Below are 57,671 nucleotides of genomic sequence, written 5' to 3' on the forward strand. Positions count from 1 at the left end.
GACCGGCCAGCCCCGGCTCCGATGAGAAGAAGGCTCCGGCAGCTGCCAAGCAGTCCCTCTTCATCGACCCGACGGAGATCAGCTCCGAAGACTTCCTCAACAAGGGCATCAAGCTCGGCGTCAGCGGAGCCCAGCCCGGTGAGAAGATCACCATCACGGTCGAGCATGCCCAGGGCAAGGTCGATCGCTACACGATGACGAAGGAAGCCGACTCCGAAGGCAAGGCGACCTTCGGCGTCCAGGCCAAGGTCAAGTCCGTGCTCGGCACCTACAACGTCACCGCTCAGGCCGAGAGCTTCGATGAGCCCCAGGGCGGAAGCTTCACGGTCCTCACCAACGGCACCGCCGTCGACGACGGCGGCAACGGCTCCGGCAGCAACAGTGCGGGCAACGGCTCGGACTCCTCCGGAAGCGACCTGCCGCGCACCGGTGCCGAGATGACCGGCCTGGCACTCGGTGTCGGTCTGCTCGCCGTCGGTGCCGCAGCCGTCATCATCACCCGTCGGCGGATGCACGCCACCGACGACCCAGCGGAGTTCTAAGATCCGTTGAACGATGAATTGTCCCTCGCGGGGCTGCAGCTCGCTGGGCGCGAGATCGATCTCGGACGTCTGCGAGCAGGGACAATGCTCGGACTCATGGGCAGCCCGGACAGCACCACCTCGGTGGTGCTGTCCGTGGCGGCCCTGTCCCACGTCGCACCACCGCCACGCGTCCCGACCGGAGACCGGTCGGGTCGTTTGCGTGTGCGCAGCTGGATGAAGCACTATCTTCGCGACGCCGATGCCGGATCTGGGGAGGCGGCATCGGCGCAGATGACGGATGCATTGACGACGTTCGGTCTGCGGCCGGAGATCCTGCGACATCGCCTGCGCGACCTCGAGGCCGCCGACCGTGCCCGCCTCACCTTCGCCGCGGCGTGGGCGAGCGGATCCCGGTGGCTGACCTTCATCGACCCGTTCGCCTCGGTGCCGGGCCACCTGCGCACCGGACTGCGGAATCGCTTCGCCGAACTCGTTCGCGTCGAGGGCCGCGGAGTCGTGTTGAGCTCGAATTCGCTGACCGATCACACCATCGCCGAGGCAGGGGTGGCCGACATCGAGAAGGACCAGCTCGTCGCGCTGGGTTCCTTGGAGGAGATCGTGAGCGAACCCCGGGGTTCGCTTCCGGCCGAGCTCAGCGGCGTCAACGTCTATTCGGGTCTGGCGCGCAGGGGATGGCTGTCGATCGGCCATTCGGCGGTGAAGGCCCGCACCGAACTCGACGGGAAGGTCTTCGTCACCCTCGGGTGGCGTGCCGCGCTGCTGTCACTGGACGAGCACGACCCGGCGTTCACCTCGGCGACGGTGTTCGAAGCTATCATCACGGGACTGCGCGATCGCGGCTCCTGCCTGCAGGCGAAGCTGTCCCCGGTCGACACCGAGATGGGGCTCGCACTCGACGTCGACCTCGCCGACCTCGCCGGGACCGCGGGTGCTGCTCGCACCACCGACATCGACGGTGCGGCGGGCCCCACCGGCTCGGCCGATGCGCCGGCTGCCGCCTCGGCGGGGTTCGGGATCCTCCATCCGGGGCTCGGCTCGACCGTCGCCGAACTGCTTGCCAACGTCAAGGTCGGCACGCATGTCTTCGTCGAGGTCGACACTTCCGCGTTGCACGCCTACTCAGTGGAGTGATGTGCGGCAGATAGACTGAATTCTGCTCAGTCCCCGCTCAGTCCCCAACCGAATCAGGAGAGCCATGCGAACCTCGCGCACGCTTCTGATCTCGGCTCTGACAGTCATCGTGCTCACGGTCGCGGCCGTTCCCCTCCTCAACCTCACCGTCTACACGCCTGCCAGTGCCGCAGAGGCCTATATCGGCGCGCTCGAAAAGGGCGACGCCCACCGCGCATTCTCCTATCTGTCCTCCCCCACTCCGGCATCGACGCTGGCGCTGAGCAGCGAGGTTCTGTCCGCAGCTCCCGATCTGCCGCGGGAGGCGAAAGCGGAGACCGTCTCCGTCGACGGCGATCACGCGAAGGTCCGCCTCAGCTACACCCTGTCCTCACAGGAGCAGACGATCGATCTGACCATGGTCAGGCTCCCTGCAAGCGCGGGCCTGTTCGACCGTTGGGCCATCGAGCAGAAGAAGTGGCCGACCCTGACCCTCGACGTCTCAGGGTCCTCGACGGCGACGGTCAACGGCTATGGGGTCAGCGCCGGGTCGGTGCCGGTGCTGTTCCCGGCCAGCTACCTCGTCGGGTTCGATGCGACGTATCTCAAGTCGAAGTCCGAACGCGCCGAGGTGACCGCCCCCGGTGATTCCCACACCGTGAAGCTCTCGCCCGAACCGACGGCCAAGCTCGAGGAGACCGTGACCGAGCAGGTCACCGACCACCTCGAGAACTGCGTGAAATCGAAGACGCTCATGCCGGCCGGGTGCGTTTTCGGCTACGACACGGACAACGAGATCATCGGCGATGTCAGCTGGTCTCTCGAGCGCAAGCCGCAGATCAGCCTCACAGCGTCGGGCAACGACCTCGAGGTCACCCCGTCGACGGTGGAGGTCCGGATCAAGGGCCGCTACCGCGACATCGTCACCGCGGCCGAACACGATTTCGACGAGAAGCTCTCGTTCGTCCTCGGCGGCTCCGTGGTCGTGAAGTCCTCGCAGGTCAGCTTCGAACCGCGCCGCCTCGGCGACGTCTCCGTCGGGTGAATGGACTCAGCTCGGACGGGCTCGTCGGGTGAGGTCGTATCCGGCGGGTGAGGTCGTCGGGTGAGGTCCCTCCCTTCCACTCGCTCGGTCCGAAAAATCAGAGCCTGGCTCGATTGTTTGGTCGTTCCACAGCGTTCTGAGCGTTCAGAACGAAGCGGATCGACCAAACAATCTTTGGAAGAGGGGCTCAGGCGCCGCGGAGGTCGAGGTTGAGTTCGTTCGGCGCCGCGTCCGCGAGATCGACGGGGATGCCCCAGTCCTGCTGGTAGAGGTGGCAGGCCGCGTGCAGCGGGATCTCTCCCCCGGGCTCTCCGTCGCAGGCGGCGGCACGCGCGGTCACATGCAGCACTCCACCGTCGAGGTCGGGGTTGATGACGATGTCGCGTCCGAGTCCTTCGGCTCCCCCGTCGCCGGAGACGATGAGCTCCGGCGGGGTCGACGAGACCCGCAGGAACGTCGGATCGCCCCAGCGGTCATCGAGTTTCTGCCCGGCCGGAACCGTGAAGCTCACGCTGATCGACACCGGCCCGGACGCGATCTGAGTCGAAGGGCGCTTCGTCGTCAGCGCGCCTTCGTCGACCTTCTGGGCGTCCTTGGGCAGCTTCACCCGGGTCAGCGTGTGCGCGGCGGACTCGACGACGAGGAGTTCGGCCTCGCCTGAGGTGCCTGGTGCGGAGGCAGCATCATCGGCAGCGCCGACTCCGGTGGCCGCGCCCGATGCTGAGCCAGAGCCAGTGCCGGCTTCGCCCTCACCGTCGGCCCCGGCGGCGTCGACGACGAGGATGTCCGAGGGTTCGCGCAGCCCCCGGGCCAGCGTGGTGACCTCTTCGGTGGTCGGGCCGTAGCGGCGGATCGCACCGTTGTAGGTGTCGGCGATCGCGATGGACCCGTCGGGCAGGCTGCGCACTCCCAAGGGGTGCTGCAGGCGCGCCTCGGCGGCCGGTCCGTCACGGAAGCCGAAGTCGAAGAGCCCGACGCCCACCAGCGTGGAGACCATGCCGCTGGCGGGGTCGAGGCGCCGGATCGAGGAGGTCTCGGAGTCGGCGATGAGCACCCGGCCTTCCGAGTCGAGGTCGAGACCCGATGTCTGGGCGAACCAGGCCGACTCGGCGTCTCCGTCGCTCAACCCCTCGTTCATCGTGCCCGAGAGGATGCGGATCGATCCGTCCTCGGGGTCGAAGGACCAGATGGTGTGATTGCCGGCCATCGCCACGACCACCTCGGCGGTGGAGGGGACGAAGAGGACGTCCCACGGCGAGGACAGCTTCACATCACGCCCGGGCCCGTCGTATCGCCCGAGCTCACCGTGCTTGCCGCAGACATTGTCGATGGCGCCGACCATGTGCTGCTCGCCGGTGCCGGCGAGGGTCGTCACGGTCTCGGTCTCGAGGTCGATGCCGCGCAGGAGGTGGTTGACGGTGTCGGCGACGACGAGGCTGTAGCCGACCTTCGCGGCGAGCTCGTCGGGCAGCACGGCGATGCCGCCGGGTTCGCTGAAGGACGCCGTGGCGAAGTCTCCGTCGTCCGCGCCCCGCTCACCGGTGCCGATGCGGCGGATGATGGTCTGCGCTGTTGCGTCGTATTCGACGAGGCTGTGGTGTCCGGAGTCGGCGACGAGGAGGTTGCCCGTGGGCAGCCGCGTGACCTTCCCGGGATAGAACAGGTCGGTCTCCGGTGCCGGCGGCGGCACGTAGGGGCCGTCACCGGAGTGGAGCGTGCCCTTGGCCGAGTGTTCGGTGATGAGGCCCTCGATGATCTCGGTGAGACCGGCGGCGTGGCCCTCGCCGGACATCGTCGCCACGAGGTAGCCCTCGGGGTCGATGACGGCCAGCGTCGGCCAGGCGCGGGCGGTGTAGGCCTGCCACGTGATGAGGTCCGGGTCGTCGAGGACGAGGTGTTCGACCTGGTAGCGTTCGACGGCCTGGTCGACGGCCTCGACGGTGCGTTCGAACTCGAACTTCGGCGAGTGGACGCCGATGATGACGAGTTCCCGCCCGTACTTCTCCTCGAGCGGGCGCAGCTCGTCGAGGACGTGGAGGCAGTTGATGCAGCAGAACGTCCAGAAGTCGAGCAGAACGACCTTGCCGCGCAGGTCGGCCAGGGTGAGGTCCTTGCCGCCGGAGTTCATCCACCGGCGCCCGACGAGCTCGGGCGCGCGGACCTTGACGTCGCGTGTCGACGCCGTGTGCGTCGAGGCCTCGCGTGTCGACGCTGAGGATGCGACCGTCGCCGAGGCTGCCGCCGGGTCAGCGGCGGGAGCAGGGACGGTGGATTCTTCCGGGCTGGTGTTCATGCCTCAATGATCGCAGATCCATCGCCGAGGCGGCCCGGACGGTGTCATGATGTGACCGGCCCCTCGTCCCTGCTGTCACACGGGGCGCCGGCGGGCGGTCGTTGTACGTGGCACCGGCGGGTGCTGGGAGCGGACGGGCGCAGACGCTGTCACACGGGGATGAGGATCGGGTGGTCGATTCCCTCCGGCCGCACACGGCGCACGGGCTGCCCGTAGACCTCTTCGACGAGCGATTCCGTCAGTGCCTCGGCCGGCCCGCCGTCGGCGACGAGCCTTCCGTCTCCGAACACGAGGACACGGTCGGAGTACCGCAGGGCGAGGTTGAGGTCGTGGAGGACGACGACGATGGCGGCGCCGTCGCCGCGCAGCTGACGCACCGATGTCAACAGCGATTCCTGATGCCTGAGGTCGAGGGCGGCGGTGGGCTCGTCGAGGAAGACGATCGGGGTGGTCTGCACCTTCGTCCGCGCAAAGGACACGCGTGCGGCCTCACCGCCGGAGAGCGTCGTGATGTCACGGGTCTCGAAGCCGCGGAGGTCGGCATCAGTGATCGCCTCGGCGACGAGCGCGGCATCATGCTCGGCATCGACGTCCCAGGGCAGACGCCCCATGTGCACGGCTTCCTCGACACTGAAGGCGAAGTTCGAACTGTTGTGCTGGAGCATCACCGACCGCATACGAGCCAACGGTCCGGGCTTCCACTCCCCCACCTCGGCGCCGGAGATCTCCACGGACCCCCGCGTCGGGGACACGTCCCCGGACAGCAGCGAGAGCATCGTCGATTTGCCGGCACCGTTGGGACCGACGAGGGCGACGACCTCGCCGGCGCGCAGGTCGAAGGAGACCCCGGAGACGAGCTCCCGGCCGTCGACGGCGAAGGTGACGTCGCGGGCGCGCACCACCACCTCGGCGGGAGTCGGTCGGGCCTCGGCGGGAGTCGGTCGGGCCTCGGCGGGTGTCGGTCGGGTCTCGGGATCGGGTCTCACCATGAGCTCTTCCTCATCCGCACGACCAGGAACAGGAAGAAGGGTGCCCCGACGGCGGCCGTGAAGAGTCCGATCGGAACCTCGGAGGGCGGGGCCACGACGCGGGAGGCGCAGTCGGCGGCGACGATGAGGATCGCGCCGGCGATCGCCGAGATCGGCAGCAGCCCGCGATGGCCGGGGCCGACGACGATGCGCACGATGTGCGGGACGACGAGGCCGACGAAGCCGATGGCACCGGCGAAGGCCACGGCCGCACCGGTGAGCAGCGCGGTGGCGATGATGATGGTCAGTCGGCTGCGTTTGACGTTGAGGCCGAGGTGCTGGGCCTCGCGCTCACCGAGGGTGAGGACATCGAGGGTGCGGGCGTTGAGGAGGATGATGACGAGGCCCGCGACGAAGACGGGCAGGGTCGCCCAGAACTGCGGCCAGATCACCTTCGCCAGCGATCCCATCTGCCAGAACGTCAGGGTCTGGAGCTGTTGGTCATCGGCGATGAAGGTGAAGAATCCGGTCAGCGCCTGGCACCCGGACCCGACCGCGATGCCGACGAGCAGCATCCGCGAGGTCCCGGTGTTTCGCCCGGGTCGGGCGAGGACGTAGATGAGGCCGGTCACCGCCAGTCCCGCGAGGAAGGCCCCCAGCGGCAGGAGCCAGGTGATGCTGCCGCCGGCGAGCACGATGACGCCGACGGCACCGGCAGAGGCTCCGCCGCTGACGCCGATGATCCCGGGATCGGCCAGAGGGTTGTTGAACAGGCTCTGCAGCGCCGCCCCGGAGATCGCGAGCGCGGCTCCCACGAGCACGCCCATGAGGACGCGGGGGATGCGCAGCTGCCACACGACGGAGACGTCGCGCTGGCTCAGTCCTGAACCGTCGCCCAGTCCCAGCTGTGCCCAGACGATGCGGGTGACGTCGCCGAGCGGGATCCGCAGCGGCCCGACCGAGGCCGAGACGACCATGAGCAGGGCGAGGACCGCGAGACCGATGACCACGCAGGTCAGCAGCGGCAGCCTCCTGACGCTGTGCTGCTTCTCCGCTTTCGCGGCAGCACTGCCGGTCGCCGGCGTCGACACTGGCATCTGGGATCGATTGAGAACCTTCGATGTCACGGCAGCTGCGCGACCGCCTCGGCGAGGGCCTGCGCACCGACACCGATCTCCGGGCTCGAGTACTTCAGCTGGGCGTCGGGCATGACGAAGATCGCCGAGTTCTGGCCGGCAGGAGTCTGGTCGAGCGTCGGGAACGCCTTCCACAGGCCGTCTTCGCCGCCCCATTTCTCGTAGTCCGATTCGGCCATGACGATGACGTCCGGCGCCGAGGCGACGATGCCCTCATTGCTGAATTCTCGGGAGTACCCGCGCAGCTTGGATTCTGCGCCCACGCTCGTGAACCCGAGCGTTTCGATCATCTCGTTTCCGGGGGTTCCGGTGCCGGCGACCGCATTCTGGCCGCCCGCGCCGGTGGCCGTGACCTCGATAATCGAGAGATCCTTCGTCCCTGATTCCTCCGCCGTGTCCGCGGCGTCGGCGAGCTGGTCGTCGACGGTCTTCGCGAGCTCCTCGCCCGCTTCGTCGGCCCCGACATAGGAGGCGACGGCCTTGAGCTTGTCGCCCTGCGACTGCTGGTCGTCCATGACGACCGCGTCGGTCCCGGCGTCGCGGAACTGCTTGGCCACGTCGCCGTGCCGTTTGACGTTGTCGCCGATGAACAGCGAGCCGTCCATCGCGAGCAGACCCTCGACGCCGGTGCTCTTGCTGAACTCGAAGTGTTCCGGGGCGTCCTTGGCTTCGGGAGAGACGGCATCCTCGGGGGCGGCCGCGATCTTGTCGGCCAGGCCGAGCGCACCCAGTGTCGAGGCGACGCCGTCACCGGCGACGATGATCTTGTCGATGTCCTTGACCTCGACATCGGTGCCGGTGCCGTCTTCGACCTCGGCGGGCAGCTTCGGGTCCGCCGTGATCGCGGAGAAGTCGCTCTTCCCCGAGATCTGCTTCCAGCCCTCCGGGAGCGGGACGGAGAGTTCGGAGCCCGAGCCCTGGTCGGCGGCCGAGCCCTGGTCGGACGCGGAGTCATCTGCGGCTCCGGAGGATGAGCCTCCGCAGCCGACGAGTGCCAGGGCGCAGGCGGCGCCGATGAACGGCAGGACTTTTCTCATTGCTCTCCTTGAGGCGGTGCGGCGGCCGAAGGGGCTTCGGTCGGAGGCTGTGTGGCATTCGGGGTCGGCGGGCCGGAATTCCCTCCGACCAATTGGTGAGCCTAACCTAATCACGTAGACTAGCAATGCTGTCAGTCGGCTTGTCCAATCGACCGGGTCGACTGTCCGAAATGCGATATTCCTCGCTTCCGGTGGGACGCCGCTCCTCAGGGGCGGCATCGCCCCTCGACACGGTGACGAGGCCTGTTGCCCACTCCGACCTGCAAGGATCACTGCGTGCGCTTCTCCGACATCCTCGATGACTTCTCTGAGCCCGACACTGCGGAGGCAGGCAGTGCCGGCGAGAGAACCGGCAGAGCGGGCGAGGATCCAGGCCGTATAGGCGAGGAGTCCGACTGCGCAAGCGAGCGCGAACAGCGGTTCTGGGATCAGATCGCTCTGCGGGGCACACCGCTGGTCGATCCATGCGTGACCGATCCTGACCTGCGCGATGTCACGTTCCTCTACCGGTCCACCGATGTGCAGGTCCGCAGCGTCCGGCTCGCGGCGAACCGGGTCACGGACAAGGACCGGCAGGCTGCGGGCATCATGTCCCGGGTCCCGGGCACCGGCATCTGGGGCGTGACGCTGCATCTGCCCGCCGATCTGCGCTGTTCCTACGGCTTCAGTCCATCTCATGAGGAGGTCGCCCCGCCGTTGGGCGGCCCGGGCCGACCTGGGCCGCCAGTGCTCGTCGACCCGTTCAATCCCGATCCCCCTCTCACCCGACCGGATCAGCCGGGTGACGGCGAGGGCTCATCGGTGTTCTCGGCCCCGCTCGCCCCCGATCACAGCGTGTGGCTGTTCGACGGAGCGCGTGGAGCGGGCGCGCCTGCCTCGGGGGTCGACGTAACCGGCGTGCCTGCTTCGGACAACAATGTCACGGGCGCTCTCGACGAGGCAGGCGGGACCCACCTCGGCGAGGGTCCTGGGATGGATCGTGCTGAACCGACCCTCATGATCGCAGCCGACCGTGAGATCGACGGCGAGAAGCACCCGGTGCGGGTGTCTCTGCCGAGCACACCGGCGGCCGGAGTTCTCGTGCTCTTCGACGGCAGACAGTGGTTCGACCACCTCGGCGTCGCCCGGGCCGTGGAGGCGGCCGGGCTTCCCGGACTCATCATCATCGGCATCGGCACCTACTCGACGGCCGAGCGGACGCACACGCTGGCCGGCAACGATCAGTTCCTGCGCAGCGTCGCCGCCGAGCTCGTTCCCGAGATCGAAGCCGAAGCGGCCGTGTGGGGTTCTGCGCTGCCGGCCGGTGCACGTCGGATCATCGGCGGGCAGAGCCTCGGCGGGCTCTCGGCCCTGCTCATGGCTCAGACGTGCCCCGGTGCCTTCGATGCCGTGCTCGCCCACTCCCCTTCGCTGTGGTGGAGCCCCGGCGGGACCGCGACTCCGGCGGATCTGGCGAGCATCGACGGGGACGATTGGACCACCCGACGATTCCTCGAACCGGGCGCGGGGGCGGGTACGCGGGAGTTCCACCTCGCCGTGGGCCGGCGGGAAGGACCCATGGTCGACCGTGCCAGTCGGCTGGTCGAGGTGCTCGACGGTCGCGGGTTCGCCACTTCGTTGTCGGTCTACGAAGGCGGGCACGACTTCGCGTGCTGGCGCGGCGAGCTCATCGAGGGACTGCGGAGGGTGTTCGCGCGGGGCTGAGGGGCGAGCGCGTCGGGACGCGGCCGCGGCTCAGGCGAACGTGTCTCGGGTGGGCGCGCTGAGGGCGGAACGGTCGCGTCTTCCCGCCGTGCACGCTGCGGGCGGGCGCGCCTAGGAATAGTCGCGGGCGCCGAAGACGCTCGATCCGACACGGACCATCGTCGCCCCTTCGGCGATCGCGAGTTCGAAATCGTTGCTCATGCCCATCGACAGTTCGACCGCCTCGGCGGGGAGGACATCGGCATCGCGCAGTCGTTGGCTGAGTTCGCGCAGATCCGCGTAGCTGGGACGGATCTCGTCGGCGCTGCTGCCGGGCAGGCCGATGGTCATCAGTCCGCGCAGCCGGATCCGGTCGAGTGACCGAATCTCGGTGATGAGCGCCTCGGCGTCTTCGGGGGCGACTCCGAACTTCGAGTCCTCGCGGGAGGTGTTGACCTGGACGAAGGCGTCGACGGTCGTCTTGAGCACGTCGAGGCGGTTGTTGATCTTCTCGGCGAGTGCGAGGTTGTCGACCGACTGGATGCACTGTGCATGACGCAGAGTGTGGTTGACCTTGTTCTTCTGCAGGGGGCCGATGAGGTGAGTCTCGGGGTTGAGGTCGGCGAGCTCGTCAGCTTTGCCGGTGATCTCCTGGACCTTGTTCTCACCGATGAGGGTGAACCCGTGCTCGAGGGCGACCCGGATCTTCTCCGCCGGCTGCGTCTTCGTCGCCAACAGCACCTGTACATCGTCCCCACTGCGGCCGCTCGCCTCCGCGGCGGCGCGGGCACGGTCAGCCACCTCGTCGAGGTTGCCGGTGATGGCGGCGATGACTTCGGGAGTGAGGGAGGAAGGAGAATCAGGCGTACTCATGCCTCCAGTCTTCCACGAGCCGCGGCAAGTTTCAGGTCGGATGGGACCGGCGCGGCCGTAGCTGGAGGGGCACGGGTGGTGGGGTGGCGGGCGTGGCGAGAGACGCGCAGCGACGAATTGCGGACGATCCGTGTTGAAATCATCGCGATTTCTCCGCACGGATCGTCCGCAACTCGGTGTTGCTTCGGTGCTCGCGGGGCCACCTGGGGTGCCGTCTCGGCCGGTTCAGCGGCCCGGGCCAGCGGCAACCCGACCTTGTGACCTACTCCGGCAGGCCTTTGGCCTTCGGGTCGATGTTCTTGATCAGCGCCGAGGTGTCGAGGCCTTCGAGACCGGCATCGACGAGCTTTTGCAGCTGCTCGTGGACGAGCTTCGCGGCCGGAAGGTCGATGCCCGCGGTCTCGGCACCGGCGAGGGCGAGTCCGACGTCCTTGTGCATGAGCGCCGTGGCGAACCCGGGCTTGAAGGCATTGTTCGCCGCGGAGGTCTCGGTCACTCCGGGAACCGGGTACCAGGTGCGCAGCGGCCAGGAGTCACCCGATGAGACCTTCGCGATGTCGTAGATGGTCGTCGCATCCAGGCCGAGGCGCTCGGCAAGCACGGCGCCTTCGACGACGCCCTGCAGGCTGATCGAGAGCATCATGTTGTTGACGATCTTGGCGGCCTGACCTGCAGCTTCGCCGCCGGCGTGGAAGATGTTTCCGGCCATCGGCTCGATGAATGTCTTCGCCTCGGCGACATCGGCCTCGGTCCCGCCGAGCATGAAGGTCAGGGTGCCCGCCTCGGCGCCGCTGATGCCGCCGGACACCGGCCCGTCGACGAAGCGGAACCCGGCCTTGGCCGCCTCGGCGTGCAGAGCGCGAGCGGAGTCGAAGTCGATCGTCGAGGAATCGACGAGCAGAGTGGACGTGTCCGCGTGCGCCAGGACGCCGTCGGTTTCGAGGTAGACGGCGCGGGCATGCTCACCCTTGGGCAGCATTGTGAAGACGATGTCCGCACCGGCGACCGCCTCGGCGATGGAACTCACGGGCGTGACGCCGTGTTCGGCGGCTTCCTTGACGGCGATCTCTACGAGATCGAATCCCTTGACGGTGTGGCCGGCCTTGACCAGGTTCGCAGTCATCGGGCGGCCCATGTTTCCCAGTCCGACCCATCCAATCGTCGACATAATATGCCTCCTCGCATCATGTTCTGCTCGTGTGCAGTGTTCTCTCTCACATTACGCCAGTCGACACCGCGACGCCTGAGGCTGCCGTTACCTCTTGCGCACCGGTTATGTGCGCGCACGCAGATAGAATGGGAGCACTATGGCCTCCTATGCACCCGGCGGATCCGGTCCGCAGATCGCCCCCGAGGATCTGCTCACCCTTCTCGCGGTCGCCCGCCTGGGCAAGTTCACGGCCGCCGCACACAGCCTCGGCCTCAACCACACGACCGTGTCCCGGCGCATCGCCGCGCTCGAGAAGGCCTACGGCGAACGGGTGCTCGTGGCCTCCCCCGACGGGTGGGAACTCAGCGCCGGCGGACGTCAGCTGCTGCCGATCGCCGAGGACATCGAGGCCGCACTCGGGCGGATTGACGCGCATCAGACCTCGGCGCTGGCCGGGACGATCCGACTGGCCTGCCCGCAGGCCTTTGCGCTCGAATACGCGGTCCCCGCGCTCACGGAACTCCAGCGGCGGCATCCCGGGCTGCAGATCGAACTCATCACGGCCACCCAGCGGGCCCGCCAGTACCGTTCGGGCGTCGACATCGAGATCGTCGTCGGTCGCCCGGATGCCCCGCGGTCGATCGCCAAGCACATCCGCGACTACCGGCTCGCGCTCTACGCCTCGCAGGACTACGTCGCCGCGCATTCAATGCCGCAGACGCTCGACGATCTGGCCGATCATCGGATGATCTACTACATCGAGAACTCGCTGCAGGTCGATGACCTCGACGAGGCGGCCGATGCTCTGCCGCGCAGCACCGGATTCTTCCGTTCGACCTCGGTGCATGCGCATGTGCTCGCCACCTCGCACGGGGTGGGGATCGGGATCCTGCCGGACTTCCTCGCCCGCGACAATTCACGGCTGGTGCAGGTGCTGCCGGAGCTGTTCTCGAAGAAGGTCTCCTACTGGGCCTCGGTGCGCCACGAATCTCTGCGCAACGCGGGAGTCCGAAGCGTCCTCGAAGTCCTCTGATTTGCTACCTGACGGCGGCCCAGATACCTGGCGCCAGGTTGCTGGGCCGCCGTCGGGTAGCAATTGAGGGGTGGGTCAGGCGGCGGACCAGCCTCCATCGATGCTGTGGGCGCTGCCGTTGATGACGGCGGCATTGTCACCGGCGAGGAAGAGCGCGATCGCCGCGACGTCCTCGGGTTCGGCGAGCTTCGGCACGGCGGAGTGGCCGAGGAAGACCTGTTCGAGGACCTCGTCCTCGCTGATGCCGTTCGTCTTCGCCTGGTCGGCGATCTGCCCCTTGACCAGGGGCGTGAGCACATAGCCGGGATTGATCGCATTGCAGGTCACACCGTGCGGTCCGGCCTCGAGCGCCGTGGTCTTCGTCAGTCCCATCAGCCCGTGCTTGGCCGCGACATAGGCGGATTTGTTCGCCGAGGCGCGCAGTCCGTGGACCGAGGAGAGGTTGATGATGCGCCCCCAACCGCGTTCGTACATCGTCGGCAGCGCGGCCTTCGTGAGCACGAACGGCGATTCGAGCATGAGCGTGCTGATCAGGCGCCATTCCTCGAGCGGGAATTCGATGATCGGGTGGATCCGCTGAATACCCGCGTTGTTGACGAGGATGTCGACGTCGAGGTCGATCCCATCCAGCGCCGAGGTGTCCGCGAGGTTGACTGCCCACGCTTCGCCGCCGATCTCACCGGCCACCGCAGCTGCTGACTCTGCGTCGACGTCGGCGACCATGACATGGGCGCCTGCCCCGGCGAAGGCCTCGCAGATGGCGCGGCCGAGCCCGGAGGCTCCGCCGGTGACAAGTGCGCGCCTGTTCGAGAGTTCTCCCATGGGATGTCCCTTTCGTGCTTCGGTTCGGTGGTTTCGGTTCAGCGATTCGGTTCAGTGGTGCAGTCCCCGGTGGTGCGGTGCAGGTCCGGCGGCGCGGGCCCGGTGGCGCATTTCGCCTCACTGGTGCACGTATACCATGGACCTCGACGGACGACGAGGCGGCGCTGGCATCGGCCGACACCGCCTCGTCGCGCCGTCATCGGCTCAGCGCGGTCGGCTCGACCCGACCGGTGCAGTCCGATCAGCTCAACCCGACTGGTGCAGTCCGGTCGCTCAGACGACTCCGCGCCGGACCTTGTCCGCGTGGTCGAGCGAGCGCAGGTCGATGCCCTTGGTCTCCCGCGTGAACAGCAGCGCGACCAGGGAGATCGCGGCAGCGACGAGCAGGTAGATGGCGATCGGCACCGACGAATCGAACTTGTCGAGCAGCGCAGAGGCGATGATCGGAGCGAACGAGCCTGCGACGATCGCGGTCACCTGATAGCCGGTCGACACACCGGAGTTGCGCATCCGGGTCGGGAACATCTCGGCCATGATCGCCGGCTGACCAGCGTACATCAGCGCGTGGAAGATCAGTCCGATCAGCAGACCGAGGAAGATCATTCCCGGCTTCGCCGTGTCGAACATCGGGAAGGCGAAGAAGCCCCAGCTCGCAGTGAGGACGATGCCGACGCCATAGGGCAGCTTGCGACCGACTTTGTCGGCCAACGCACCAACACAGGGCACAAGAATCGCATGAATCGCGTGCGCACCGAGCAGGAGGCCGAGGATCTCATTGGATTCGATCTTGACGACGACGCTGAGATAGGTGATCGAGAACGTCACGACGAGGTAGTAGTGGATGTTCTCGACGAAGCGCAGGCCCATTGCGGCGAAGACCTCACGGGGGTAGCGCTTGAACACTGCCTTGATGCCGTAGTCGACGCCTTCCTCGATCTCCTCGGCCTGGACCTCGTCGAAGATCGGAGCGTCGGAGACGCGGGTGCGGATGTAGTAACCGATGAGGACGATGACGGCCGAGAGCCAGAAGGCGACCCTCCAGCCCCAGGACAGGAAGTGCTCTTCGGTGAGCGTCGCGGTGAGAATGAACAGCACAGCGGTGGCCAGCAGATTGCCCAGAGGAACACCCGACTGCGGCCAGGAGGCCCAGAAGCCGCGCGACTTGTTCGGCGAGTGCTCGGCCACAAGCAGGACGGCACCGCCCCACTCACCGCCGACCGCGAAGCCCTGGACGACGCGGAGAAGCACGAGGAGGATCGGAGCGAAGACGCCGATCGCCGAATAGGTCGGCAGGCAGCCCATAAGGAATGTGGCCGCACCGACGAGGATGATCGACAGCTGCAGCAGCTTCTTTCGCCCGTATTTATCGCCGAAGTGTCCGAAGACGATGCCGCCGAACGGACGGGCGATGAAGCCGACCGCGTACGTCGCGAAACCGGCGATGATCGGCGTCAGCGGGTTGTCCGAGGGCGGAAACAGGACGTGGTTGAAAACGAGCGTGGCTGCCGAGCCGTAGAGGAAGAACTCGTACCATTCGACGACCGTCCCGGCCATCGAGGCGGCGACGACCTTGCTCAGCTTCGCGCGGATCGACTTCCTCTCCGTGTTGTTCTGGGAACTCATGTGACTCCTTCGATTCCACAATCCGCGTCACCTTTGATGCGCGAATCGACTTGCATGTGCGCCGGCGGCACGACGGACTGGTCATCGCGGACCGCTTCGATGCGGCCGACGATTCCTGTCCGTGCCGTGGCACGGCGACGCAGGGATATTTTTCTCATCCAAGCAACAGTGTGCGCCACATTACGAAGTTTCGGGCGCTTTCCTGGGTGGAATCCGAGAATTTCCGGTATGTATTCGTGCACATCGGATGTGCACAGTCAGACGCGGCAGCATTTCGCCGTGAGCAGAGCCGATCCCCACCGGGGCGGTGCGGCCGATCCACCGCCGAGGTGGCCGCCAGTGCCGATGCCGACATCCCCCACCGGGGCGGTGTGGCCGATCCCATCGCCGAGGCTGCCGGCCGTTCCGCCGCCCGCACCTCTCCGAGCCGAAACCCGGCCCGACACGGGACCCAGGCTCAGCGGCGCCGACCGTCCATCTTCGAGTCGCGTTCGGCCATCGAGGCGAGCATCTCGTTGTAGGCGCGCAGCTCGGCATCGTCGGTGCGGTCCTCGCGCCGGTCGATGCGCTTGGCCTCCCGATCAGAGGACCTCGACCACTGCAGACCGACCATGATCGCCACGAACAGCGTCGGTATCTCGCCGATGCCCCAGGCGATGGCACCTCCGAGCTGCTGGTTCTCGATCGCCGTATAACCCCAGTCGGCGCCGATATTGCCGAACCAGTCGCCGGCGATGAGCACATTGGAGCTCATGATCGAGATGCCGAAGAACGCGTGGAAGGCCATGGTCACCAGCAGCATGACGAGGCGCATCGGGTAGACCGGGCGCCTGACCCCGGGATCGATGCCGATGAGCACGGAACCGAACATGTACCCCGCACCGAGGAAGTGGGCGATCATCAGCTCGTGCCCGATGTGCGTGTCCAGGGCGTAGAACATAATGCCCGAGTAGTAGAAGACGACGAGCGAACCGGCGAAGTTCACGCTCGCCACGATCGGGTTCGCGAAGAAGCGCAGATACGGGGTGTGGACGAGCCACAGCACCCATTCGCGGACACCGACCGAACCGTCCTGCCGCGCCTTCGTCGCCCGCATGAGCATCGTGATCGGAGCGCCGAGGACCATCGGCAACGGCACCACCATCACCAGGAGCATGTGCTCGATCATGTGCGCCGAGAACTGAACCTCACCGTAGACCCGGGGACCGGCGGAGGTGACGTAGACGAGGAAGGCCATGCCGACCAGCCAGCTGATCAGGCGCAGCACCGGCCAGCGGTCACCTCGGCGGCGGAGATTGATGAAACCGACGATATAGGCGATCGAGGTGCCCGCGGCGATCGCGATCCACAGCGGATCGATCGACCATTCGCTGAAGTACCGTGCGAAGTTCGGTGCCGGCGGCAGCGGATCGCCGGTGAGGATCTCGGCCGGGGTGGGGTTGCCCACCGGCTCCTGCGACACCGGCGGCTGAGATCGCGCAAGCGCGACCGCGAGTCCCATCGTGGCACCGAAGATGATGAATTCGACGGTGATGAGGCGCCAGAATTCCATCGTCGCCGAGGCGGCTGTGCCCAAGCGTGCGATGACGAACCGACGGTGCCAGAATCCGACGAGACCGAGCAGGACCGTCGCGAAGACCTTCGCGATGATGACCTCCCCGTAGGGGGTCATGAGATCGTCGAGACTGTGCACACGCAGGAGCGCATTGACCACACCGGAGAAGACGATGAGGCAGAAGGCGATGAGGGCGGCGGTCGAATACCTGCGGATGACCGCCTGCAGATTGTTCGACCGGGCGAGCCCGGCACCGAGGAGAGCGATGACGAAGAGACCGCCCATCCAGATGGTGGCGCCGAAGATGTGGAGGCCGAGGCTGTTCACGGCCTGAGTGTGCCCGGAGGCCTCGGCAGAGTGGCCCATCAGGGCCAGGGGGATCATCACGCCCACCCCGAGGACCCCGGCGACGGCGATGCCGAGGTGGGAGCGGGTGCCGAAGCACAGCGTCGAGGCGACGGCGATGAGCACGACGATGAGCACCCACAGCTGCCCGTAGGCGATCTGGGTGACGAAGACACCGAGCTGGTTCGAGAAGTCAAGGTAGGCCTGAGCCCCGACGGTGTCGACGAACGAGAACACGAGGACGGCGACCGCTGAGAGTGTCCATGCCACGGAGGAGTACTCGGCGATCGTCAGCGCCTTCGTCCACAGCGGATCGAGCCGAGCAGCTTCGTCTGTCTTCGTCTTGCGGCGGTTTCTGCGGCCTTCGGTGCGCGGGAGGATGAGGACGGCGAACATGAGAGCGCCGACGGTCAGGGACATCGCGGTGTTGAAGACGAACTTCGCCGCCGGCAGTCCGAAGCGGACGACGGAACCGGGGTCATTGAGCAGGGTGGGATTCGCGGCCCCGGTGAAGAAGAGAGCGGCGAGACCGACGACGCAGCCGAGGAAGACCACGATGGGGACGGCGGCTCGTTGAGTGAACCGGACGATCGGTTCGAAGACTGGTGAACTCACTGCGCGCGAACCGCCCCTTCTGACATGACTCAAGTTTATCGCTCAGCAGCGGGCCCCACCCAACCGGCAGCGGCCGCTGTGGTCGAGCTCTCGGGGCACCACCTCGGCGCAGGCGGGCTGGGGCGCTGCCTCGGCGAGACCGGGACGGGTACGGGGGCCAGTGGGTATCGAAAGTGCATACGTACAGTTTTTCATCACTACGTGTGCACTTTCGATAGGCAGCAGCACTGGGCGCCACCTCGGCGGCGGGGTGGGCGGGCCCGGGTGTCCCCACCGTTCGGTGGCAGCGGTACTGGGCACCGCCTCGGCGGGGATACACGAATGGCCCGGACCAAACGGTCCGGGCCATTCGACGCTGGGTGCAGATCACTTCGGGCTGCCAGCGGCACCCTTCAGCTTCGAACCAGCGGACAGCTTCACGGAGTAGCCGGCCTTGATCTGGATCTCTTCACCGGTCTGCGGGTTGCGACCCTTGCGAGCGGCACGCTCGGTGCGCTCAACGGAGAGCCAGCCGGGGATGGTGAGCTTGTCGCCCTTGGCAACGACGTCGGAGAAGACGTCGAAGACACCATCGAGAACATCCGAGACCTGCTTCTGGGTCAGGCCGGACTTCTCGGCAACTTCTGCCACGAGCTCGCTGCGGTTCTTAGCCATAAAAGTGTCCTCCTTAGGACAAGTCGGTCGGTCACCGGTCCGTTTTTCCGATGACGAACTTCCTCGAGATTACCAGCTTGACTTGGTGATTCCGGGCAACTCGCCGTTGTGAGCCATTTCGCGGAAGCGAACTCGGGAGAGTCCGAACTTCCGGAGGTAGCCACGAGGACGACCGTCGACCTGGTCACGATTGCGGACGCGAACAGGCGAAGCATCGCGCGGAAGCTTCTGCAGAGCCAGGCGTGCCTCCTCGCGCTGCTCGTCGGTGGAATCGGGGTGTGTCAGCTGACGCTTGAGAGCGGCGCGGCGCTCTGCATAGCGTTCGACGATGACGCGACGCTGCTTGTCGCGGGCGATCTTTGACTTCTTAGCCATGTGCGCTCAGCGCTCCTCTCGGAAATCGACGTGCTTGCGGATGACGGGATCGTACTTCTTGAGCACGATGCGATCCGGGCTGTTGCGGCGGTTCTTGCGGGTCACGTAGGTGTACCCGGTGCCGGCGGTCGACTTGAGCTTGATGATGGGACGAATATCCTGGGCCTTGGCCATCAGAGCTTCACTCCCTTAGCGATCAGTTCATTGACCACGGCGTCGATTCCGCGCGCGTCGATGACCTTGATGCCCTTGGCGGACAAGGTCAGGGTGACGTTGCGGCGCAGAGACGGAACGTAGTACCGCTTCTTCTGAATATTCGGGTTGAAGCGACGCTTCGTGCGGCGCTTCGAGTGGGACACGTTGTGTCCGAAACCGGGGACCGCCCCGGTTACCTGGCAGGTTGCTGCCATGTCTCTCCTCCAGTTCACAAGTTACCGACTCTCGAAACAAGCTCCTGCGGACGAACTTCCCGCTCGCTTGCGCCGATGTCGGAAGACATCAACAAATTCTCGCGAATGCCGCCTGATCGAGCGTGCCCGACCACGGTCGCCATCGAATCGAACTGAGCCGATCCGCCTCCGACCCGCATCGAGTGAACTCGGTGCGCGACGTCCGCCGTGAAAATTGTGTACGCCAAAACAGGTTTGCCCGTTCGGGCGAGATGTCTCACCAGCGCTGAAGCCGTAGCCTGTGAGAGATGGCCGAAGCTGGAGTGCAGCGGTGGGTGAGCACCATGTCGGTCCTAGCAGATCGATCAACGACCGTTCTGGTACGACACAACAGGAATCAATCCTACTGAGAGTGCGGGCTCCAGGGCAAATTCAATCCACGCCGCAGAGCTGCGGTCTTCCTCACCCGATGCGGTCTTCGCCACCTGCCGGAGCCGGCTGCGGGAACTTTCTCAGCTGGGCTCAAGGCAACCCGGGGAAAAGCGCAGTAGGCTTTCGTCGGCAACATGTCCTGCCGGCGATCGTGTTGAACGCCCGCCTGACTCGTGCCAAGGTAAGAAGATGATTGCCACCACATATGGCACTCCGGAGGCCCGATGAGCGACGTTCCACAGAGGCCGCGCATTCGTCCGGCGACCAGTGACGACTGGCAGAAGGATCACCACGATTCTGCTGGTCAGACACCGTCGTACGGGAATGAGGCGGGACGTTCGCCTGCCGATTTCGACAGCTCGACCTACTATGAGTACCTCGAACGGCACACCGGGGAGCAGTCGATCTCGAAGGCCCGGACCGGCAACGTCTTCGCCCCGGCCGGTCGTTCTCCTTTCGACGAGCAGTCCTCCTCTGCACACGCTGGTCAGACCGATGCCTCCTACCGGGCCCAGGGGCCGGCGAACGGCCTCGTTGCTGCGGCGCCGAACGGGCAGGATCCTCCGACTCCTCCCCCGCCTCAGTTCCCGCCCGCAGTCGGGCCGGGCGGGCAGAAACCGCGCAACGGACTCAAGATCACAGCCGTCATCATTGCCCTGGTTATGGTCCTCGCACTCGTCGCCTTCTTCGGGATCCGGTGGCTCGCACCCTCGTCCGGGACTGTTCCCGTCGATGTCGGTTCGAGCGAACCGGCCTCACCGTCGCCGAGCCCGTCCGACGATCTCGTCCAGCCCTCGCAGTCGCCCGAGGACAGGCTCGACGCGTACACGAAGGACGGCACCGACAAGGCTGCCGACCTCGAGGGCGAGTGGGTGACGCAGGTGAGCGCAAAGAAGGTCGGCCTCAAAGCCGACGGCAAGACCTGGACCGCCGCCGACATCCTCAACGAATACGAAGCCAACAAGGTCAAGTACCCGGGTTCGATCCTCATTCACAGCGGCGACTGGGCGTCGTACAAGGACGGAAGCTACTGGGTGACCGTCGTCGACACCGGCTACAGCGAGCCCGAGGCCGCCCTCGACCAGTGCCGCTCATGGGGTCTCGACCGCAATCACTGCCTGGCCAAGCGGCTGGTCAAGGACGGCAGTCCGAAGGACAACAGCGCCTACCTCGATAACTGAGCAGCGGCTGAGCGGTCGCGGCTGTGGCTTCGACGACCACAAACGGCACACTCCACTCTGAGCAGCCCAGTTCCGAACTTGGGCTATCGAGCGTGGATTGAGCCGTTTCGCGAATTCCAGCGTCTCCGCCCGTTCTTTCCTCACGCCGAGCCTGCTGCCCCGTGTCAAAGCGACGGCCACGCGCCGGGCTTACTGCCCCATGTCAATGACGTCCCCGCGACGAGACAACGGTGGCCCCGCGCCGAGACAACGGCGAAGCGCCGAGACACCTGTACACACAGTGGTCTCGGCGCTCTGCCGTTGTTTCGAGGAACCTCGGGCCTTGTTTCGCGGTGCCGCCGGCGCTCAGGCCAGCAGCAGAGTCGGGTCCTGCAGTCCGCGGCCGACGTCGGCGAGGAACTTCGAGATGATCTCGCCGTCGACGACTCGATGATCGGCGCTCACTGACAGCGTCGTGATCTCGCGCGGGACGATCTCGTCGTCGACGACCCAGGGCATCTTCCGAATCTGCCCGAAGGCGAGGATCGCGGCTTCGCCCGGGTTGATGATCGGAGTGCCCGCATCGACGCCGAAGACGCCGACGTTGGTGATCGTGATCGTGCCCCCGGCCTGATCGGCCGGCGGAGTCTTGCCCGACCGCGCCAGCGCCGTGAGGTCCTGGATGCCCTGAGCGAGTTCGCCCAAGCCCATGGCCTGCGCGTTCTTGATGTTCGGGACGATGAGTCCGCGCGGTGTGGCCGCGGCGATGCCGAGGTTGACGTACTTCTTGACGACGATCTCGTCACCGTCGAGGCACGAGTTGATCCGCGGGTTGCGTCCCGCGGCCCAGGCCACAGCCTTGGCCACGATGAGCAGCGGTGAGACCTTGACGTCCTCGCCGAGAAACTTCGTCGACTTCAGCCTCCGGACCATTGCCATGGTCTCGGTGACGTCGACGTCGAGGAACTCGGTGACATGCGGCATCGTGAACGCCGAATCGACCATGGCCTTGGCCATCATCTTCGTCACGCCCTTGAACGGGATCCGTTCTTCGAGTTCGCCGGAAGCACTCGCCGAGGCGGCCCCCGGTGCCGTCGCACCCGCAGTCAGGGACGCGGCTGGGTTCGCCGCGGCTGAGGTCGACGCCGCCGAGTTCGCCGCTGCGTGCACGTCATCGCGGGTCACATCACCGCGAGGTCCGGTGGGCACGACCTGAGTGAGGTCGACGCCGAGGTCCTTCGCGAGCTTGCGGACGGGCGGCTTCGCCAGCGGCTTGCCGGTTCCCGACGACGCCGAGCCTGCCGCCGCTTCGGCCGCGGCCCCATGTGCGGGGGCGGCCGGCGCATCCGGTGCCGCCGGTGCAGGTGATGTCGACGCATTCGGTGCCGCGGGCACCGGGGCGGACGCTGGAGCCGACGGTGCGGCCGACGCAGCTGGTGCGGCAGAAGCCGGGGCCGGGACGGCACCGCCCTTGCGGGGACGACGCTTCGACGACGTCGCCTTCGCGCCGTAGCCGACGAGCGTGGCACCGCCGTCGGCATCCGCGGAAACGGGGGCAGCCTCGGCGGGAGCAGACCCCTCCGGCGAAGCAGCCCCAGATGAGGCGGAACCGGACGAGGACGACGCGGCACCGGCGGAAGCGGGGGCAGCCTCGGCGCCGGTGTCGCCATCGGCACCGCCGAAGCGGATGATCGGGGTGCCGACCTCGATCGTCTGCCCCTCCTCGACGAGAAGGGCGTCGACGGTGCCGGCCTGCGGGCTCGGCAGTTCGACGAGGGACTTCGCGGTCTCGATCTCGACGAGGATCTGGTTGACGGTGACGGTGTCGCCGGCGGCGACCTTCCAGGACACGATGTCGGCTTCGGTCAGGCCCTCACCGACGTCGGGAAGAGGAAATTCGAATGACATTCTTGACTCTCCTCGTAATCAGTAGGACAGGGCCCGATCGACACCGTCGAAGATGCGATCGAGGTCGGGCAGGTAGTGCTCTTCCATCCGGGAACCGGGGTACGGGGTGTGGTAGCCGCCGACGCGGATGACAGGAGCCTCGAGGTTGAAGAAGCAGCGTTCGGTGATGCGCGCGGCGATCTCGGACCCCAGACCCAGGAAGGTCGGGGCCTCATGGGCGACGACGAGGCGGCCGGTCTTCTGCACGGACTTCTCGATCGTCGTGAAGTCGATCGGGCTGAGGCTGCGCAGGTCGATGAGTTCGACGCTCTTGCCCTCGTCCGCGGCCGCACCGACCACGTCCTGGGCGGTCGGCATGAGCGGCCCATAGGCGACGAGGGTGACGTCGGTGCCTTCGCTGACGACGCGGGCATCGTGCATGCCCACTCCCCCGCGATCGGCGGTGTCGACGTCCCCACGCAGCCAGTAGCGGCGCTTGGGTTCGAAGAACATCACCGGGTCGTCGCTCTTGATCGCGTCCTGGATCATCCAGTAGGCGTCGTGGGCGTTCGACGGCGAGATCAGGCGCAGACCAGCATGGTGGGCGAAGACGGTCTCCGGGCTCTCCGAGTGGTGTTCGGGTGAGCCGATGCCGCCGCCGTAGGGCACCCGGATGACCATCGGGATGCGTTCCTTGCCCAGGGTGCGGTTGAACAGCTTCGACACCTGGGTGACGATCTGGTCGTAGGCCGGGAAGATGAAGGCGTCGAACTGGATCTCTATGACCGGTCGGTAGCCGCGGATGGCCATGCCGATCGAGGTGCCGACGATGCCGGATTCGGCCAGCGGGGCATCGATGACGCGCTGCGGACCGAAGTCCTTCTGCAGGCCTTCGGTGACGCGGAAGACGCCGCCGAGCTTGCCGATGTCCTCACCGATGAGGACGACCTTCGGGTCGTCCTCCATGGCCTTGCGCATTCCGGCGGTGATCGCCTTTGAGAGGGGAAGCTTCTCCATCAGGCCTCACCCGCATCGGCGAACGAAGCCTGGTACGCCAGGAATTCAGCGCGCTCCTCGTCGACGAGGGAGTGGGGTTCGGAGGTGACGTGGGCGAACATCTCGATGGGATCGGGGTTCTCCATCGTCATGCAGTTGTGGCGGATGCGGGCGGCCAGGGTGTCGGCTTCGGCGTCCACCTCGGCGAAGAACTCTTCGCTGGTCTCGGTGTGCTTGTCGAGATAGGCCTTGAGGCGGACGATCGGGTCGCGGTCCTCCCAGATCTCCTCTTCGGCCTTGTCACGGTACTTCGTCGGATCATCGGCGGTCGTGTGGGCGCCACGACGGTAGGTGAAGGCTTCGATGAGCATCGGGCCGTTGCCGGCGCGGACCGAGTCGAGGCTGGCGCGGGCGACGGAGTACATCGCGATGATGTCGTTGCCGTCGACGCGGATGCCGGGGACTCCGAAGCCCTCGCCGCGCTTGCACAGGGGTGCCGCGGACTGGACGTGTGTGGGCTCGGAGATCGCCCACTGGTTGTTCTGGCAGAAGAACAGGACCGGGGCGTGGAAGGCTCCGGCGAAGGTCAGCGCCTCGGAGACATCGCCCTGCGAGGTGGCCCCGTCGCCGAAGCAGGCGATGGACACGGTGTCGCGGTCGATGTCGCCGGTGCCGACGTCGCCGTCCATGCTCACACCCATGGCGTAGCCGGTGGCGTGCAGCGTCTGCGAGCCGATGACGATGGTGTACGTGTGGAACCGGTGCTCCTGGGGATCCCAGCCGCCGTGGTTCTGACCGCGGAAGATGCTGAGCAGGGTCTCGGGTTCGACACCGCGGGTGTAGGCGAGGCCGTGTTCGCGGTAGGTGGGGAAGACGAAGTCTTGGGGGCGGGCGGCCCGGCCCATGCCGATCTGGGCTGCCTCCTGTCCGAACAGCGGTGCCCACAGGCCCAGCTGTCCCTGACGCTGCAGGGCGGCTCCCTCGGCGTCGATGCGGCGGACCAGGACCATGTCCCGGTAGAAGCCGCGCAGATCCTCATCGGTGAGTTCTGCGGCGAAGGCGTCGTATTCACCGGATTCGACGCGGTTTCCGTCTTCGGTGAGCATCTGGATCATTCTGGGCTCCTGGGACTGACTGTGGGCAGCACCGGTTCCCACTGAAATGTTGGAGGTCATTCCAGTTCTCCTTTGTTCGAGGTCCATCATCACCGGAGGTGACCAGTGGTGGACCGAGTCCGTCGGGCAGGCCCTCGGATGTGAGAACTCGCCCTCGAGTGATCTGATTCACAGGTGATCCCACGATACCGAATCCACTCACTGCTTGCCACTCTCGCCTTGCGGTTCGAGTATCAAAAGTGCAGGTCAGAAACAGACTATGGGCTGACTTCGACACATGTGGCCCAGTTCCAATGGCCTCAGCGGACAATTGTCGATCTCCTCAGACTTAGTCCATCGTCCGACCAACGCATGTCCGAGCACCGGATGACCGACGGTTTCCCCGCCGAGGCGGCCCTGCCCTGTCGGTGATCGGGAGCGTCCTGAGGTGGTGATTCTGTCCGTCGCGCGACGGTGTGGAGGCTCCGCCGAGGCGGTCCCGCCCGCCCGTAGGCACGCGCGGTTCAGCGGCTCTGCCCTGGCCGCCCGCGGTAACGCGCGGTTCAGTCGCACGCGCAGGTCACGTGTGCTTACGTCTGCCCTGGTAATCGCGGGTCTTCTTGAGATCTCCGGTGAAGAATCCCGAATTCTTCGCGGTGAACCGGTCGAGGCTCCCGTGCCCCAGCAGGGCGATCGATGCCGCATAGGCCGTCGATGAGTGCGCGGCACCGGCCGAGTCGAACAAGTCGGCGATCTCGGCATCGGACTTGTTCCTGAGCGCGGGCGCCTTGCGCAGTTCGTCGGGGTCGTAGTCGACGGTGATCGTCGACCAGTTGTCGGCGGCGGGGTTCTCGTTGCCGTCGAGGTCGGGCACGAGGTCCTGTTCGTGTTCGATGGAGAGCACGTCGATGTCCGAGCCGATGGCGAAGTCCGAGATCGGCGAGCCCACCGTCATGAGCGCCGTGACGTTGACGTCGGCGAGGAACGCCGGATCCGCCGCCAGGGAGCCTGCGGTGATGCCGCCCTGCGAGTATCCGACGAGCATGACCTCGTCGTTCGGGTCGATTCCCGCATCGGCGATCGCCTGGCGGACCATCTCGCGCATCACCGTGTCGTTGCCGGCCATGCCCTGCACGTTCGTCGTCATGTCCGTCGTGTTGTCCCCGGACTTCGCCGACCAGTCGGTGGTGGCCGGGACGTAGACGATGTAACGGGTGGTCCCATCGGGTCCGACGATCTCCTCGATTCGCACCTGTCCGGAGTCGGTGCCGCGATGGCAGGCCGCTTCACGGAGGTAGAGATCCTCGAGGTCGCGCGGGGGCTTCTCATGCGGCGGGGTCACCCCTTCTGCCTCCCAGACCTCCACGTCGGAGGGCAGAAGCAGCCCGAACTGATTCGCCCCGGCCAGCAGCCACACGGTCATCGACTGTGAGTCGTGCGGCCAATAGGCGTGGTCGGCATCGGTGTCGAGCAGCGCAGGAGGCAGCCCTACGAAGCCGACGACGATGCCCGGCAGCACGTGCTCGATGACGGCTCCGGCCACATCGGAGTGTTCGAACACGGCAGTGACCAGGGCCTCCTTCGCCTGTGCCTTGGTCTTGCCGAGATCGATGCCGAAGTGTGTGGTGATGACATCGTCGAGTCCGGTGACGTCGAGGATCTTCGAGACCACGAGCACCTGAACGCCGATGGTGATGGCGACGGGGATGATGACGGGCAGGCTGATGGCGATGATCCGCCCCGTCGCATAGCCGATGGCGTCGAGCAGTCCCCCGAAGGCCTCACTGATGCCCTTCTCCGCCTGCCGGTAGGCGAACGCGGCGGCCTTCACACCCACGGCCGTCGCCTCGAGCTCGAGCAGCGACGCGGCCAGCTGCCGGTGGAAGCGCATGCGACAGGCGTCGAGGTTGAGCGCCGTGAGCGGTGCCGGCACCTGCGTGAGCAGGGTCGCGAGGTCGAAGTCGCCGACCGCCGCCTGGACCGACAGATCGCCGATATCGCCGATGATCGCCTGCAGCGCCTCCCCGCTGCCGTCGGCGCGCTGGTCGACGGTGATCCTCCCGCCGCCACGGGCCCGCGAAGCGATCATCACCGCACTCCGACCGACATCGTCCGGGTCAGCACGGCGGCCACCAGCATCCGCACTGCATCATCGTCGGCGGCGACATCACAGTCGACGGTGATCGAATCGCCGCAGCGTTCGAGGACAGGGCGGAACCAGGCGCCGTCCCTGCGGTGGAGGAACTCGAGACCTGCGGCCCCACCGCGGGCGGCCCAGTTCACGGTGAGCACGCAGTCGTGTTCGACCAGCCCGGCGAGTTCGTCGACGACGTGGCCGATCCGCGCCGGGTCGATCCTGCGCAGCAGCTGGTGGTGGGCGAAGTCGTCGAACCCCTCGCCGTGCAGCGCCAGCACCGCCTGGCTGGTCGCCTGGCCGAGGCAGAGCGCGAGATGGACGGATTCGACGCCCGAGGACAGGACGACCGTGATCCGCACATCGCCCTGGTTGAGTTCGGCGGCGAATCCCGCGACCCACGCCGTGAGCACGTCGAGTTCCCGATTCGCCGGAACGGATTCGCCGAGGTCGACCAGCTCGAAGTTCTCCCCCACCGAGGTGGTGCCCGGATCGTCTTCCCACGTCGATGCGGGGCTCCCGTCACTCATCCCCACCGAGGTGGCGCCTACGTCGCTCTCGCCTGCCGAGCGGGATCCCGCATCGTCCTCCCCCGCCGGGCTGGGGCCGACGTCGCCCTCTTCGGGATCCGTCCGCCTCGGCGAGAGTTCGGTCGGCCACAGTCGGCGCAGCCGGTCGGGCAGCCTGCGGATCCTCTCGAGATCGACGACGATCCACTTCTCGAGGTCCCGAGTCCCGAACTCCGATGCGATGCTCACAGCTGGATTCGCCCTCCCACGGAGACGACCTGCAGATGCAGCTCGTACGCTTCGGCGAGGTCATCGGCGCAGTCCGCGAGCGCGTCGATCGACTCCGCGCACGATCTCACCCTGTCCTCGAGAAGATCCCCAGCCGGTGAGTCCCACCCCTCGATCTGCCGACAGCTTCGTGCGAGGCCGCGCAGCATCTGAGCACGACCCCTCCACTGCTCACGATTGCGCGCCAGCTCGTCCGTGATCACCCTTCACTCCTCACTTCTATGCGGTTCGCGACCGTGCGACCCCCACTCGTCCGGTGCAGGCAGTGCTCGCCCGCGCTCGATTTTCCCACCGTAGGAGGGCGCTGACCAGGCTGGGAAGCCCCGAATTCGACCCTGGGGACGACCATCGAGCATCCACAGGGTTCCTACGCCGGAGTCGTCACCGCCTCCACATGCGATCACGATCGAGTCGCCATCGTCACCTCCGGACCCCGCCGACCGTCCGCGCGCCGCGGGTGGGAGGGCTCCACCCCGGCCGGACGGGTTCCGCCCCGAACGTCCGCTCATGAGAAAATAGGGGCATGCCGACCGTTTCCCTTGCCGAAATCACGCCCGCCATCGCTCTCGGACCGCTTGATGGTCGCTACCGCAAAGACACCGCTGACCTCGTCGATCACCTCTCCGAGGCGGCGCTCAACCGCAACCGCATCATCGTCGAGATCGAATGGTTCATCCACCTCGCACAGAACTCCGTGATCGAGGGAGTCCGTCGTCTCACCCCCGACGAGGTCGACGGCCTGCGTGCCTTCGCCGACGGCTTCGACTCCGAGACCATCGCCACTCTGGCCGCCCACGAAGCGGTCACGGTCCACGACGTCAAGGCAGTCGAATACACAATCAAAGAAGCCCTAGTGGAGATCGGCGCCGACGATCTCAGCGAGCTCGTGCACTTCTGCTGCACCTCGGAGGACATCAACAATCTGTCCTGGGCGCTCGGCATCAAGGGTGCCACCGAACAGGTCTGGCTGCCGCGTGCGAAGGCGCTCATCGACAGCATCGCCGAGTCCGCCGCAGCCCTGGCAGAAGTGCCCATGCTCGCCCACACCCACGGTCAGCCGGCCACCCCGACGACGATGGGCAAGGAATTCGCGGTGTTCATCCACCGCCTCCGCCGCCAGTACGAGCGCATCGCCTCCACCGACTTCCTCGGCAAGATCAACGGCGCCACCGGAACCTACTCGGCCCACCTGGCAGCCGTTCCGGGAGCCGATTGGCCGAAGATCGCCCAGACCTTCGTCGAGGACCGCCTCGGACTGACGTTCAACTCGCTGACCACGCAGATCGAATCGCACGACTGGGATGCCGAGCTCTTCGCCGACATCGCCCGGTTCAACCGCATCGCACACAATCTGGCCACCGATATGTGGACCTACATCTCGATGAATTACTTCAAGCAGATCCCCGTGGCGGGAGCGACCGGTTCCTCGACGATGCCACACAAGGTCAACCCGATCCGGTTCGAGAACGCCGAGGCCAACCTCGAACTCTCCTGCGCCCTGCTCGATTCGCTCGCCTCGACCCTGGTGACCTCGCGGATGCAGCGGGACCTCACGGACTCGACCTCGCAGCGCAACATCGGCGTCGCCTTCGGCCACTCCTTGCTGGCGATGAACAACCTCGTCAAGGGACTGAGTGCTCTCGCCATCAACGAGGACGCCCTGTCCGCCGACCTCGATGCGAACTGGGAGGTCCTCGGCGAGGCAGTCCAGTCGGTGATGCGCGCCGCCGGCCTGCAGGGCACTCCCGGAATGGAGAACCCGTACGAAACGCTCAAGGAGCTCACCCGCGGCAAGCGGATCAACCAGGCCGACCTGCAGGAGTTCGTCTCCGGGCTCGGCCTGCCCGACGAGCGGGCCGAACTGCTCAAGGCGCTGACCCCGGCCACCTACATCGGCGTGGCCGCCCAGCTGGCCGAGGCCGAGGTCGCCGACTGGCAGAAGCTCAGCGAAGCCTGATCCGCTGCTGTCGACGACTCTTCCATGAGCCTGGCGCGACACATCGGGGCCGGTTTCCGAATTCGGAAACCGGCCCCGATGTGTCGCGCCGATCGTCGATCAGGCCGAGGGGATGTCGAAGGTCGTTGTGAACTCCGGGACCTTCTCGTCGGTTCCCATCACCTTGCCGGCTCCGCGTTCGTAGCGGATCGTGTACGTGTCCTTCTTCTCATCGGGAATGTACGCGATCCAGCCCTGGTGGGTTCCGCCGTCGCGGCGTGAGACGTCCTCGAAGGGGTCGTAACCCGCGGCTCTCATCTCCTCCTTGAGGCCGTCCGTCTGGTCGTATCGGTATTCGGCACCACCGTCGTTGGAGATCTTGAACGCTCCCGACTGGATGAGTCCGCTGTACTTCTGTCCTGGGGTGATCTTGACCTCGAGGAGGACGACTTCACCGCCGAGTTCGATGGCCGTCGCTCTCTTGGACGAGTCGAAGTTCCGCACGGCCGAAAGCACCTCGATCTTGTCCTGCATCTCGGGATCCTCGAAGCTCTTCCCGATGCTGGCCTCCCCCTGACTGCCCGACGACTGCCCTGAGTCCGAGCCCGAGGACCCACTATCTGAAGTTCCGCCGTCCGCGCTGCTCGTCCCGGTGTCGGAAGCGGCTGTGCCATCATCGGCGCTCTCCGTGCCCGCGTCCGATGAGGAAGAGCCCGCGTCAGAGGCCGCCTCGTCGCCATTCGAATCCTGCGAGGCCTCGTCCTCACCGCTCGGCTGCTGACCATTCGCTCCGGCCTGTTCACCGGAGGTGCCGTCCTGGTCGGGCACCACCTGGTCGATGAGCGAGCAGCCGGAGAAAGCGAGGGTGCAGCTGAGCAGGGCGGCTGCTGTGAGAGCGGCGCGATTCGTGCGTTTCATGGTGACTCCTTGGTCGGTTCCTCACACCCGGGAATCGACCACCCGAATGCCTGTGATGAAACCAACCTATGAGCCCGGCTCCGCCGAGATGTGCGCTCTGTGTGACAGAACAGCCACGCCTGTCATCGATCAGGCGCAGCGTGACTCTCAGCCGATGGAGTCGAGTTCAGGCATCGCTGATGAACGGGCGGGAGTCCCGCCTGCGCACGGCCGGGCGGATGTCTGTCCGACCCCTTCTGCGTATGGCGGGACGCCTGCCCGGGCGGGAGTCCCGCCCGACCCCGCCTGCGCCCGCCGGACCCCGCACTCAGGCGGGGACGAGGTGCCTGTCCGCGTCCACCTCGGCGAGGGTCTTCTTCCCCATGCTGCGGGCGAGGAAGAGCGTGGGAACGCCGGCGACGACGATGACGACGGTCGCGTAGATCGCCGGAGCCAAGTTGATGCCGGTCGACGACATCAGCGCCGTGGCGATGAGCGGCGAGAGACCGCCGAAGAGGACGGTCGCGACGTTGTAGCCGATCGCCATTCCGGAGAACCGGCTCGTGCCGGTGAACTGCTCTGGCACCATGGCCGCGGCGACCGCACTCCACCCGGCCGCGGGAATCGCGAGGAAGGCGACACCGAAGACCGCCCCACCTGAGGAGCTGCCGCCCAGCAGGGCGTATGCGGGAATGATCGTGAACACGAATACGGCCATGAGCACGGCCAGGGCGGGTTTGCGGCCGAACCGGTCCGAGGCCAGACCGAAGAACGGGGTGACGACGATGGCGACGACGGCGGCCACAGTGCCCAGCGCCAGGGACCCGGAATTCGGGACCTTCGCGACCTCTTCGATATAAGTGGGCACGTAGGTGATGTTGAGGAAGTAACTGACCGAGCCGATCGAGGAGATGAGGAAGGCGACGAGGATCGCCCGCGGCTGCTCGAGGATCGCGGTGATGAGCGGCGACCGTTCGAGCGCGGTGTCAGTCTTCTCCTTCTCCGCCTGCTGCAGCCGTTTGAAGGTCTCGGTCTCCTCCATCATCGACCGCAGCGGGACCATAAGGATCGCGAGCACGGCGCCGAGGACGAACAGCAGCCGCCATCCCCACGAATCCATCGCGTCGGAGCTGAGCGTGTTGGCCAGCAGCGCACCGGATCCGACCGCCAGGAGGGCGCCGACCTCGCTGTTGGCCGCCGCCCAGCTGGCGGCGAGTCCGCGCTTTCCCGGTCCGGCCGATTCCATGAGGAAGACCATGATTCCGGTGTACTCGGCGCCGACGGAGAACCCGGACAGGCACCGCAGCGTGACCATGAGGACGCCCGCCCAGATGCCGATCGTCTCATAGTTCGGGATAACGGCGATCCCGAGCATCGAGATGGCCATGAGGACCGCGGAGATGATGAGCGTGGAGCGTCGTCCGATCCGATCGCCGAGGTGGCCGAAGACCATCGCGCCCAAGGGACGGAAGAGGAAGCCTGCCGCACCCACTCCGAGAGTGAGCAGCAGAGAATCCGTCTGATCGCCGAAGAACTCCTTGGTCAGCGTCGTGGCGACGTAGAAGAAGATCGAGAAGTCGTACCATTCGACGACTGTGCCGAAGGCCGCAACGAACATCGAGCGACGGCGTCCGCGCTCACTCCTGCGCCGCTGCTCGGAGGTGGCACCTGAGGGAGTGGCCCCTGAAGAGGTGGGGTCTGAAGAGGTGTGCTGATCGAACTCTGACATCGTCGATTCCAGTTCGTCGGGAATATGCGATCGTGGGGTCGGTGCCGCTGGGGCCAGGCGGCCGGATCGCTCGTCGTCCTGAGCGTACCAGTCGGGCGTGACATCTCGAACCGTTCACGACAGAACTTTTGCTACCGAACAGTAGCCAAGTGTCGGATCGGTGGCTACGCTCGATGACATGGAGAGATCAGCACCGCAGCCTCTGCACATTCCGGTCCGCAGCCGCCTCGGCGACGGGACCATCACCGGTCATCTCCTTCAGCCCGAGGTTTCGCCGCGCGGAGTGGTCACGATCCATCCGGCCACTGCGACGCCGGAGCGCTTCTACTTCTCCTTCGCCGATGCCCTCGTCGATCGCGGGTTCGCCGTGGTCACCTACCGGATGCGCGGGGTCGGCAGTCCTGCCGCGCGGACGAATCCGCGACTGCGCATGAGCGACTGGATCACCGAGGATGTTCCTGCCGTATCCGCGTGGACGGAGGAGAGGTTCCCCGGACTGCCGCAGTTCGCCCTCGGGCACAGCCTCGGCGGGCATGCCCTATTGCTCGGGTTCGGCGGTGAACGGCTGAGCGGCATCGTCACCGTCGCGACGCATCGGGCGGCGACCCGGGACATCATCACCCGTACCGAACGCATGCGCGTGCGCGCCATCCTCTCCGCCCTCGGTCCGGCGCTGACCCGGCTCCTCGGGTATGCGCCGGGTGAGCGGCTCGGCCTCGGGGAGGACATTCCGCGAGCGGCCCTGCTCGAATGGTCGCACTGGGTGAGTCGGCCCGACTACTTCTTCGACATCCCCGAACTCTCCGCGGCAGCGCGGATGGCGCGTATGCTCACTCCCGTCCTCTCCGTCGGCGCCGCAGACGACCTGTGGGCCTCACCAGGGCAGATCGACGAACTCGTCGATCGACTGCTCCTCGCCCCGGTCGAGCGTCGGACATTCAACGCTACCGAGTTCGGTGTCAGGAAGATCGGTCATCACGGGCTGATGCGCCGCTCGGTCGGCAGCGGGGCCTGGCCGGAGATCATCGGCTGGCTGGCAAGAGCCGCAGATGCGCGGGCCGCGGACGTGCAGGGCGCAGACTCGCAGGCCGCAGGTGTGGGGCCCACGGACTCGCAGGCCGCACGTGCGCAGACGGCTGAGGCTCAGCCGGAAGGCACGCAGGCCGCACGTGCGCAGGAAATGAGCGCGCTAACACCCCACCGAAATGCGCGGGTCGGAACGTGACGTCCCGGTCCTCAGCGCGCGGTGAGGCCGAACAGCGAATCGGTGAACCGATTGCCGAACATCGCTTCCGGGTCGAGGCGGGCCCGCAGTGCACAGAAGTCGTCGAAGCGCGGGTAGAGTCCGCGCAGTCGGTCCGCGCCGAGGCTGTGGATCTTGCCCCAGTGCGGACGTCCGCCGTGGGCGAGCGCGATCTGCTCGACGACGCGGAAGTATTCGGCGAAGTCCTCCTTGTTGAACCGGTGGACGGCGATGTACATCGTCTCCCGACCCGAAGCCGTGGACAGCGGCACATCATCGGCGGCCGCGCACCGGACCTCGAGCGGGAACGAGATCGACCACCCCTTGGTCTCGATCGCCGCCCGGATCTCACGGATCGCTTGCGAGCCGGCGGCGAAGGGCAGTGCGTACTCCATCTCGTTGAAGCGCACTCGGCGCGGGGTGACGAACACGTCGTGGCCGGGCGCCCGGTAGATCCGGTCCGAGACCACGGACTGGGCGATGCGGTTGATGGACGGCACCGCGGCCGGGACCTTCGCTCCGAGCTCGACGGCCAGACGCAGGGCTCCGTTCTCCACGACCTCCTTGTCCAGGAGATTGAGCCAACGGTTGCGCACCCCCGCCTCGGCGAGGTGACCGGGTCCGGCCTGCCCTGGATCCACGCGGGTATTCGTCTTCGTCAGCGCCGAATCGGTGTGTGGGAACCAGTAGAACTCGAAATGGTCGGCCGAGCGCATCCGCCCCTCGAGCCCGTCGAGGAGTTCGGCGAATCCGACCACCTTCTCCTCGGCGATGAGGTCGAAGGCCGGCACGCACTGGAGCTCGACCTCGGTGAGCACTCCGAGCACGCCGAGGCTGACCCGCGCGAGGTCGAAGACCTCGGATTCGTCCTCCGCGGACAGTTCGCGCACGCTGCCGTCGGGTCCCATCAGGGACAGCCCGGTGATGGTGCCCGCGAATCCGGTGAATCCGAGGCCGGTGCCGTGCGTGCTCGTCGAGATCGCCCCGGCCAGCGACTGCGGGTTGACGTCACCCTGGTTGGCCAGGGCCAGACCGAAGGGTGCGAGGAGGCCCGGGATGTCGCGCAGCCGGGTGCCCGCGTGGAAGCGCACGCGCCTGCGGTCCTCGTCGACGGCGACGATCCCGCTCAGTTCGTCGAGGTTGACCATGACGTCGTCACCCGCAGCGACCGGGGTGAACGAATGCCCGGCTCCGACGACGCGCAGTCGGTCACCGTCCGCGGAGGTGCGTGAGACGATCGCCGACAGCTCCCCCACCGAGGTGGGGCTCAGGTACGAGTGCGGATGGGCATGGACGTGCCCGGACCAGTTCCGAAACGCCTGACGGCCGGCCCCCGCGCCCTGCCCGGACCTGCCGCTTCGTCCGGACTCGCCGTTTCGTCCCGTTTCCACTGTGCTCACAGCACCAGCCCTTCTCCCCTGTACGTCGTCCAGGACTCGACCACTGTCGAGCCCGAGACGACGAGGAATTCGTTGAAATGTTCTGCCAGCTCCCCTGCCTTGGCATGCCTGAACCACACGAGGTCGCCGATGCGCAGATCCTCGACACCGGGCCCGGTCAGCGGCGTCTGCACCTCGCCGGGGCCCTCGAGGCCGGAGTATTCGAGCCCCGGCGGCCAGGCGATGGTCGGCAGGCGGTCGGCCCCGGGCACTCCCGAAGCGATGAAGCCGCCCTTGAAGACCGTCACCCAGCCGGGTGCGGGGCGGCGCACGACCGGGGTGACGAAGAAGGCGGCGGGACGGTGGCGGAAATGCGTATAACCGTCGAAGAGCCCCGGCGAAAACAGTCCGGACCCGGCCGCGAGTTCGCTCAGAGTGCCTTCGACCGCACTCGATTCGAAGGAGCCGGTGCCCCCGCCGTTGACGAATTCGAGGTCGGCGACCTCGCGGACGGCGGCGATGACCGCGGCCCGGCGCTTCGCGAGCTCAGCGATCGAGGCCTTCTGCATGCGACGGACGATGGCCTGTCTGGCCGAGCGTCCGGCATCGCCGGTGCCGGCGATCTGCCCCTCGTAGAACATCAGACCGACGAGGTCGAAGCCGGGCCGAGCAGCGACCTGCCGGGCCAGAGCGACCGCGGAATTCTCGTCGCGGATCGGCGAACGCCGCGAGCCGATGTGGAACCGATCGCCCATCCAGGCCTCGGCCAGTCGGAAGGAGGCGTCGACGTCGATGCACACCCGCACCGAGGCGGCGGCCGCCTCGGCGGGGTTCGGCTGCGTCGTCCGAGGCTCTGGCGTCGTTCGCGGTTCCTCCGCGGTCGGTACGGACACCGGTCCCGCATCGGCGGGGGGATCTGCGAGGGAATCGCGGACCGCATCGATGATGTCGAGGTGGGCCACGGAATCGATCATCACCGTGATGTTCGTACACGCCCCCACCTCGGCGAACATCCGCGCCAGCGCCTGCTTGTCGAGGCTCGGATAGCCGATGACGATGTCACGGACGCCGCGCGCGTGGAGGTGAAGCGCCTCGGGCACGGAGTACGCGAGCACGCCGGAATACGCGGGATGGGCAAGCGCGCGTTCGATGGCCGCGGGCACCCGCAGGGACTTCGAGGCGACCCGGATCGGCAACCCGCGGGCACGGTCGGCCAGTGCGTCGAGGTTCGCGTCGAAAGCCCCGAGGTCGATCACGGCGGTCGGTGCTCCCGTGCCGTCCATCGCACCACGCAGATCGCTCGAAACCATGTCAGATAGTCTATCCGCACATGACCTACGTCATATGGGAAGGAATCCGATGAGATCCGAAACCACCACCACAGCACCGCGCACCGAATCAGCCGCCGAGGCGGCCGCTGCCGGGGCGGGCACCAGGCCTTCCGCCTCGGACGCTGCCAGGTCCGCGACGGGCACCGACCGGACGAGCACCACCCGTTCGGACGCCGCCCCGTACACCGCAGCGCTGCGGGACTTCCTCGACACGGACCCGTACGCCGAGGCCTCCGGGTCGGGCGGGCGCGAGCGCGGCGTCGTGCCGTTCACCGGCGAAGAGGTCGTTCGGTTCGCCCGGAACACCCCCGCCGACGTCGAGGCCGCCTATCGGACCGCCCGCATCGCCGCCTCGGCCTGGGCCGCCCAGTCCGTTGAGCATCGGGCGAAGGTGCTCATGCGGCTGCACGACTCGCTGCGCCGGCACGAGGACCTGCTCCTCGACATCGTGCAGTACGAGTCCGGCAAGGCCCGCATCCACGCCTACGACGAGGTCCTCGACACCTACAACGTGCTGCGCCACTACGGCGTGATGGCAGCGAAATACCTCCGTCCCGAACGTCGGCGAGGGGCGATCCCGGTCCTCACCCGCACCGAGGTGACCCACACACCCCTCGGCGTGATCGGCTTCATCACCCCGTGGAACTACCCGCTGACCTTGGGTGCGACCGACCTGTTCGCGGCCCTGACCGCCGGCAACGCCGTCGTCCACAAACCCGATTCGTCGACGACCCTGACCGCGATCTTCATGCGACGGCTGGCGATCGCCGCGGGCCTGCCGGCCGAGCTGTGGCAGCTCGTACCCGGCCCCTCCTCCGAGATCGGGTCCGCGATCATCGCCGGTGCTGACGGAGTCTCGTTCACCGGGTCGACGGCCGCGGGACGGTCGATCGCCGCGGAGACGGGACAGCGTCTGCTGCCGACCGCGCTCGAGCTCGGCGGCAAGAACCCGATGGTCGTGCTCTCCGATGCGGACCTGCCCAAGGCCGTCGAAGGTGCCGTGCGCGGGTCGTTCTCCTCGGCCGGTCAGCTGTGCATCTCGGTCGAGCGTATCTACGTCCACGAAGACCTCTATCCGGAGTTCTGCTCCCGTTTCGCCGAGGCGGCGCGCGCCCTGACCCTGAGCGCCGAGTTCGCGTACGGGCCCGGGATGGGATCGTTGGGCGGGCCGAAGCAGTTCGAGAGGGTCGGCGCCCATGTCGAACAGGCGCGCGGCGCCGGTGCCACGGTCATCGCCGGCGGGCATCCGGTGCCCGAGGTGGGCCCGTACTTCTACGCCCCGACCGTGCTCACCGATGTTCCCGCTTCCGCCGAGATCTACCGTGAGGAGACGTTCGGCCCCGTCGTGTCCGTCTACCCGGTGTCCTCCGACGCCGAGGCGGTCGCGGCGGCCAATGACAGCGAATACGGCCTCGCCGCAGTCGTGTACTCCCGCTCCCGCGGGCGCGAATACGCCCGGCAGATCGAGGCGGGGATGATCAACGTCAACGAGGTCTACCCGGCCAGCTGGGGATCCGTCGACGCCCCTGCCGGCGGAGTCAAGGCCTCCGGGCTGGGCCACCGGCACGGGATCGACGGCATCCACCAGTTCATGCACACGCACACCATCGCCGAGCAGCGGCTTCACCCGATCGCCCCGACGTCGGTGCTCGATCAGAAGAAGTTCGCGGGCCTCATGTCCGGGGCGCTGTCGGTGATGAAGGCCCTGCGGATGAAGTAAGGGCTGGGCCTGCGGGCAGTGGACCCGCATGCGGAGCGGGGCACCACCTCGGCGAGAAGTGGTCACGATCGGATACTTCCCCAAATCTAGGTCGCTATCGGACATTTCTGACGCTGAAAAATGTCCGATAGCGACCTATGTTTCGGCCCGAGCCAGCCCAATCAGGCTCGGTTATCGCGAATGCGGTCGAAGAATTCGTGCGCGACGGGCACGGCCGCCTCGGCGCCGAATCCCCCGTCCTCGACGAGCACGGCCACGGCCAGATCTCCTTGGAACCCGGCGAACCACGAATGCGTGCGCGGCGGGGAGTCGTCGCCGTATTCGGCGGTGCCGGTCTTGCCATGCACATCCTTGCCCGGGACGTCCTTGAGGTCGGTGGCGGTGCCGTCAGTGACCGCGCGGCGCATCATGTCCTTCAGCTCCTTCGCCGCGTCCGCGTCGAGCTGCGGGGCGTCGGCTGATTCGTCGGCATCGCCGCCGGAGGTGCCTCCTCTGCCGTCGGTGCCGCCTGCCTCATCACTTCCGCTGCCTGCCGAACCTGCTCTGTCTTCGAGTGCATCGCCGAGGACGAGCTGCGGAGTCACGGTCTCCCCTGCGCTCACCGAGGCGGCCATCGTCGCCACGGCCAACGGGCTCGCCTGCACCTTGCCCTGACCGATCATCTGTGCGGCATGGGTGACGGTGTCATCGTCGGTCGGGACCGAGGCCATTTTCGCTCCGATGCCGAACGCTCCGGCGCTGTCCTTCTCTGACCCGGCACCGCCCTTCTCTGACCCGGGACCGTCCTCATCCTTCCCGGCGCTGCCTGCGTCCTTCCCCGCCCCGCTCGTCATGCCGAGTTGGGCGGCCGCGGCGGCCACCTCGGCGCCGGTGACCTTCTCTCCGGAGGACACGAAGGCGGTGTTGCAGGAGTGGGCGAAGTCCTCGGCCAAGCTGACGGTGCCGAGCACTTCGTCCTCGGCGTTCTTGAATCTCTTGCCGCCGATGGTCGCTGTCTTCGGGCAGGCGATGTCGTCATCGGGTTTCACCCCGGATTCGAGGAGGGCGAGACCGGAGGCGATCTTGAAGACCGAACCGGGAGCGTACCGGCCGGTCAGCGCCCGATCCCACGCCGCGCCCTTCGGATCGTGGTTGGCCACGGCGAGGACGTGACCGTCGCTGGGCCGGATGACGACGACGGCGGCCGGCTTCTTCGCGGTCGCGGTCGCCTCGTCCGCGGCGTCCTGGGTCTTCACGTCGAGGGTGGTCTCGAGGTCCTCGCCGTCCTTCTGTGCGAAGGCGTGCAGACTCGTCAGCTTCGTCTTCCCGCCCTTGTCGTCGGTCGAATCCCCCTTGGCGAAGACCTCGACGCTGCCGGGTCCGGCGAGGCGGTCATTGAACGATTTCTGCAGTCCCGTGCGTCCGACGACGTCGCCGGCGACGATCTCGCCGTCGGATTTCTTGATGTCATCGGCGCTGGCCTGCCCGGTCGATCCCAGGGTGGCCTGAGCGAAGCCGCGGCTGCGGGTCAGGGTCTGGCTGCTGTCGGAGAAGAGGACGCCGGGCAGGTCGTGGATGTCGTCCTTGACGTGCTTGTAGTCGTCTTCGCGCAAGGTGACGACGGGAACGAGCTGATTGCCCTCGGCCTTGTCGACCGTGTCATCGAGATCGTCGGCGTCGAGGTCGAGGGAGTCGACGCCGTCATTGAGCTTCTTCACGAGGGTGCTCAGGGTGTCGGGTTCGAGCCGGTTCGGGTGGACTCCGATGTCGACGACCTTCCCCTCTTCCATGAGGACTTCATCGTCGGCGCCGAGGATCTTTCCGCGCTTGCCCGGATTCGCCCGCAGTTCGAAGCTGCCGCCTTTGCCGAGCTTCGGGTGGATGGCCCTCTCGGTGAGGTCCGCCCACCAGAACAGCCCGTGCTTCTCCAGCGGCAGCTCGGACCTGTACCTCCAGGCCTCACCATCGAAGTTCGCCCAGGTCCAATCGAGTGTCGCCACCGTCTGGCCGTCGGACTCCGTCACGTCATCGACGGTGACCGAGCGCAGATCGACTCGTTTGCCCAAGGACTTCGTGACCCGGTCGAAGGTGCCCTGGGCCAGTTCCTTCTCATGCCAGATATCGGATGACGGCTGTTCTTCGGCGAGATCGCGGGCCGCGGCCTCGGCTGCGGTGGAGGCCAGCATCGGAAGTCGGAGGATCGCGAAGACACCGGCACCGGCGAGGAGGACGAGGACAAGGGCGATGGCCAACCAGACTCGCGACTTCTTCGACATAGGTCCATCCTCTACCGAGGTTTCTGCAATGTCTATTGCTACGGTGCCGTCGGTTGGGGTTCACGGTCGCAAGGAGCATGCGGCCGTAGGTGGGCGAAATGGTCGCCTGGCCAGGACCTGTGGACCAGAATGCCCACCTGGCGCAGACGAGAGGGAAGCAGACGCCGCGAGTTCGAACGCGCCCGGTTCAGTTCGCGCCGGGCTCAGTTCGCGCCGGGCTCAGTTCGCGTCGGCGACGACGGTGTATTCGAGGACGGGGCGGCCCGCCGCACCGTAGCGGGGACGACGTTCGAGCATGCCCGCGTCGGCCATGGATTCGAGGTAGCGGCGGGCGGTGACGCGGGAGACTCCGAGACCTTCGGACACCTCGGCGGCGGACTGGCCGGGATTGTCGCCCAGCAGCGTCTTCACCTCGTCCTGCACCGCATCCGGCACGCCTTTCGCGGTCGCGGCAACGGTGTGGGTGCGCAGCGCCGAGATCGCCTTGTCGACCTCGGTCTGGGTGACTTCACCTTCGTTCGAATCCCCGCCGAGGCGGTTGCGGAAGGACGAATACGCCTCGAGTTTGGACTTGAAGACGGGGAAGGTGAAGGGCTTGATGATGTACTGCGCGACCCCATAGGACAGGGCCTCCTGCACGATCTGCATGTCCCGGGCGGCGGTGACGGCGATGATGTCCACGTCGACACGCTGGCCCCGGATGGCACGGCAGACCTGCAGTCCGTGCCCGTCGGGCAGATTCATATCCAGGAGCACCAGGTGGATGCCCGCGGGGTCGAGGCCGTAGATCTGGCCCGTCAGAGCGGCCATCGCCTGAGTCGCATTCTTCGCCACTCCCGCGACGTGATAGCCGTCGAGGCGATCGAGGTACTTCGCGTGAGCACGCGCAGCGACCACCTCGTCCTCGACGACGAGCACTCCGATGCTCGACTCAGGAATGGTTGTGTCTGACATGCCGCCAGTCTAGCCAACCCCTCCGCGCTGCGGCGGCGGTTTGTGTTCCAGCCTGGGCACAACGCCCGCACCGGTTCCTCGAGACATCATTCTCCGTGGACTCCGCCCGCACCGACGTTGGCATCCGGCAGCCACACCGTGAGCACCGCGCCCTTGAACCGGTCGCACTCCTCACCGCGGCCCTGCACGTCGACGGCCCCGCCGAGGCGGCGGATCGCCTGCACCACCAGCGACAGCCCGACTCCGCGGGTTCCCGTCTGCTGACGGCCGAGTCCCTGGTCGGTCTCGACGCCGTCGTGTTTGGTCGACCAGCCGCGTTCGAAGATCGCATCGAGGTGCTCCTCGTCGATGCCCGGCCCGTCGTCGCTGACCTCGATCGTGAATCCGCCGGGACCGCCCGAACCGGACAGGTGCACATGCACGCGCTTGTCCTCGGACAGCACGTCCTGCCTGCTCAGCGCGTCGAAAGCATTGTCGATGAGGTTGCCCAGGATCGTCGCGAGATCCCGGTCGTCCCCGCCGAGGTTGCCCGTGAGATCCGCGGTGTCGACCGTCATCTCGATGCCCACCTCGGCGGCTTGGGCGATCTTCGACAGCAGCAGGGCGGAGAGGACGGGGTGGTCGAAGGTCATCGATCCGTCCCCGTTGACCCGGTTGAGATCGTCGATGTCCTTGGCCGCGAAGTCGATGGCCTCATCGACGTGCCCCGTTTCGAGCAGGGACACGACCATGTGCAGCCGGTTCGCGTATTCGTGGGTCTGGGCGCGCAGGGAGTCCGAGAACGAACGGACGGAGACGAGTTCGCCGGAGAGCTCGGCCAGTTCCGTGTGGTCGCGCATGGTCACGACCCAGGTGTCGCTGGCTGCGTCGGTCGGCTGCTGGTTGACCACGAGCACCCGAGAGTCCGTGTAGTGGATCTCGTCGCGGGCCCACCGCCCGGAGGCGAGCAGATCGTGGAGTTCCTCGGGCAGGTCGAGTTCGTCCAGGGGCATCTCCGCCGCCGAGGTGGGGGCCGGGTTCGCGTCCCCCACCGGGGCTGCGTCGCTCGCCGGGGGTGCGTGGCCTGCCAGGCCGGGACCTCCCGCCGCGCCGGCCCCGCCCTCCGGGACGCCATCCGCCGCGCCGGACGCATCCGAGCTCGCCGCCCGCTCCCCCGCGGGCAGGCCGAGCAGTTCGCGGGCATCGGCATTGATGAGCACGATTCCGCGTGACCGATCGACCAGCAGGAGACCTTCGGAGACTGCCTTGAGCACCGAGGAGTAGAAGTCGAGCATGCTCTTGAGCTCCTCGGCGCCGTAGTCGCCGGTGACCCGCCGCAGACCGCGGGAGGTCGCCCACGACGAGCCGATCCCGAGGACGAGGGTGAGCACTGCGATGCCGATGAGCCATTGGCCCTGGGGCAGAAAGCCCTCCCGGACCGTATCGGCGGAGGCCCCGACGATGACGGCGCCGACCACGGTGTCGGGCCCCACCTCGTCGGCACCGACGTGTTCGGCGTGGACGGGGGTGATGACGTACATGGTGCCGTCACCGGGACCGCCGTCGTCGATGAATCGCACGCTCGAACGGCCGTCCTTGATCGCATCCTCATCGACAGACTGGGCGAGCTGGTCGATCGAATCCTCGGGGATCTTGCCGGAGTTCGCCGAGGCGATCTTGTCCTCGAGCGCCTGCTGCCGATCCGGCGAGCCGAGGGTGGGCGGAGTGAGCAGGTAGTCGATGGGTACGACGGCGGCGACGTCGAAGCCGTACTGGCTGATGACATTGCCCAGCATGGTCCCGACATCGGCCCGGGACTCGGCGTCGAGGAAGTCGTCGTTGCCGGCCTCGCCGGTGCCCACGAGGCCCAGCGACATCGACATGTTGTCCGCCGCCGATCGCAGCAGGTCCTGTTCCCGCTTCGTGTTCAGCTGGGAGAGCTGGATGTAGAGGAGACTCGTCGTGAGCACCATGATGCCCACGAGCATGACCGAGTTGCCGAACATGATCCGGCCGGCCACGCCGAGGCGGAACCACCGGCTCGCGACACCCGCCGATCCGGCGGATCCCTTCGACAGCACGGTTCGTTTCTCCTTGGGCATGCGTCCCATTGTGCCACCGTGCACCGGCCCTCGGCCGGGGTTCTACAGGGCCAGGCTGATCGGTCCGGCGGGCACGGCCGAGCACACGAGCACCTCGTCATCATCGATCCGGGCGGCCGGCTCGACCGGGTAGAGCACCGACCCTGCCGCCAGGGACACCGCGCAGGTGCCGCACGAACCGCCGCGACATGAACTCGGCGAACGGAATCCGCGCGCCTCGAGGGACTCGAGCAGGGTGCCCTCCTTGGGCTCCCAGATGAAGCTCGTCCCCGAGTTCTCGAGCGTCACCTCGGCGGGCGAGCATCCGGCGATGACTTCGCTCATGCCCGTGTTCGGAGACGCGAAGGTTTCCTGGTGGACGGCGGGGACCCCCGCCTCGTCGGCGGCGGCCAACACGGCCGCGGTGAAGTCGCGGGGCCCGCAGACCATGACGTTGTCACATCCGGCGACCCAGTCGACGAGCTCGCGGTGGCTCGGCCGTCCGGCGGTCGCGGTGTCACGGTGATGTGTCTCGACGGGGACGGGTCCGGCGTGGGCGCGGTCCTGCAGGCGGTTCCACAGGCAGGCGGTGCGGTGGTCGCGGTCGACGTGGAAGAGGCGGATCCGATCGGTGGCGGGCAGGTCTGCCAAGCCGTCGCCGCGCAGCAGCCCGAGGCTCGGGGTGATGCCGATTCCGGCGGTGACCAGCGCCGTCGTGCCGCCGAAGACGCGGGAGGAGGTCATCGTTCCGTGCGGTCCGGAGGTGAGGACGGATTGCCCGGCCTCGAGTGCGGCCACGGCACGGGAGCCCTTGCCCTGGGTGCGCACGGCGATGCGGACGATGTCCTCGTCGACGTCGGTGATCGTGTAGGTCCGCCAGAACGGGGCGCCGAGGTCGAGATGGACGCGCAGATTGGTGCCCGGCTCGTCGAATTCGCGGATCCAGCCGAGGTCGTCGCGCAGGGCCACCTCGACGATGTCGTTGCAGATCTGCCGTTTGCCCGTCACGGTCATGAACCGCGGCGTGCGTGCGACCTTGACCAGTTCGCGCGGGGCCGGGCCTTCGACGGTGATCTCGTCACCGACGGCGACGTCGCCGGTGTCGAGGATCTGCCCGTAGATTCCGCAGTGCAGGTGCCCGCAGGCGGAGTTGAGGAGTCGTGGGACGTTGACGTCGACCTCGGTGGTGGTCGGGTTGACGGTGGTTGCCGGGCAGCGTTCGATCGTCGAGCGGATCGCGAGTCTCACCCCGCCGAGGCGGATGACCTGCCCGATGAGCGCGAACTCCTCGAAGGGTTCGAGGCCCTCGACGAGGACGTTCCCGCGGAAGCGCAGAGGGTCGAGGCCGGCGGGGCCGTGCGCAGCAGAATCAGTGAGGCCGAGAGCGGCGCGGCCCTCATCGGTGTCGGTGATCGCGGCGACCGTGGCCGGGTTGATGATCGAGATCCCCGACTTCTGCGAGTCGAACATCCCTTGGTCCGCGGCCGCCAGCACCCGCGGGAAGTCACCCTGAGGGGGTATCCGTTCGGACAGGAATTCCGCCGAGGCGGCCCTGCCCTCCCGATCGTCCGTGTCGAAGGTCGTCGACTCTCCGTGCGGATCGGTCAGTGTCACGGTCGCGGCCTCGGGGCCGGCCGTTTCGGCGAGAGAGACCCCGCCCCGCTGGGCGGGATCGGTCGTCGATTCGGACTCGGCAGACTCGGCGAGAGAAACAGACACCTGCCATCTCTGCAGATCGGTGTCGTTCTTCAGCACCGTGAAGGCGGAGTACGAATGCCAGGTGTCGTCGGGGATGTCGAGGCTGCCGTTTGTGAACGCGGCGACGCGGTCACCGCGGATTCCGCGGTCCTTGACGACGCGGGCCGCGGTGAGCTCCTCGGCGGGGAATCCCTTGACCGGGAAGCGGAACAGGCTGGCAACACGCATACCTCCGATTGTAGGAGTCGGCGCGCACGCGGGAGTCATGGTGAGACCAAACGCACAGCCGCCTCGGCGCGGTACTCCCTTGATTTATACCCTATAGGGGTATACGGTGTCATCATGACTGAGCATCATGGATACACCCCGCAGAAGGACGCTCTCGCGCGGAGGATGAAGCGGATCGAAGGTCAGGTCCGCGGCATCGGGAAGATGATCGATGACGACAAGTACTGCATCGACATTCTCACCCAGGTCTCCGCCGCGACAGCCGCGCTGCACGCGGTCTCCATCAACCTCCTCGAAGAGCACATCGCTCACTGCGTGGTCGACGCCGCCTCATCCGGCGACGACGATGCCGCGCGGAAGAAGATCGAGGAGGCATCAGCCGCCATCGCCCGCCTCATCAAGAGCTGAGCCAGCCGGAGCTGACCTCCCCTGGGACTCAGGCTGACTTGGCTGAGATCGGGCACCTCATCGCTGAATGGAGTACACACAATGACCACCACGACCATCACCGTTTCGGGCATGACCTGCGGACACTGCGAAGCCGCGGTGAAGGAAGAGCTCGGCGCGCTGGACGGCGTCACCGACGTCGACGTCGATCTCAACCCCGGGAGCGAGTCCCCGGTGACGATCACCTCGGCGGCCGAACTCGATGATGCGGCGATCCGTGCCGCTGTCGACGAGGCCGGCTACGAGGTGAAGTGATGCCGCGCGAGGTCGAACTCGACATCACGGGAATGACCTGTGCGTCCTGCTCGGCGCGGATCGAGAAGAAGCTCTCCCGCCTCGACGGGGTCGCAGCGGTAGTCAACCTGCCGCTCGAGACCGCGCACGTGGTCATCGACTCCGATCTCCACGACGACGAGATCACCGCCGCCGTCGCGAAGGCGGGATACGCGGCGACGGTCCGCGGACCGGCCGGGGGCTCGGAAGATTCCGGGGGCTCGGATGATTCCGGGCCGGAGATCGTCGACTACGATCCCCGCCACCTGCGTCCGCGCTTCATCGGTTCGCTCATTCTGGCCGTGCCGATCGTCGCGATCTCGATGGTCATGGGATGGCACTTCGCCGGTTGGCAATGGATCGCCGCCATCCTCGCCCTGCCGGTGGTCACGTGGGGCGCCTGGCCGTTCCATACGGCGGCGTTCAAGGCCGCGCGCGGCGGGTCGACGACGATGGACACGCTGGTCAGCGTCGGCATCATCGTCGCCAGCGGCTATTCCTATGTCACGCTCGGCCGCGCACTGGCCGAGGGCTACGGCTGGAACGTACCCGGTCACTATCACGTGTGGTTCGAAGCCGCCGCGGCGATCACGGTGTTCCTGCTCATCGGCAAGCTCACCGAGGATCGCGCGAAGACCCGGGCGACGGCCGCGCTCAAGGCGCTGCTCGATCTCGGCGCGAAATCCGCGACGGTGCTGCGCGCGGCCGGCACTTCTGACTCGCCCGACGGGGACGACTCCAGTGTCGATGTGAGCGCGAGCGGCCCCGGTGCCGAGGCGAGCGCACGCAGTTCCCGCACCGAGGTGGAGGTGCCGATCGACCAGCTCCGCGTCGGGGATGTCTTCCTCGTCCGTCCGGGAGAGAAGATCGCCACCGACGGTGAGGTGCAGAGCGGCCATTCGGCCGTCGACGAGTCGATGCTCACCGGCGAATCCGTGCCCGTCGAGGTCGCCCCGGGCGACAGCGTCACCGGCGCCACGATCAACACGTCGGGAGTCCTCGAGGTCAGAGCCTCCCGGGTGGGTGCGGACACGACGCTCGCGGCCATGGCCGACCTCGTCAGCCGCGCCCAGACCGGGAAGCCGGCGGTGCAGCGTCTGGCCGATCGGATCTCGGCCGTGTTCGTGCCGATCGTCTTCGGCATCGCCGTGCTCACGCTGCTGATCTGGGGGCTGACCACCGGCGAGTGGGCGATGGGCCTGCATGCTGCGCTCACGGTCCTCATCATCGCCTGCCCGTGTGCGCTGGGACTGGCGACGCCGACGGCGCTGGCCGTGTCCTCGGGGCGCGGATCCCAGTTGGGCATCCTCGTGTCCGGGCCGGAGGCGCTCGAGTCGACGCGTTCGATCGACGCCGTCGTGCTCGACAAGACCGGAACCCTGACCACCGGCGTGATGAGCCTGACCGGTTCCGAACTCTCGGCACGTGACTTCGCGACGCTGGCGCAGCTGGAGTCACGCAGCGAACATCCCATCGCCCGCGCGATCGTCGATGCCGCTGCCGCGGATCTCAGTGCGTCCGCGGATCTCGACACGGGAGCGTCGCTCACCGACTTCGAGAACATTCCCGGCGGCGGACTGCGCGCGACGATCGACGGCGCCGAGGTGCTCGCCGGTCGTCCGGACCTGCTGCGTGAGCGCGGCATCACGGTCGACTACGCGGCCGGGTCGGTTCCGCGCGGAGCCACGATCATCGCGCTGGCGATCGACGGCGAGTTCCGGGGGCTGAGCTTCGTCGCCGACGAGGCCAAGCCGTCCGCGGCGGAAGCGATCGCCGAGCTGCATTCGCTCGGACTCGACACCGTGCTGCTGACCGGGGACAACGCCCAAGCCGCCGAGGTGGTCGCCGAGTCGCTCGGCATCGACGAGGTGCGCGCCGATGTCCGCCCCGAAGGCAAGGTGTCCGTGATCGCCGAACTCCAGCAGCGGGGTCGGGCCGTGGCGATGGTCGGCGACGGCATCAATGATGCCGCGGCCCTGGCCGGAGCCGACCTCGGCATCGCGATGGGTTCGGGCACGGATGCCGCGATGGCGGCCTCGGACATCACGATGGTGAAGTCTGATCCACGGCAGATCCCGCAGGCGATTCGGCTCTCGCGCAGAACGCTCGGGCTCATCAAGGGCAATCTGTTCTGGGCCTTCGCCTACAACACGGCTGCGATTCCGCTCGCGGCCTTCGGCCTGCTCAATCCGATGATCGCCGGGACCGCGATGGCGTTCTCATCGGTGTTCGTCATCCTCAACAGCCTCCGCCTCCTCCGGTTCGAGTAGGACGAACCGGACTAAGTCTGGTCCGGGCCGGGCCGAGTAAGTCTGGTCCGGGCCGGGCCGAGTATGCCTGGACCGGGCAGGGCCGGGCCGGCCGGACTGAGCCGGGAATGCACGGACCCACCGTCCACTCGGATAAGAATTTCGAGGGAAGGGAATGTTGGATTTCGCCACCGAAACCGACATTCCCTTCCCTCGAAAATCACGTGGATGGGACGGCCCGGGGGAACGGAGACGCCTGGTGGAACCGGACCCGAGGAGCGGTCGCGCGCCTGGGAGGACCCGGGCGCAGGGAGGTGCGGGCTTTACCGCAGGACCGGGAAGGACTGGTCCTTGTTCTGCGTGTCCTTGCGCATCACCCAGTTGAGGAAGCTCGCGAAGGCTGACACGACGACGAAGGCCGCGCCCGCGTAGATGAAGGCGTTGCCGAAGGCGCGTCCGTCCTGCCATGCGCGGGTCACGATGAGCGCGAGGATGAGGGTCACGATTCCGCAGACGACGCCGACCTTGATCGCGTCCTTGTACGACACGGTGCTCGTGGGCTTGCCGCCTGAGGACTTCTTCTTCGGGGTGTTCGTTGGCGCCATGCCTCCATCCTACCGATCCCACCTGAGAACAGTCCCATTCCGTGGCCGAGATCATCGCCGCCACCCGGTCCATCCCCGCCCCTCCACGTCCGCCGAGGCGGCCCGGACGAGTCGTCGACCCCGCCCCATCACCTTCGCCGAGGCGGCCCACCCCGAACCGATCCGGACCACGTCCCCGTCTCCCCGCACCTTCTTCCGACCGCCGCCCCGCCACACCCTCGACCATCCCCGACCTGGCGCCCTCGCCGAGGTGGCACCAAGTCGCCTTGAGATTCGCGAACACCGCCCGACCGCAGGTCATACCGCTGCGATCCGACTCGCCTGCACAGCTCATCGGGTGGACTACTCGCCCCGAACAGGCAAAAATGAGTGTGTGTCCATCCCCTCTCGACACGCCTCCGGGGAGGCGTTGCGCCCAATTCGCACCGGCCAGGCCCCGCCTGGTCGCGAACAGCGCGCCGACACCGCCCACCCCACCATCGTCACCACCCGACCCAGCGTCACCACTGCTCACTCCCGCATCCGCAGCCCCCGCGCCGCCACTCACCCGCCCGCCGCGCTGCGGACCTTCGCGACCGTCCTGCTCATCGCCGTCATGGTCTTCACCGTCACGGCCTGCGGACCCGACCGCGGTCTCAAGGTCTCCCCCGAAGCCCACCCCTCGCCGTCTCTCTTCGCACCCGACAAAAAGAACTCCGGCCCGCCGGACGAACCGTTCTCCCTCAAGGAGATCCGCGAACTCATCGTCGACTCCTCGGGAGTCGCGGTGACAGGGAGCGCCCCTGAGACGGCGAAGGTCGTCGATGACTGTGACAAGTGCCTGAAATTCTCCACCCCGTTCCTCAACGGCAAGAAGAAATTCCAGCTCGTCACGGTGGCCAATCCGAAGCAGATGGACGAGACCATCGCCGGTGCAGTGATCAGCAAGCACGACGAAGAGCCTCGCCTCGAACTCATCGCCACAGGCAACCAGCTCACGCTCAGCCCCGGCAAGAGGGGCACAGTGGTCGTGCAGGAGGCGATGTTCGCCGATGGGGACGATGCCTGCTGCCCGTCGGGGTGGTCGGTGCAGGTCTTTCGCCTGCATGACGGTAGGTTTGAACCGGGTCAACGCCTCACGCGGCTTAATGGAGAAACGTAATGCATATTGTTCTGGTTGAAGATGACGAGGTCATCCGCGAAACGACCCAGATCGGGCTCGAACGCTTCGATTACACGGTCTCGGCATTCGCCGACGGCCGCGAGGGGTACGAATTCGTCTCCGCCAACGGCGCCGACGTCCTCCTCCTCGACCTCATGCTGCCGACGATGAACGGCGCCTCCATCTGCCGCGCCGTGCGCGAACGCTCGACGATCCCGATCATCATCATCTCCGCCCGCTCCGACGCCATCGACATCGTCCAGGCCCTCGAGGCCGGGGCCGACGACTACCTGACCAAACCCTTCGACATGCAGGTGCTCAACGCCCGTATCCGCGCCGTCGTCCGCCGCTTCATCACCACCGGCACCGACAAGCTCGGCTACTCCCCCGCCCCCGAGGCGGCCGATGAGCACGAGACCGTGATCGGCCCCGGCGGCATGGTCACCGGTGACGGCATCCCCGAGGTCCTCGGTGCCAGCCCCGGGATGGACACGAGGGACCGACTGCGAGCGCAGCTCGAATCCGATGACACCTACCTCGGCGCGGGTGGGAAATTCACCACCGGCCCAGAGGCCGACGAGGAGGAGGCCATCGGCGGTGATGCCGGCGTTCCTCCGCGTCCGAACGGGGCCCCGTCCGTGCAGCCGGGAGCTGTGCAGCCCGGGTCCGCCGACGACGGACTCGGTCCGTTCCGCACCCGGCTGGGCTCACTCGTCCTCGACACCGGGCGTCTGACCGTCGAGATCGACGGCGAAGAGGTTCACCTCACTCCGACCGAGCTGCGTGTCCTCCTGCTCCTGACCGAACAGCCCGAACACGTGTACTCCCGTGAGAAGATCGCATTCACGGTCTGGGGATACGAATGGGCCGGTGACTCCCGCGTCGTCGACGTCCACATCCAGCGCCTGCGGAAGAAGATCGGGGCGAACATGATCGAGACCGTGCGCGGATTCGGATACCGCTTCGCAGGCTGATCGCATGTCGCTGCGTTGGAAGATCTCACTCCTCATCGTCGCCTCGGTGATCATCGCCGTCCTCTCCTGCTCGATCGTGCTCCGCCAGTCCGCGGCCCGGGCCGAGGACGATCGAATGCGCTCGACGGTGACCGAACAGCTGACGAACGCGACCAACATCTTCTCCGAAACCGGCGTGCTCACTCTCAACGCCCGCATCGACGACCCGCAGCTGCCCAAGGATGCGCGTGCTTCGGCGCTCAAGGGCCAGTCCGTGACGATCCGGTCCAAGGTCGACGGCGAGGAGATCGTGTGGGCTGCCGCTCCCATCGAGGTCGGCAAGTACACCCAGGTGATCTCCGTACGGGCCTCGACGAAGGACAGTCAGGAGCTCATCGGCCGCATCGACCAGGCGCTGCTGGTGGGCATGATCGGTTCGGCGCTCGTCGTCGGCGGCGTCGGCTCGATCGTCGCCGGGCGCATCTCCCGGCGGCTGACCCTGGGCGCGCAGGCCGCCCGCAAGATCGCCGGCGGTGACACATCGACGCGCATCGCCGACGTCATCGACGAATCCGACCAAGAGGTCTGGGCGTTCGCCACCGCGGTGGACACGGCCGTGGCCAGGCTGACCGAGCGCATCGACTCCGAGCAGCGCTTCACCGCCGACCTCGCCCACGAGATGCGCACCCCGCTGACCGGCCTGGTCAACGCGGCGAATCTGCTCGAAGAGGACTCCCGCCCGGCCGAACTCGTCAAGGACCGCGTCCAGCGCATGCAGATCCTCGTCGAGGACCTCCTCGAGGTCTCCCGCCTCGACGCGGGACGGGCCAACCCCGAGTTCACCCGCGTCGACGTCGACCAGGCGATCCGGTCGCTGCTGGGCACGATGGAGGCCTCCGGGGCCCTGGCCGGGCACACGATCGACACGCACCTGGCGGCCCTCAATTCGACCCTGGTCACCGATGTCCGCCGCTTCGAACGCATCATCTCGAACCTGCTCGTCAACGCCATCAAGCACGGCGGCGACCCGATCCGCCTGGAGACGAGCACCCGCAGCATCATCGTCACCGACTCAGGCTCCGGCTATCCGCCCGACATCGTCAACACCGGACCGACCCGCTTCGTCTCCGCCGGCGGAGGAGGCATGGGCCTCGGCCTCGTCATCGCCCAGGGCCAGGCCCGCCTGCTCGGCATCACGCTGGTCTTCAGCAATGATCCCGTCACCGGCGGCGCCCGCACCGAGGCGATCTTCCCCGACGAAGACGCCCAGGATCGCGCCCTCACGCAGTACATGGAGAGCAAAACAGAATAACCTCGCCGAGGTGGCCCTCCACGCCTCGACGTGTGTCTCATCACTTAAATATGACAGTTTGTAAATATGACCGTTACAATTTTGTGATGTTGTGTTGAAGCAGTCGGGACGTCCGGCAGCCTCGACGAGTCAGCGGCACACACGGAGAGTTATGTCAGAGTCATCCTCGAACGCGGAAGCACCAGTGCGTCGACGGGATCTGCACAGGCGACGGTCCTCGTCCCTGTTCTCACGCCATCGCACTTCGGACCGCAGCGGTGCGACACCGGTCGCCCCCGCAACTGCGCCCTCCACTGACACCGAACGCGACATCTCTTCTCCCGCCGCCGCTCCCGAAGCGCCGGCTGCCGCTCCCTTCTCCCCACGCCGCACCGCAATGGCCGCCGAGGCTCGCGTGGAAAAACCCTCGCCGCGACGTGCCGCCATGGCCAAGGAGGCCGCCGAGCCGCGGTCGTCCTCGACTTTCGGATCCCTCGGCACCGCAGGTTCCCGCAAGGTCCGCGCCGGCGATGCCGGAGCCCGCGGATCCGACGGTGTCCTCCTCAAGTCCGTGCGCAAGCAGAGGCTGCGCACTGTATCGACACTGGCCGCCGTCTCCGTGGCCGGAGCCGCAACCGCGGCGACGGTGCTCATCAACAACCTCAGCGGTGGGGCCGAAGTCAAGACCGACCCCACGGCCGCCGGCGAATCCGCAGCCATCAGCCCGGAGAAGGTCGACGCTCAGGTCGACGACTCGAAGGGCAAGTCCTCGATCGAGATCGGCGCGCCGAGCGCGAAGCAGAAGAACGTCGAGGCGGCCAGCCGTGCGATCAAGAAGAGCGCGCTGCCCGGCTGCGACGAGAAGCAGGACTTCGACAAGTCCGTCGGCAACGGCGAACTGCCCGACGAATGGCTCTGCGATCTGGGCAAGGAAGACCACCAGCTCCGCGCGGACGCGGCTGTCTCCTTCGCGAAGATGAACGCCGCCTACAAGAAGGACACCGGCAAGGAGTTCGAGATCACCGACTCCTACCGTGACCTGGACGGTCAGCTCTCCGTCGCAGGCCGCAAACCGGGACTGGCCGCCAAGCCGGGAACCTCGCTGCACGGCTGGGGCATCGCCCTCGACCTCGGCGGCGGAGTCGCGTCGAAGACCGGAGCCTGGAGCTGGCTGGTCGAGCACGGTGACGAATACGGGTGGGAGAATCCCGACTGGGCGAAGTCGTCCAAGTACGAGCCGTGGCACTGGGAGTACACGCCGGCCCGGAAGTCGATCAAGGGCAACTGAGGAGCATCACCGCCGCAGTGCGCGACCGTAACGGCGACGATAGATCACCTGAGCGAGCCGGACGAAGGGTTCGCCCAAGCGCCAGATGCCTGCACCCGCGCGTGAGACCGATCGCAGAACGAGGAACACCCGATCGTCGCGCGTGCGGATGAGAATGAACGACTCCTCGCCGGTGATCGGGTGCCCGGGCTTCGTGCCGTAGGTGAAGCCGCGGCGGTCCTCGGTCTCGATGACGTCGATGACGCGGGAGGGTTCGGGCAGCCGAAAGGGACCGAGCCTGACTCGGATCGTCGGCTCCTGTCCCGCCTCGACTCGCGGTGGCCTCTGCCCGTCGGCCCCATCGCCCGCACCGAGCGCGATCTCGAAACCGCTGCGGGTCTTGACCTCCCAATGGAGGAGCTCCTCGGCGCAGCGCTCGAAGGTCTCCTTCCCGCGTCCGACGAAGTACGCGGATTCGAAGTGCCGGTAGCCGTCGGGACGCTCCAGCCACCTCGGCGAGAGGGGATCGGTGAGCGTATCGGGACGGTCGTACTCGGGTTCGGCCATTCCTCCAACCTATCCTGACCCGCCACCAGCCCACAGTCTCGACAGCCCAGCGACCGGCTCCGACGCACAGCCTCGGCGGCCCCTGCAATCGACTCACAGTCTCAACTGTCCCCACGTTCGACTCACAGTCCGGACGACCCGGTGGCACTGAACGCTCGGCCACGTATGATGCTGGGGAGGACGCTTTTCAATCGATTGTCCGCTCAGTCAAGGAGGACCCCCATGCGCACCATCAACGGCATCGACGAGATCGAATCGCTCATCGGTCAGGAACTCGGCACTTCCGAGTGGACGACGATGGACCAGGATGCCATCAACACCTTCGCCGACGTCACCGACGACCACCAGTGGATCCACGTCGACGAGGCCCGCGCGGCCGAGGGCCCCTATGGAGCGACGATCGTCCACGGATTCTTCACCCTGGCTCTCGTCCCGAAGTTCTCGTCCGAGATCTTCACGATCGAAGGCGTGTCCATCCGCGTCAACTACGGGCTGAACAAGGTCCGCTTCCTTCAGCCCGTCGTCGTCGGCTCACGCCTGCGCGGCCGGGTCGAGGTCAACGAGGTCAGCCGCGGTGACAAGGGCACCCAGGTCGTCCTCAAGCACACGATCGAGATCGAGGGCCAGGAGCGTCCGGCCTGCATCGCCGAGGTGGTCACCCTCCTCGTCGAGTGAGCTGCCTGCCGCGGCCGGCAGGCACACCCGCCGTCAGTCAGCCGCCGTCTTCGCGACAAGTGGGCACAGATTGCCAGGATCGGACGGCGAAGTGAGCATTCTGTACCCACTTGTTTGCGCTCGATCGGCGCAGGAGTCGTGCCAGCCCTTCAGAGAAGACCTCCGGCGCGTAGGTGGTGGGCGATCAGGCGACAGATCTCCGTCATGTCCGAGCGCTTCGATACTCGGATGACCGTCCAGCCCTCCGCCTGAAGTGCTGAGATGCGGCGATTGTCCTCAGCGAACTGGGCTGGCGAGCTCCGGTGGTGGTCTCCCTCGTACTCGATAGCAAGCCTGACCGATGGATAGCCCATGTCTGGATGGAGCTCTGTCCCGATAAGCGAGCACATGACCGCAGGATGGACAACGGGTTCAGGAAGGCCTGCGTCGATGAGATTCAGTCGCAACCTCGTCTCGGGCGGAGAGTCCACATCTTCTCGCACCAAGTCGAGCGCACGCTCAGCGGTGCGGCGCCCCTTCACAACGGCGCGGGCGGTCAGCTCGCCACGTATCTCATCGATGGTCGCCAGCGGACCACCGTGCCACCTGCCAATGGCGGCATCACCGAGCACGACGAGCTCCCGGACCGTGAACACCCGCGCGAGTTCGATGAACAGCTGCGGTACCGCTATGAGCGGCAAACCGAAGAAGTTCTCGGACCGCAGCCACTCGTAGCGGTGGAAGACAACTTTCTCCCGGCGCTTGGTCAGGGCCTTGTCGTCACGCGCCACATGCATGCGCGCGTCGGCATTCCACGGCACCGGCAGCCCATACAATCGCGCCGCAGTCACATTGCAGGCGACAACCGCGGGGTCAACGCAGACCAAGCCAGTCAGCTTCACTCGTTCGTCGATCCATTCACAATCAGCCCAGGTCGGAGCGGCGACTTGGGTCGTGGGAGCGGTTTCGACCCACACACCGTAGTCGAGTTGCTGATACTTCTGCTCGTCCCCCAACGCGCGACGCGTGATTCCACGCGAGACAGCTTGCGCCTTGGTAAACGGAATAGCGGCGGTCAAGAGCTGACGTGGCTTCTCCGACCACGACCGGACCCGCGGTTTCCGTGGCGTCGAGCTGCTCCTCAAAGATCGCGCGGACTGCTTCGGGGTGCTCCGCGATGCCGGGGATTGCAACTGAGACGGCGTGATTGTCGAAACGGGAACGTTCTGCCCGCTGGTCAGCGGCGAAACGGGGCGCGGCGGAGGAGTCGATCTCTGACTGTTCATAGCCAAATACTGCCTGGCCCCCACTGCCACTGCACAGACGCAATATTCTGCCTGTGGACAGAGCTCGGGTATCCACAGGCGCCCAACGCTTGAGTGCCTGATCGACCACCGACTCTGTGACCCCAAGAACGTGGGCAACGCTGGAATCGGCCACACAAGTGGGTACAGAATGCACATCTCCGGGGCAAAAATGGCATTCTGTACCCACTTGTGGCGCAGGCGGCCGCGCGAACGAGCTTCAGGCGGGGCGGTGCTCGTCGAGGAGCTGGGCTGCGCGGATGTAGCCGAGGTGCGAGTAGGCCTGCGGGTGGTTGCCCAGGTGCGTCTCGGCGACGGGGTCGTACTCCTCCGACAGCAGACCGGTCGGCCCGAGCAGGTTGTCGACCTGCCGGAACAGGTCCCACGCGTCGTCGATGCGCCCGACCTTGATGAAGGCCTCGATGAGCCAGGTCGTGCAGATGTGGAACCCGCCCTCGAGCCCGGGCAGCCCGTCGTCGTAGCGGTACCGGAATACCGTGGGCCCGACCCGCAGCTCCCGTTCGACCGCATCGACGGTGGCCACGAACCGCGGATCGTCGGCGTCGAGGAGTCCCGAGAGCCCGACGAACAGCGCCGCCGAATCCAGGTCGGTCTCCCCGTAGGCGACGGTGAAGGCTCCGACTTCCTCGTTGTAGCCGTGAGTGAGCACATCCTGGGCGATCTCCTCACGCAGCTGCCGCCACGCGCCGGGCGGCTCCCGATCGAACCGGTCCGCGATCCGCAGCGCCCGGTCGACCGTCACCCAGCACATCACCCGCGTGTACACGTTGTGCTTCGGCGGACGCCGGGCCTCCCAGATCCCGTGATCGGCCTCGAACCACCGTTTGCCGACCGCCTCGACCATCTGACACGTCAGTGTCCAATAATCATCGGGAAGCTCACCGAGGTGGCCGCTGAGCTCGTCGAGCAGCTCCGTGACCGGGCCGAACACGTCCAACTGGACCTGGTGTTCGGCGGCGTTGCCGACCCGCACCGGACGGGATCCGGCGTATCCGGGCAGGTCCGCCAGCACCGCCTCGGTGGTCAGGGCGGAACCGTCGACGGCGTAGAGCGGGTGGAGCTGTTCGGGTGAGACCGTACGGGAAAGGATCCTGCTCAGCCAGGACAGGAATCCTTCGGCCTCCCCGGTCGAACCGAGCGCGAGCAGGGCGCGCACGGTCATCGAACCGTCGCGCAGCCATGTGTACCGGTAGTCCCAGTTGCGCACGCCACCGATGCCCTCGGGCAGGGAGGTCGTGGGGGCGGCGAGGACTCCGCCGGTGGGTTCGTGGCACAGGGCGCGCAGGGTGATCGCCGAGCGGATGACCTCTTCGCGGTGGTGGCCGGGCAGATGAAGCGATTCGACCCAGTTCGTCCAGAAGTTCAGGGCGCGGTCGCGCACATGGTGTTCGCCGCCGGTGGCCATGTAGCCGGCATCGCCGGTGCCTGTGCCGCACGCGAGCACGAGCACGACCCGGCTGCCGGGCTGCTCGGAGGGAACGACGGTCGCCTCGGCGGTGTGGGAGTCTCCAGTCTCGACGAGTTCGAAGTCCAGGCCCGGGGCGTGGAGTTCGATCGGTTCGGAGGTGCCGAGCACGGACACTCCGTCGGCGCTGCGGACCATGCGGGTGGGCACGGTCGCATAGTCGAGGCGCGGGGAGAAGCGGATCCGGGTGGGAGCATCGCCGGTGAGGACGCGCACGACGATCGTGTCATCGCTGTGCCCGTCGACCGGGGCG

48 protein-coding genes (2 of these 48 only partly in view) are annotated in these 57,671 nt (G+C 66.9%); 17 read left to right on the top strand and 31 right to left on the bottom strand.

Features of this window, described 5'->3' with window-relative positions:
* From HK401_RS21065 to HK401_RS13195, 3 genes are all read left to right on the top strand, one after another.
* A protein-coding gene (locus tag HK401_RS21065) for an LPXTG cell wall anchor domain-containing protein (RefSeq protein WP_181275121.1) crosses the window boundary here: on the top strand, nt 1–542 show its end. Its footprint begins 1,039 nt before the window's first position; 542 of the gene's 1,581 nt are visible here — the last part of the coding sequence; the start codon falls outside the window, past its left edge; the stop codon is at nt 540–542.
* A gap of 6 nt (nt 543–548) precedes the next feature.
* Complete coding sequence (locus tag HK401_RS13190) at nt 549–1,676, top strand: ABC transporter (RefSeq protein WP_181275122.1); 1,128 nt, start codon at nt 549–551, stop codon at nt 1,674–1,676.
* A gap of 64 nt (nt 1,677–1,740) precedes the next feature.
* Nucleotides 1,741–2,700, top strand: coding sequence for a hypothetical protein (locus tag HK401_RS13195; protein WP_181275123.1), 960 nt, complete (start codon nt 1,741–1,743; stop codon nt 2,698–2,700).
* 187 nt (nt 2,701–2,887) lie between these two features.
* Here HK401_RS13195 and HK401_RS13200 read toward each other — a convergent pair whose 3' ends face one another.
* From HK401_RS13200 to HK401_RS13215, 4 genes are all read right to left on the bottom strand, one after another.
* Entirely contained in the window at nt 2,888–4,993 is a 2,106-nt protein-coding gene (locus tag HK401_RS13200; RefSeq protein ID WP_181275124.1) for an NHL domain-containing thioredoxin family protein, read from the bottom strand.
* A 149-nt stretch (nt 4,994–5,142) separates the two neighbouring features.
* Nucleotides 5,143–5,982 (bottom strand): heme ABC transporter ATP-binding protein, encoded by an 840-nt coding sequence (locus HK401_RS13205; RefSeq protein WP_219921925.1) that lies wholly within the window; start codon nt 5,980–5,982, stop codon nt 5,143–5,145.
* A complete protein-coding gene (locus HK401_RS13210) occupies nt 5,976–7,058 on the bottom strand; it encodes a FecCD family ABC transporter permease (protein WP_258234190.1) in 1,083 nt (360 codons plus the stop codon). The genes HK401_RS13205 and HK401_RS13210 overlap by 7 nt, the downstream gene beginning before the upstream one ends.
* Nucleotides 7,059–7,084: 26 nt before the next feature.
* Nucleotides 7,085–8,134, bottom strand: coding sequence for an ABC transporter substrate-binding protein (locus tag HK401_RS13215; protein ID WP_181275125.1), 1,050 nt, complete (start codon nt 8,132–8,134; stop codon nt 7,085–7,087).
* Nucleotides 8,135–8,410: 276 nt separating this feature from the next.
* Between HK401_RS13215 and HK401_RS13220 the strand changes: the two genes are divergently transcribed.
* Nucleotides 8,411–9,838: an alpha/beta hydrolase-fold protein gene (locus HK401_RS13220; RefSeq protein WP_181275126.1), complete on the top strand. Its 1,428-nt coding sequence runs from the start codon at nt 8,411–8,413 to the stop codon at nt 9,836–9,838.
* A 111-nt stretch (nt 9,839–9,949) separates the two neighbouring features.
* On the opposite strand, the gene HK401_RS13225 is transcribed toward HK401_RS13220, so the two are convergent.
* The gene (locus HK401_RS13225; RefSeq protein WP_181275127.1) at nt 9,950–10,690 is read right to left on the bottom strand and encodes a YggS family pyridoxal phosphate-dependent enzyme; all 741 of its coding nucleotides are present in this window, start codon (nt 10,688–10,690) and stop codon (nt 9,950–9,952) included.
* A 262-nt stretch (nt 10,691–10,952) separates the two neighbouring features.
* Entirely contained in the window at nt 10,953–11,858 is a 906-nt protein-coding gene (mmsB, locus tag HK401_RS13230; RefSeq protein ID WP_181275128.1) for a 3-hydroxyisobutyrate dehydrogenase, read from the bottom strand.
* 139 nt (nt 11,859–11,997) lie between these two features.
* On the opposite strand from mmsB, the gene HK401_RS13235 reads away from it, so the two are divergent.
* Complete coding sequence (locus HK401_RS13235; RefSeq protein WP_181275129.1) at nt 11,998–12,873, top strand: LysR family transcriptional regulator; 876 nt, start codon at nt 11,998–12,000, stop codon at nt 12,871–12,873.
* A 75-nt stretch (nt 12,874–12,948) separates the two neighbouring features.
* Here the strand turns inward: HK401_RS13235 and HK401_RS13240 are convergent, their stop codons facing one another.
* The 7 genes from HK401_RS13240 to rpmB all read right to left on the bottom strand — a co-directional run bounded on the left by HK401_RS13240 (nt 12,949) and on the right by rpmB (nt 19,272).
* Nucleotides 12,949–13,695 carry a 3-hydroxybutyrate dehydrogenase gene (locus tag HK401_RS13240; RefSeq protein ID WP_181275130.1) on the bottom strand — a complete coding sequence of 249 codons (747 nt, stop codon included), beginning with the start codon at nt 13,693–13,695 and terminating at the stop codon, nt 12,949–12,951.
* A gap of 273 nt (nt 13,696–13,968) precedes the next feature.
* A complete protein-coding gene (locus tag HK401_RS13245; protein WP_219921926.1) occupies nt 13,969–15,318 on the bottom strand; it encodes an MFS transporter in 1,350 nt (449 codons plus the stop codon).
* 457 nt (nt 15,319–15,775) lie between these two features.
* On the bottom strand, nt 15,776–17,833 hold the full coding sequence (locus tag HK401_RS13250) for a bifunctional copper resistance protein CopD/cytochrome c oxidase assembly protein (protein WP_181275131.1): 2,058 nt from the start codon (nt 17,831–17,833) through the stop codon (nt 15,776–15,778).
* 366 nt (nt 17,834–18,199) lie between these two features.
* Nucleotides 18,200–18,487 carry an HU family DNA-binding protein gene (locus HK401_RS13255; RefSeq protein ID WP_166974882.1) on the bottom strand — a complete coding sequence of 96 codons (288 nt, stop codon included), beginning with the start codon at nt 18,485–18,487 and terminating at the stop codon, nt 18,200–18,202.
* A 69-nt stretch (nt 18,488–18,556) separates the two neighbouring features.
* On the bottom strand, nt 18,557–18,862 hold the full coding sequence (gene rpsN / locus HK401_RS13260; protein ID WP_166974885.1) for a 30S ribosomal protein S14: 306 nt from the start codon (nt 18,860–18,862) through the stop codon (nt 18,557–18,559).
* 6 nt (nt 18,863–18,868) lie between these two features.
* Nucleotides 18,869–19,036: a 50S ribosomal protein L33 gene (gene rpmG, locus HK401_RS13265; protein WP_166974887.1), complete on the bottom strand. Its 168-nt coding sequence runs from the start codon at nt 19,034–19,036 to the stop codon at nt 18,869–18,871.
* Nucleotides 19,036–19,272, bottom strand: a complete 237-nt coding sequence (gene rpmB, locus HK401_RS13270; protein WP_025779147.1) for a 50S ribosomal protein L28 — start codon at nt 19,270–19,272, stop codon at nt 19,036–19,038. The genes rpmG and rpmB overlap by 1 nt, the downstream gene beginning before the upstream one ends.
* A gap of 635 nt (nt 19,273–19,907) precedes the next feature.
* Here rpmB and HK401_RS13275 point away from each other — a divergent pair.
* Entirely contained in the window at nt 19,908–20,864 is a 957-nt protein-coding gene (locus HK401_RS13275) for a protein kinase (protein WP_181275132.1), read from the top strand.
* Between the two features lie 345 nt (nt 20,865–21,209).
* On the opposite strand, the gene HK401_RS13280 is transcribed toward HK401_RS13275, so the two are convergent.
* The 6 genes from HK401_RS13280 to HK401_RS13305 all read right to left on the bottom strand — a co-directional run bounded on the left by HK401_RS13280 (nt 21,210) and on the right by HK401_RS13305 (nt 27,954).
* A complete protein-coding gene (locus HK401_RS13280) occupies nt 21,210–22,751 on the bottom strand; it encodes a dihydrolipoamide acetyltransferase family protein (protein ID WP_181275133.1) in 1,542 nt (513 codons plus the stop codon).
* Nucleotides 22,752–22,769: 18 nt separating this feature from the next.
* Entirely contained in the window at nt 22,770–23,747 is a 978-nt protein-coding gene (locus tag HK401_RS13285; protein WP_181275134.1) for an alpha-ketoacid dehydrogenase subunit beta, read from the bottom strand.
* Nucleotides 23,747–24,901: a pyruvate dehydrogenase (acetyl-transferring) E1 component subunit alpha gene (pdhA, locus tag HK401_RS13290; RefSeq protein WP_181275135.1), complete on the bottom strand. Its 1,155-nt coding sequence runs from the start codon at nt 24,899–24,901 to the stop codon at nt 23,747–23,749. Before pdhA ends, HK401_RS13285 begins: the two co-directional genes overlap by 1 nt.
* Before the next feature lie 499 nt (nt 24,902–25,400).
* Nucleotides 25,401–26,909 (bottom strand): alpha/beta hydrolase, encoded by a 1,509-nt coding sequence (locus HK401_RS13295; protein ID WP_181275136.1) that lies wholly within the window; start codon nt 26,907–26,909, stop codon nt 25,401–25,403.
* Nucleotides 26,909–27,712, bottom strand: coding sequence for a hypothetical protein (locus HK401_RS13300; RefSeq protein WP_181275137.1), 804 nt, complete (start codon nt 27,710–27,712; stop codon nt 26,909–26,911). Before HK401_RS13300 ends, HK401_RS13295 begins: the two co-directional genes overlap by 1 nt.
* Complete coding sequence (locus tag HK401_RS13305) at nt 27,709–27,954, bottom strand: hypothetical protein (protein ID WP_181275138.1); 246 nt, start codon at nt 27,952–27,954, stop codon at nt 27,709–27,711. Before HK401_RS13305 ends, HK401_RS13300 begins: the two co-directional genes overlap by 4 nt.
* 320 nt (nt 27,955–28,274) lie before the next feature.
* Here HK401_RS13305 and purB point away from each other — a divergent pair, with 320 nt between their 5' ends.
* Nucleotides 28,275–29,708: an adenylosuccinate lyase gene (gene purB / locus HK401_RS13310; RefSeq protein WP_181275139.1), complete on the top strand. Its 1,434-nt coding sequence runs from the start codon at nt 28,275–28,277 to the stop codon at nt 29,706–29,708.
* Nucleotides 29,709–29,807: 99 nt separating this feature from the next.
* Here the strand turns inward: purB and HK401_RS13315 are convergent, their stop codons facing one another.
* On the bottom strand, nt 29,808–30,605 hold the full coding sequence (locus HK401_RS13315) for a transcriptional regulator (RefSeq protein WP_181275140.1): 798 nt from the start codon (nt 30,603–30,605) through the stop codon (nt 29,808–29,810).
* 307 nt (nt 30,606–30,912) lie between these two features.
* A complete protein-coding gene (locus HK401_RS13320) occupies nt 30,913–32,313 on the bottom strand; it encodes an MFS transporter (protein WP_181275141.1) in 1,401 nt (466 codons plus the stop codon).
* A gap of 178 nt (nt 32,314–32,491) precedes the next feature.
* On the opposite strand from HK401_RS13320, the gene HK401_RS13325 reads away from it, so the two are divergent.
* Nucleotides 32,492–33,538, top strand: a complete 1,047-nt coding sequence (locus HK401_RS13325) for an alpha/beta hydrolase family protein (RefSeq protein WP_181275142.1) — start codon at nt 32,492–32,494, stop codon at nt 33,536–33,538.
* 11 nt (nt 33,539–33,549) lie between these two features.
* On the opposite strand, the gene HK401_RS13330 is transcribed toward HK401_RS13325, so the two are convergent.
* Both HK401_RS13330 and HK401_RS13335 read right to left on the bottom strand, forming a co-directional pair.
* Entirely contained in the window at nt 33,550–34,956 is a 1,407-nt protein-coding gene (locus tag HK401_RS13330) for a D-arabinono-1,4-lactone oxidase (RefSeq protein WP_309135989.1), read from the bottom strand.
* Nucleotides 34,953–36,245 (bottom strand): amino acid deaminase/aldolase, encoded by a 1,293-nt coding sequence (locus tag HK401_RS13335; RefSeq protein WP_181275143.1) that lies wholly within the window; start codon nt 36,243–36,245, stop codon nt 34,953–34,955. Before HK401_RS13335 ends, HK401_RS13330 begins: the two co-directional genes overlap by 4 nt.
* 49 nt (nt 36,246–36,294) lie before the next feature.
* Here HK401_RS13335 and HK401_RS13340 point away from each other — a divergent pair, with 49 nt between their 5' ends.
* Nucleotides 36,295–37,986, top strand: coding sequence for a succinic semialdehyde dehydrogenase (locus HK401_RS13340; RefSeq protein WP_181275144.1), 1,692 nt, complete (start codon nt 36,295–36,297; stop codon nt 37,984–37,986).
* A gap of 161 nt (nt 37,987–38,147) precedes the next feature.
* On the opposite strand, the gene HK401_RS13345 is transcribed toward HK401_RS13340, so the two are convergent.
* The 4 genes from HK401_RS13345 to HK401_RS13360 all read right to left on the bottom strand — a co-directional run bounded on the left by HK401_RS13345 (nt 38,148) and on the right by HK401_RS13360 (nt 45,181).
* Nucleotides 38,148–40,241, bottom strand: coding sequence for a penicillin-binding transpeptidase domain-containing protein (locus HK401_RS13345; protein WP_181275145.1), 2,094 nt, complete (start codon nt 40,239–40,241; stop codon nt 38,148–38,150).
* Between the two features lie 219 nt (nt 40,242–40,460).
* The gene (locus tag HK401_RS13350; RefSeq protein ID WP_181275146.1) at nt 40,461–41,195 is read right to left on the bottom strand and encodes a response regulator; all 735 of its coding nucleotides are present in this window, start codon (nt 41,193–41,195) and stop codon (nt 40,461–40,463) included.
* Between the two features lie 86 nt (nt 41,196–41,281).
* Nucleotides 41,282–43,276, bottom strand: a complete 1,995-nt coding sequence (locus HK401_RS21070) for a sensor histidine kinase (protein ID WP_181275147.1) — start codon at nt 43,274–43,276, stop codon at nt 41,282–41,284.
* Between the two features lie 42 nt (nt 43,277–43,318).
* Nucleotides 43,319–45,181 (bottom strand): MOSC domain-containing protein, encoded by a 1,863-nt coding sequence (locus HK401_RS13360; RefSeq protein WP_181275148.1) that lies wholly within the window; start codon nt 45,179–45,181, stop codon nt 43,319–43,321.
* Nucleotides 45,182–45,295: 114 nt separating this feature from the next.
* Here HK401_RS13360 and HK401_RS13365 point away from each other — a divergent pair, with 114 nt between their 5' ends.
* From HK401_RS13365 to HK401_RS13375, 3 genes are all read left to right on the top strand, one after another.
* Complete coding sequence (locus tag HK401_RS13365) at nt 45,296–45,589, top strand: metal-sensitive transcriptional regulator (protein ID WP_181275149.1); 294 nt, start codon at nt 45,296–45,298, stop codon at nt 45,587–45,589.
* 81 nt (nt 45,590–45,670) lie between these two features.
* A complete protein-coding gene (locus HK401_RS13370; RefSeq protein ID WP_181275150.1) occupies nt 45,671–45,883 on the top strand; it encodes a heavy-metal-associated domain-containing protein in 213 nt (70 codons plus the stop codon).
* On the top strand, nt 45,883–48,171 hold the full coding sequence (locus HK401_RS13375) for a heavy metal translocating P-type ATPase (RefSeq protein ID WP_181275151.1): 2,289 nt from the start codon (nt 45,883–45,885) through the stop codon (nt 48,169–48,171). Before HK401_RS13370 ends, HK401_RS13375 begins: the two co-directional genes overlap by 1 nt.
* A gap of 302 nt (nt 48,172–48,473) precedes the next feature.
* Here the strand turns inward: HK401_RS13375 and HK401_RS13380 are convergent, their stop codons facing one another.
* Nucleotides 48,474–48,755, bottom strand: a complete 282-nt coding sequence (locus tag HK401_RS13380; RefSeq protein ID WP_181275152.1) for a hypothetical protein — start codon at nt 48,753–48,755, stop codon at nt 48,474–48,476.
* A 373-nt stretch (nt 48,756–49,128) separates the two neighbouring features.
* Here HK401_RS13380 and HK401_RS13385 point away from each other — a divergent pair, with 373 nt between their 5' ends.
* The 4 genes from HK401_RS13385 (at nt 49,129) to HK401_RS13400 (ending at nt 53,428) form a co-directional block, all read left to right on the top strand.
* Nucleotides 49,129–49,896, top strand: coding sequence for a hypothetical protein (locus tag HK401_RS13385; RefSeq protein ID WP_309135990.1), 768 nt, complete (start codon nt 49,129–49,131; stop codon nt 49,894–49,896).
* The gene (locus HK401_RS13390) at nt 49,896–50,870 is read left to right on the top strand and encodes a response regulator transcription factor (RefSeq protein ID WP_181275153.1); all 975 of its coding nucleotides are present in this window, start codon (nt 49,896–49,898) and stop codon (nt 50,868–50,870) included. Before HK401_RS13385 ends, HK401_RS13390 begins: the two co-directional genes overlap by 1 nt.
* 4 nt (nt 50,871–50,874) lie before the next feature.
* Complete coding sequence (locus tag HK401_RS13395) at nt 50,875–52,161, top strand: sensor histidine kinase (RefSeq protein WP_181275154.1); 1,287 nt, start codon at nt 50,875–50,877, stop codon at nt 52,159–52,161.
* 151 nt (nt 52,162–52,312) lie between these two features.
* Nucleotides 52,313–53,428, top strand: a complete 1,116-nt coding sequence (locus tag HK401_RS13400; RefSeq protein WP_181275155.1) for a M15 family metallopeptidase — start codon at nt 52,313–52,315, stop codon at nt 53,426–53,428.
* A 6-nt stretch (nt 53,429–53,434) separates the two neighbouring features.
* Here HK401_RS13400 and HK401_RS13405 read toward each other — a convergent pair whose 3' ends face one another.
* Nucleotides 53,435–53,974, bottom strand: a complete 540-nt coding sequence (locus HK401_RS13405; RefSeq protein WP_181275156.1) for a DUF1990 domain-containing protein — start codon at nt 53,972–53,974, stop codon at nt 53,435–53,437.
* 222 nt (nt 53,975–54,196) lie between these two features.
* Here HK401_RS13405 and HK401_RS13410 point away from each other — a divergent pair, with 222 nt between their 5' ends.
* Nucleotides 54,197–54,649, top strand: a complete 453-nt coding sequence (locus tag HK401_RS13410) for a MaoC family dehydratase (RefSeq protein ID WP_181275157.1) — start codon at nt 54,197–54,199, stop codon at nt 54,647–54,649.
* A gap of 149 nt (nt 54,650–54,798) precedes the next feature.
* Here the strand turns inward: HK401_RS13410 and HK401_RS13415 are convergent, their stop codons facing one another.
* Entirely contained in the window at nt 54,799–55,707 is a 909-nt protein-coding gene (locus tag HK401_RS13415; RefSeq protein WP_181275158.1) for an endonuclease domain-containing protein, read from the bottom strand.
* A gap of 445 nt (nt 55,708–56,152) precedes the next feature.
* On the bottom strand, nt 56,153–57,671 hold the 3' portion of the coding sequence (gene otsB, locus HK401_RS13420) for a trehalose-phosphatase (RefSeq protein ID WP_181275159.1). Its footprint extends 1,127 nt past the window's final position; the window shows 1,519 of its 2,646 coding nt (coding positions 1,128–2,646); its start codon lies off the right edge, out of view; the stop codon is at nt 56,153–56,155.

Origin of the sequence: Brevibacterium oceani, assembly GCF_013623835.1 — a bacterium.
In the GTDB taxonomy this organism is placed as follows: Bacteria; Actinomycetota; Actinomycetes; order Actinomycetales; family Brevibacteriaceae; genus Brevibacterium; species Brevibacterium oceani.

Excerpts from the sequence above, each read along its gene's own strand:
- HK401_RS13195 (WP_181275123.1), top strand. The coding sequence starts at position 1,741 with ATGCGAACCTCGCGCACGCTTCTGATCTCGGCTCTGACAGTCATCGTG.
- HK401_RS13200 (WP_181275124.1), bottom strand. The coding sequence starts at position 4,993 with ATGAACACCAGCCCGGAAGAATCCACCGTCCCTGCTCCCGCCGCTGAC.
- HK401_RS13205 (WP_219921925.1), bottom strand. The coding sequence starts at position 5,982 with ATGGTGAGACCCGATCCCGAGACCCGACCGACACCCGCCGAGGCCCGA.
- HK401_RS13210 (WP_258234190.1), bottom strand. The coding sequence starts at position 7,058 with ATGCCAGTGTCGACGCCGGCGACCGGCAGTGCTGCCGCGAAAGCGGAG.
- HK401_RS13215 (WP_181275125.1), bottom strand. The coding sequence starts at position 8,134 with ATGAGAAAAGTCCTGCCGTTCATCGGCGCCGCCTGCGCCCTGGCACTC.
- HK401_RS13225 (WP_181275127.1), bottom strand. The coding sequence starts at position 10,690 with ATGAGTACGCCTGATTCTCCTTCCTCCCTCACTCCCGAAGTCATCGCC.
- mmsB (WP_181275128.1), bottom strand. The coding sequence starts at position 11,858 with ATGTCGACGATTGGATGGGTCGGACTGGGAAACATGGGCCGCCCGATG.
- HK401_RS13235 (WP_181275129.1), top strand. The coding sequence starts at position 11,998 with ATGGCCTCCTATGCACCCGGCGGATCCGGTCCGCAGATCGCCCCCGAG.
- HK401_RS13240 (WP_181275130.1), bottom strand. The coding sequence starts at position 13,695 with ATGGGAGAACTCTCGAACAGGCGCGCACTTGTCACCGGCGGAGCCTCC.
- HK401_RS13245 (WP_219921926.1), bottom strand. The coding sequence starts at position 15,318 with ATGAGTTCCCAGAACAACACGGAGAGGAAGTCGATCCGCGCGAAGCTG.
- HK401_RS13255 (WP_166974882.1), bottom strand. The coding sequence starts at position 18,487 with ATGGCTAAGAACCGCAGCGAGCTCGTGGCAGAAGTTGCCGAGAAGTCC.
- rpsN (WP_166974885.1), bottom strand. The coding sequence starts at position 18,862 with ATGGCTAAGAAGTCAAAGATCGCCCGCGACAAGCAGCGTCGCGTCATC.
- rpmG (WP_166974887.1), bottom strand. The coding sequence starts at position 19,036 with ATGGCCAAGGCCCAGGATATTCGTCCCATCATCAAGCTCAAGTCGACC.
- rpmB (WP_025779147.1), bottom strand. The coding sequence starts at position 19,272 with ATGGCAGCAACCTGCCAGGTAACCGGGGCGGTCCCCGGTTTCGGACAC.
- HK401_RS13275 (WP_181275132.1), top strand. The coding sequence starts at position 19,908 with ATGAGCGACGTTCCACAGAGGCCGCGCATTCGTCCGGCGACCAGTGAC.
- HK401_RS13280 (WP_181275133.1), bottom strand. The coding sequence starts at position 22,751 with ATGTCATTCGAATTTCCTCTTCCCGACGTCGGTGAGGGCCTGACCGAA.
- HK401_RS13285 (WP_181275134.1), bottom strand. The coding sequence starts at position 23,747 with ATGGAGAAGCTTCCCCTCTCAAAGGCGATCACCGCCGGAATGCGCAAG.
- pdhA (WP_181275135.1), bottom strand. The coding sequence starts at position 24,901 with ATGACCTCCAACATTTCAGTGGGAACCGGTGCTGCCCACAGTCAGTCC.
- HK401_RS13295 (WP_181275136.1), bottom strand. The coding sequence starts at position 26,909 with ATGATCGCTTCGCGGGCCCGTGGCGGCGGGAGGATCACCGTCGACCAG.
- purB (WP_181275139.1), top strand. The coding sequence starts at position 28,275 with ATGCCGACCGTTTCCCTTGCCGAAATCACGCCCGCCATCGCTCTCGGA.
- HK401_RS13315 (WP_181275140.1), bottom strand. The coding sequence starts at position 30,605 with ATGAAACGCACGAATCGCGCCGCTCTCACAGCAGCCGCCCTGCTCAGC.
- HK401_RS13320 (WP_181275141.1), bottom strand. The coding sequence starts at position 32,313 with ATGTCAGAGTTCGATCAGCACACCTCTTCAGACCCCACCTCTTCAGGG.
- HK401_RS13325 (WP_181275142.1), top strand. The coding sequence starts at position 32,492 with ATGGAGAGATCAGCACCGCAGCCTCTGCACATTCCGGTCCGCAGCCGC.
- HK401_RS13335 (WP_181275143.1), bottom strand. The coding sequence starts at position 36,245 with ATGGTTTCGAGCGATCTGCGTGGTGCGATGGACGGCACGGGAGCACCG.
- HK401_RS13340 (WP_181275144.1), top strand. The coding sequence starts at position 36,295 with ATGAGATCCGAAACCACCACCACAGCACCGCGCACCGAATCAGCCGCC.
- HK401_RS13345 (WP_181275145.1), bottom strand. The coding sequence starts at position 40,241 with ATGTCGAAGAAGTCGCGAGTCTGGTTGGCCATCGCCCTTGTCCTCGTC.
- HK401_RS13350 (WP_181275146.1), bottom strand. The coding sequence starts at position 41,195 with ATGTCAGACACAACCATTCCTGAGTCGAGCATCGGAGTGCTCGTCGTC.
- HK401_RS21070 (WP_181275147.1), bottom strand. The coding sequence starts at position 43,276 with ATGCCCAAGGAGAAACGAACCGTGCTGTCGAAGGGATCCGCCGGATCG.
- HK401_RS13360 (WP_181275148.1), bottom strand. The coding sequence starts at position 45,181 with ATGCGTGTTGCCAGCCTGTTCCGCTTCCCGGTCAAGGGATTCCCCGCC.
- HK401_RS13365 (WP_181275149.1), top strand. The coding sequence starts at position 45,296 with ATGACTGAGCATCATGGATACACCCCGCAGAAGGACGCTCTCGCGCGG.
- HK401_RS13370 (WP_181275150.1), top strand. The coding sequence starts at position 45,671 with ATGACCACCACGACCATCACCGTTTCGGGCATGACCTGCGGACACTGC.
- HK401_RS13375 (WP_181275151.1), top strand. The coding sequence starts at position 45,883 with ATGCCGCGCGAGGTCGAACTCGACATCACGGGAATGACCTGTGCGTCC.
- HK401_RS13380 (WP_181275152.1), bottom strand. The coding sequence starts at position 48,755 with ATGGCGCCAACGAACACCCCGAAGAAGAAGTCCTCAGGCGGCAAGCCC.
- HK401_RS13390 (WP_181275153.1), top strand. The coding sequence starts at position 49,896 with ATGCATATTGTTCTGGTTGAAGATGACGAGGTCATCCGCGAAACGACC.
- HK401_RS13395 (WP_181275154.1), top strand. The coding sequence starts at position 50,875 with ATGTCGCTGCGTTGGAAGATCTCACTCCTCATCGTCGCCTCGGTGATC.
- HK401_RS13400 (WP_181275155.1), top strand. The coding sequence starts at position 52,313 with ATGTCAGAGTCATCCTCGAACGCGGAAGCACCAGTGCGTCGACGGGAT.
- HK401_RS13405 (WP_181275156.1), bottom strand. The coding sequence starts at position 53,974 with ATGGCCGAACCCGAGTACGACCGTCCCGATACGCTCACCGATCCCCTC.
- HK401_RS13410 (WP_181275157.1), top strand. The coding sequence starts at position 54,197 with ATGCGCACCATCAACGGCATCGACGAGATCGAATCGCTCATCGGTCAG.